Annotated in this window: 52 protein-coding genes and 1 pseudogene (1 of these 53 running past the window's edge); 16 read left to right on the forward strand and 37 right to left on the reverse strand. The window is 61.9% G+C overall.

Annotated features, from left to right (window positions below):
* The 4 genes and pseudogenes from rimO to AKL28_RS11590 form a co-directional block, all read right to left on the reverse strand.
* Positions 1-210: pseudogene (gene rimO / locus AKL28_RS11575) on the reverse strand (30S ribosomal protein S12 methylthiotransferase RimO); the annotation flags it as partial.
* A 239-nt stretch (positions 211-449) separates the two neighbouring features.
* On the reverse strand, positions 450-1007 hold the full coding sequence (gene phaR, locus AKL28_RS11580; protein ID WP_050468296.1) for a polyhydroxyalkanoate synthesis repressor PhaR: 558 nt from the start codon (positions 1005-1007) through the stop codon (positions 450-452).
* 301 nt (positions 1008-1308) lie between these two features.
* Positions 1309-2049: a 3-ketoacyl-ACP reductase gene (locus AKL28_RS11585; RefSeq protein ID WP_050468297.1), complete on the reverse strand. Its 741-nt coding sequence runs from the start codon at positions 2047-2049 to the stop codon at positions 1309-1311.
* A gap of 154 nt (positions 2050-2203) precedes the next feature.
* Positions 2204-4012: a PHA/PHB synthase family protein gene (locus tag AKL28_RS11590; protein ID WP_050468298.1), complete on the reverse strand. Its 1809-nt coding sequence runs from the start codon at positions 4010-4012 to the stop codon at positions 2204-2206.
* Positions 4013-4068: 56 nt separating this feature from the next.
* On the opposite strand from AKL28_RS11590, the gene AKL28_RS11595 reads away from it, so the two are divergent.
* Positions 4069-4338 (forward strand): hypothetical protein, encoded by a 270-nt coding sequence (locus AKL28_RS11595; protein ID WP_050468299.1) that lies wholly within the window; start codon positions 4069-4071, stop codon positions 4336-4338.
* A gap of 140 nt (positions 4339-4478) precedes the next feature.
* Here the strand turns inward: AKL28_RS11595 and AKL28_RS23910 are convergent, their stop codons facing one another.
* Complete coding sequence (locus AKL28_RS23910) at positions 4479-4688, reverse strand: hypothetical protein (RefSeq protein ID WP_231602405.1); 210 nt, start codon at positions 4686-4688, stop codon at positions 4479-4481.
* A gap of 42 nt (positions 4689-4730) precedes the next feature.
* Entirely contained in the window at positions 4731-5498 is a 768-nt protein-coding gene (locus AKL28_RS11600; protein WP_050468300.1) for a sulfite exporter TauE/SafE family protein, read from the reverse strand.
* 136 nt (positions 5499-5634) lie between these two features.
* Between AKL28_RS11600 and AKL28_RS11605 the strand changes: the two genes are divergently transcribed.
* The gene (locus AKL28_RS11605; RefSeq protein ID WP_231602406.1) at positions 5635-6591 is read left to right on the forward strand and encodes a LysR substrate-binding domain-containing protein; all 957 of its coding nucleotides are present in this window, start codon (positions 5635-5637) and stop codon (positions 6589-6591) included.
* Positions 6592-6638: 47 nt separating this feature from the next.
* Here AKL28_RS11605 and pgeF read toward each other — a convergent pair whose 3' ends face one another.
* Positions 6639-7391: a peptidoglycan editing factor PgeF gene (gene pgeF / locus AKL28_RS11610; protein WP_050468301.1), complete on the reverse strand. Its 753-nt coding sequence runs from the start codon at positions 7389-7391 to the stop codon at positions 6639-6641.
* Between the two features lie 11 nt (positions 7392-7402).
* Entirely contained in the window at positions 7403-8512 is a 1110-nt protein-coding gene (locus tag AKL28_RS11615) for an RluA family pseudouridine synthase (protein WP_050468302.1), read from the reverse strand.
* 119 nt (positions 8513-8631) lie between these two features.
* On the opposite strand from AKL28_RS11615, the gene AKL28_RS11620 reads away from it, so the two are divergent.
* Entirely contained in the window at positions 8632-9432 is an 801-nt protein-coding gene (locus tag AKL28_RS11620; RefSeq protein WP_050468303.1) for an outer membrane protein assembly factor BamD, read from the forward strand.
* A 96-nt stretch (positions 9433-9528) separates the two neighbouring features.
* Here AKL28_RS11620 and yaaA read toward each other — a convergent pair whose 3' ends face one another.
* Positions 9529-10305 (reverse strand): peroxide stress protein YaaA, encoded by a 777-nt coding sequence (yaaA, locus tag AKL28_RS11625; protein WP_050468304.1) that lies wholly within the window; start codon positions 10303-10305, stop codon positions 9529-9531.
* Between the two features lie 186 nt (positions 10306-10491).
* Between yaaA and AKL28_RS11630 the strand changes: the two genes are divergently transcribed.
* The 5 genes from AKL28_RS11630 to AKL28_RS11650 all read left to right on the forward strand — a co-directional run bounded on the left by AKL28_RS11630 (position 10492) and on the right by AKL28_RS11650 (position 15444).
* Positions 10492-12213 carry a methyl-accepting chemotaxis protein gene (locus AKL28_RS11630; RefSeq protein WP_050468305.1) on the forward strand — a complete coding sequence of 574 codons (1722 nt, stop codon included), beginning with the start codon at positions 10492-10494 and terminating at the stop codon, positions 12211-12213.
* A 262-nt stretch (positions 12214-12475) separates the two neighbouring features.
* Entirely contained in the window at positions 12476-12763 is a 288-nt protein-coding gene (locus tag AKL28_RS11635; RefSeq protein ID WP_050468306.1) for a hypothetical protein, read from the forward strand.
* A gap of 12 nt (positions 12764-12775) precedes the next feature.
* On the forward strand, positions 12776-13297 hold the full coding sequence (locus tag AKL28_RS11640; RefSeq protein WP_082221462.1) for a putative toxin-antitoxin system toxin component, PIN family: 522 nt from the start codon (positions 12776-12778) through the stop codon (positions 13295-13297).
* Positions 13298-13385: 88 nt separating this feature from the next.
* Positions 13386-14546: a pyridoxal phosphate-dependent aminotransferase gene (locus tag AKL28_RS11645; protein WP_050468307.1), complete on the forward strand. Its 1161-nt coding sequence runs from the start codon at positions 13386-13388 to the stop codon at positions 14544-14546.
* A 205-nt stretch (positions 14547-14751) separates the two neighbouring features.
* Complete coding sequence (locus AKL28_RS11650) at positions 14752-15444, forward strand: glutathione binding-like protein (protein WP_050468308.1); 693 nt, start codon at positions 14752-14754, stop codon at positions 15442-15444.
* 13 nt (positions 15445-15457) lie between these two features.
* Here AKL28_RS11650 and AKL28_RS11655 read toward each other — a convergent pair whose 3' ends face one another.
* The 12 genes from AKL28_RS11655 to mfd form a co-directional block, all read right to left on the reverse strand.
* Positions 15458-17293, reverse strand: a complete 1836-nt coding sequence (locus AKL28_RS11655) for a sensor domain-containing diguanylate cyclase (protein WP_050468309.1) — start codon at positions 17291-17293, stop codon at positions 15458-15460.
* Positions 17294-17597: 304 nt separating this feature from the next.
* On the reverse strand, positions 17598-18053 hold the full coding sequence (locus AKL28_RS11660) for a MaoC family dehydratase (protein WP_050468310.1): 456 nt from the start codon (positions 18051-18053) through the stop codon (positions 17598-17600).
* A 33-nt stretch (positions 18054-18086) separates the two neighbouring features.
* Positions 18087-19112, reverse strand: a complete 1026-nt coding sequence (locus AKL28_RS11665) for a diguanylate cyclase (protein WP_050468311.1) — start codon at positions 19110-19112, stop codon at positions 18087-18089.
* Positions 19109-20179, reverse strand: coding sequence for a chemotaxis response regulator protein-glutamate methylesterase (gene cheB, locus AKL28_RS11670; RefSeq protein ID WP_050468312.1), 1071 nt, complete (start codon positions 20177-20179; stop codon positions 19109-19111). Before cheB ends, AKL28_RS11665 begins: the two co-directional genes overlap by 4 nt.
* Positions 20176-22455, reverse strand: a complete 2280-nt coding sequence (locus AKL28_RS11675; RefSeq protein ID WP_050468313.1) for a hybrid sensor histidine kinase/response regulator — start codon at positions 22453-22455, stop codon at positions 20176-20178. The genes cheB and AKL28_RS11675 overlap by 4 nt, the downstream gene beginning before the upstream one ends.
* Complete coding sequence (locus AKL28_RS11680) at positions 22452-23159, reverse strand: chemotaxis protein CheW (RefSeq protein ID WP_050468314.1); 708 nt, start codon at positions 23157-23159, stop codon at positions 22452-22454. Before AKL28_RS11680 ends, AKL28_RS11675 begins: the two co-directional genes overlap by 4 nt.
* Complete coding sequence (locus AKL28_RS11685) at positions 23152-24429, reverse strand: CheR family methyltransferase (RefSeq protein WP_050468315.1); 1278 nt, start codon at positions 24427-24429, stop codon at positions 23152-23154. Before AKL28_RS11685 ends, AKL28_RS11680 begins: the two co-directional genes overlap by 8 nt.
* A complete protein-coding gene (locus AKL28_RS11690) occupies positions 24426-24917 on the reverse strand; it encodes a chemotaxis protein CheW (protein ID WP_050468316.1) in 492 nt (163 codons plus the stop codon). The genes AKL28_RS11685 and AKL28_RS11690 overlap by 4 nt, the downstream gene beginning before the upstream one ends.
* 46 nt (positions 24918-24963) lie before the next feature.
* Complete coding sequence (locus tag AKL28_RS11695) at positions 24964-26589, reverse strand: methyl-accepting chemotaxis protein (protein ID WP_050468317.1); 1626 nt, start codon at positions 26587-26589, stop codon at positions 24964-24966.
* 289 nt (positions 26590-26878) lie between these two features.
* Positions 26879-27241 carry a DUF4870 family protein gene (locus AKL28_RS11700; RefSeq protein WP_050468318.1) on the reverse strand — a complete coding sequence of 121 codons (363 nt, stop codon included), beginning with the start codon at positions 27239-27241 and terminating at the stop codon, positions 26879-26881.
* A 34-nt stretch (positions 27242-27275) separates the two neighbouring features.
* Positions 27276-28136, reverse strand: a complete 861-nt coding sequence (gene serB, locus AKL28_RS11705) for a phosphoserine phosphatase SerB (RefSeq protein WP_050468319.1) — start codon at positions 28134-28136, stop codon at positions 27276-27278.
* Positions 28137-28219: 83 nt separating this feature from the next.
* Complete coding sequence (gene mfd, locus AKL28_RS11710) at positions 28220-31666, reverse strand: transcription-repair coupling factor (RefSeq protein ID WP_050468320.1); 3447 nt, start codon at positions 31664-31666, stop codon at positions 28220-28222.
* A gap of 160 nt (positions 31667-31826) precedes the next feature.
* Between mfd and ispD the strand changes: the two genes are divergently transcribed.
* The 3 genes from ispD (at position 31827) to AKL28_RS11725 (ending at position 33580) form a co-directional block, all read left to right on the forward strand.
* Positions 31827-32561 (forward strand): 2-C-methyl-D-erythritol 4-phosphate cytidylyltransferase, encoded by a 735-nt coding sequence (gene ispD / locus AKL28_RS11715; protein ID WP_050468321.1) that lies wholly within the window; start codon positions 31827-31829, stop codon positions 32559-32561.
* Positions 32562-32566: 5 nt separating this feature from the next.
* A complete protein-coding gene (gene ispF / locus AKL28_RS11720) occupies positions 32567-33067 on the forward strand; it encodes a 2-C-methyl-D-erythritol 2,4-cyclodiphosphate synthase (RefSeq protein ID WP_050468322.1) in 501 nt (166 codons plus the stop codon).
* Between the two features lie 306 nt (positions 33068-33373).
* Positions 33374-33580 (forward strand): cold-shock protein, encoded by a 207-nt coding sequence (locus AKL28_RS11725; RefSeq protein WP_050468323.1) that lies wholly within the window; start codon positions 33374-33376, stop codon positions 33578-33580.
* A gap of 108 nt (positions 33581-33688) precedes the next feature.
* Here the strand turns inward: AKL28_RS11725 and AKL28_RS11730 are convergent, their stop codons facing one another.
* The 7 genes from AKL28_RS11730 to AKL28_RS11760 all read right to left on the reverse strand — a co-directional run bounded on the left by AKL28_RS11730 (position 33689) and on the right by AKL28_RS11760 (position 39345).
* Complete coding sequence (locus tag AKL28_RS11730; protein ID WP_231602407.1) at positions 33689-34282, reverse strand: TMEM175 family protein; 594 nt, start codon at positions 34280-34282, stop codon at positions 33689-33691.
* A 14-nt stretch (positions 34283-34296) separates the two neighbouring features.
* Positions 34297-35010, reverse strand: a complete 714-nt coding sequence (locus tag AKL28_RS11735; protein WP_050468325.1) for a YoaK family protein — start codon at positions 35008-35010, stop codon at positions 34297-34299.
* Positions 35007-35444 (reverse strand): DoxX family protein, encoded by a 438-nt coding sequence (locus AKL28_RS11740; RefSeq protein ID WP_050468388.1) that lies wholly within the window; start codon positions 35442-35444, stop codon positions 35007-35009. Before AKL28_RS11740 ends, AKL28_RS11735 begins: the two co-directional genes overlap by 4 nt.
* A gap of 27 nt (positions 35445-35471) precedes the next feature.
* Entirely contained in the window at positions 35472-37367 is a 1896-nt protein-coding gene (locus AKL28_RS11745; protein WP_050468326.1) for an amidohydrolase, read from the reverse strand.
* Positions 37368-37470: 103 nt separating this feature from the next.
* Entirely contained in the window at positions 37471-37743 is a 273-nt protein-coding gene (locus AKL28_RS11750; RefSeq protein WP_050468327.1) for a XapX domain-containing protein, read from the reverse strand.
* Between the two features lie 70 nt (positions 37744-37813).
* Complete coding sequence (locus AKL28_RS11755) at positions 37814-38506, reverse strand: hydrolase (protein ID WP_050468328.1); 693 nt, start codon at positions 38504-38506, stop codon at positions 37814-37816.
* A gap of 128 nt (positions 38507-38634) precedes the next feature.
* Positions 38635-39345 (reverse strand): pirin family protein, encoded by a 711-nt coding sequence (locus AKL28_RS11760; protein ID WP_050468389.1) that lies wholly within the window; start codon positions 39343-39345, stop codon positions 38635-38637.
* Positions 39346-39509: 164 nt separating this feature from the next.
* Here AKL28_RS11760 and AKL28_RS11765 point away from each other — a divergent pair, with 164 nt between their 5' ends.
* Positions 39510-40445 carry a LysR family transcriptional regulator gene (locus tag AKL28_RS11765; protein WP_050468329.1) on the forward strand — a complete coding sequence of 312 codons (936 nt, stop codon included), beginning with the start codon at positions 39510-39512 and terminating at the stop codon, positions 40443-40445.
* Positions 40446-40607: 162 nt separating this feature from the next.
* On the opposite strand, the gene aceB is transcribed toward AKL28_RS11765, so the two are convergent.
* On the reverse strand, positions 40608-42194 hold the full coding sequence (aceB, locus tag AKL28_RS11770) for a malate synthase A (RefSeq protein WP_050468330.1): 1587 nt from the start codon (positions 42192-42194) through the stop codon (positions 40608-40610).
* Positions 42195-42391: 197 nt separating this feature from the next.
* Here aceB and AKL28_RS11775 point away from each other — a divergent pair, with 197 nt between their 5' ends.
* Positions 42392-43300, forward strand: coding sequence for a LysR family transcriptional regulator (locus tag AKL28_RS11775; RefSeq protein WP_050468331.1), 909 nt, complete (start codon positions 42392-42394; stop codon positions 43298-43300).
* A gap of 20 nt (positions 43301-43320) precedes the next feature.
* Here AKL28_RS11775 and AKL28_RS11780 read toward each other — a convergent pair whose 3' ends face one another.
* From AKL28_RS11780 to AKL28_RS11790, 3 genes are all read right to left on the reverse strand, one after another.
* Positions 43321-44556 carry a serine hydrolase domain-containing protein gene (locus AKL28_RS11780; RefSeq protein ID WP_231602409.1) on the reverse strand — a complete coding sequence of 412 codons (1236 nt, stop codon included), beginning with the start codon at positions 44554-44556 and terminating at the stop codon, positions 43321-43323.
* Between the two features lie 203 nt (positions 44557-44759).
* Positions 44760-46370, reverse strand: coding sequence for a methyl-accepting chemotaxis protein (locus tag AKL28_RS11785; RefSeq protein ID WP_050468332.1), 1611 nt, complete (start codon positions 46368-46370; stop codon positions 44760-44762).
* Positions 46371-46622: 252 nt separating this feature from the next.
* Positions 46623-48035 carry an aminotransferase-like domain-containing protein gene (locus AKL28_RS11790; protein ID WP_050468333.1) on the reverse strand — a complete coding sequence of 471 codons (1413 nt, stop codon included), beginning with the start codon at positions 48033-48035 and terminating at the stop codon, positions 46623-46625.
* Here AKL28_RS11790 and AKL28_RS11795 point away from each other — a divergent pair.
* From AKL28_RS11795 to AKL28_RS11805, 3 genes are all read left to right on the forward strand, one after another.
* Positions 48021-49505, forward strand: a complete 1485-nt coding sequence (locus AKL28_RS11795) for a hydroxymethylglutaryl-CoA reductase, degradative (RefSeq protein ID WP_269432185.1) — start codon at positions 48021-48023, stop codon at positions 49503-49505. The two genes, AKL28_RS11790 and AKL28_RS11795, sit on opposite strands and share 15 nt — an antisense overlap.
* A gap of 70 nt (positions 49506-49575) precedes the next feature.
* The gene (locus tag AKL28_RS11800) at positions 49576-50799 is read left to right on the forward strand and encodes an ABC transporter substrate-binding protein (RefSeq protein WP_156226305.1); all 1224 of its coding nucleotides are present in this window, start codon (positions 49576-49578) and stop codon (positions 50797-50799) included.
* Positions 50800-51173: 374 nt separating this feature from the next.
* On the forward strand, positions 51174-52448 hold the full coding sequence (locus tag AKL28_RS11805) for an MFS transporter (RefSeq protein WP_050468335.1): 1275 nt from the start codon (positions 51174-51176) through the stop codon (positions 52446-52448).
* Between the two features lie 67 nt (positions 52449-52515).
* Here the strand turns inward: AKL28_RS11805 and AKL28_RS11810 are convergent, their stop codons facing one another.
* From AKL28_RS11810 to AKL28_RS11830, 5 genes are all read right to left on the reverse strand, one after another.
* On the reverse strand, positions 52516-53436 hold the full coding sequence (locus AKL28_RS11810) for an alpha/beta fold hydrolase (protein WP_231602410.1): 921 nt from the start codon (positions 53434-53436) through the stop codon (positions 52516-52518).
* Positions 53437-53600: 164 nt separating this feature from the next.
* Positions 53601-54329, reverse strand: a complete 729-nt coding sequence (locus AKL28_RS11815) for an ABC transporter ATP-binding protein (protein ID WP_050468337.1) — start codon at positions 54327-54329, stop codon at positions 53601-53603.
* A 2-nt stretch (positions 54330-54331) separates the two neighbouring features.
* A complete protein-coding gene (locus AKL28_RS11820) occupies positions 54332-56308 on the reverse strand; it encodes a branched-chain amino acid ABC transporter ATP-binding protein/permease (protein WP_050468338.1) in 1977 nt (658 codons plus the stop codon).
* Between the two features lie 4 nt (positions 56309-56312).
* Positions 56313-57203 (reverse strand): branched-chain amino acid ABC transporter permease, encoded by an 891-nt coding sequence (locus AKL28_RS11825; RefSeq protein WP_050468339.1) that lies wholly within the window; start codon positions 57201-57203, stop codon positions 56313-56315.
* Between the two features lie 205 nt (positions 57204-57408).
* Positions 57409-57671 carry the end of an ABC transporter substrate-binding protein gene (locus tag AKL28_RS11830; RefSeq protein WP_050468340.1) on the reverse strand. 889 nt of this gene lie beyond the right edge of the window, so only the last 263 of its 1152 coding nucleotides appear in the window; its start codon lies off the right edge, out of view; the stop codon is at positions 57409-57411.

Below are 57671 nucleotides of genomic sequence, written 5' to 3' on the forward strand. Positions count from 1 at the left end.
GTCCAGTGACTCCTGCACCGCGGCGTCGATGAAACCGCAAGTGTTGACGATCACCAGGTCGGCGCCGTCGTAGGACTTGGCGGTGTCGTAGCCTTCGGCGCGCAACTGGGTCAGGATCTGCTCGGAGTCGACCAGCGCCTTGGGGCAACCGAGAGAGACGAAACCGACCTTGGGCTGCGCCGGGGTATTGGAAGAGGATGCGTTGGACATGATGAACTGGCTGGAGAAACTGGCTGGGAGGAAAGACGGGAAAAAGCTTTAAAAATCAGGGCAGTATTGTACCTTGTCTACCGCGTACCGCCCTCTTCTACTCTTTTTTCGCACATATTTTCCACGAAACCGCGGCAATACTTGCCAAAATGCAAAACGGCCCTGAGGGCCGTTTGGAAAGTCGAGCGTTACATTTTTCAGGTCACCGCCAGCAAACCTGGCAAACGCGGCGCTTCGCCTTACTTCTTCTGGTCCGGCGGATTACCGAACGGGAAGGTGACGAACATGTTCTTGGTCTGGCTTTGCATCTGTTCCTGCATCTGGATGAACAGGTTCTTGCTCTGCTCGATATAGTTGCTCATCATGCCCTGCATCATCGGTCCCTGTACATTCATGAACTGGGTCCACATCTCGGGGCTGAACGGCTTGCCTTCGTAGAACCCCTTGGAATTCTCGGCCAGCTTGTTCTGGATGTCGATGAAGGTCTGGATGTTCTTTTCCAGGTAGGAGCCCATCATGCCCTGCATCGCATGGCCGTAGTAGCGGATGATCTGCGACAGTGCGCCGCTGGAGAACATCGGCGCGCCGTGCGATTCCTCTTCCAGGATGATCTGCAGCAGAATGCTGCGGGTCAGGTCGTCGCCGTTCTTGGCATCGACCACGGTGAATTCTTCATTGTCCAGCACCAGCTGCTTGACGTCGGTCAAGGTAATGTAGGAACTGGTTTGGGTATCGTAAAGACGGCGGTTGGGATACTTCTTGATCAAGCGATCGGCCGATTTTTTTGCAGTAGTCATCTGAAGTCCAGTCTCTCTTTTCAGCCGCTGTTGCGGCTATTGTTTGCAGCGATTGCGGGCCGCTTCAGTTGCCTCCCAGCCCGCAGACGTCTGGGACATTCTTATCTGTCCTCTCTCTTACCTCTTGCTTCTTTTGCCCTGCTCGTTCCAGCGCAATACAGCCCATGATTTTGCAGGGCAGCATACGAACATTATAGGGGGGAAAGAGTGCGAATGGGCAAACCAATATTGCAATGCGAAGAATTATCCCTCGCAAAAATGCTGCGGTCGACGCAAGCAGCGCCAACCGCAGAAAATTGCATCAGCCCATATACAGGCCGCCGTTCAGCGAGAAGTCGGAACCGGTAGCGTAACCACCTTCAGCCGAAGCGATCCAGGCGATGATGGAAGCGATTTCCTCCGGTTCGCCCAGGCGCTTGACCGGGATACCGGAGACAATCTTCTCCAGCACTTCCGGCCGGATCGAGCGCACCATATCGGTACCGATGTAGCCAGGCGAGACGGTATTGACGGTCACACCCTTGGTCGCCACCTCCTGCGCCAGTGCCATGGTGAAGCCATGGATACCGGCTTTCGCGGTCGAATAATTGGTCTGCCCGAACTGGCCTTTCTGGCCGTTGACGGAAGAGATGTTGATGATGCGTCCGAAGCCGCGCTCCACCATGCCATCGATGACTTGCTTGGTCACGTTGAAAAGCGAATTGAGGTTGGTGTCGATGACCGCATCCCAGTCCGCCTTGCTCATCTTGCGGAATTGACCGTCGCGAGTGATGCCGGCGTTGTTGACCAGCACATCGACATCGCCAATCTCGGCCCGAACCTTCTCGAAGGCCAGCTTGGTCGACTCCCAGTCGGAGACGTTACCCTCGGACGCGTGGATATCGAAGCCTTGCTCACGCATGGTTGCCAACCATTTGTCCTTGCGCGGGGAATTCGGCCCACAACCTGCCACGACGGTATATCCGTCCTTGCAAAGGCGTGTGCAGATAGCGGTTCCGATACCGCCCATGCCGCCGGTCACATATGCGATACGCTTGTTCATTGTGCTGCCTCCTAGTGTGGATTGATTACCGGGGATATCAATATCTCCCCTCTCTCGCGTCTGCTCTGCGCCCGCATTTTTCAGAGTGCCGATTGCCACGGCCACCCTGAATCCCTACTTCGTCCGACTCATCGCTGCCTGATGATGCAGGCCGCTAATCGGCCTTGACCTTCACGTAACGTCCGGGAGCCGGTTCGATCTTCTTGTACTTTGCCGAACCAGCGGCCTTGGGCGCCGCCACCTTGCGGCCCGCATGCTTACCCAGGAAGGCAGCCCATTCGGTCCACCAGCTGCCGGGATGCTCTTTGGCCTTGGCGAACCACGTATCAGGATCGGCTTCCAGCTTGTCGTTGATCCAGTAATTACGCTTGTTCTTGGACGCCGGGTTGATCACGCCGGCAATATGGCCGGATGCCCCCAGCACGAAACGGTTATTGGCATGCCTGGATGCATTGATCAACGCCACCGATGCATAAGCCGACTTCCACGGCACGATATGGTCCTCGCGCGAGGCGTAAATGAACGCCGGCGCAGTGATCTTGCGCAAGTCGATCTTCTCGCCGGCAACGGTGAGCCGCCCCGGATCTTTCAGGGCATTCTCCAGGTACATGTGGCGCAGGTAGTAGCAGAACATCGGCCCCGGCAGGTTGGTGCTGTCGGCGTTCCAGTACAGGAGGTCGAACGCGGTCGGCGTCTCCCCTTTCAGGTAATTGGATTCGACGTAGTTCCACAACAAGTCGTTCGGGCGCAGGCTGGAAAATGCACTGGAAAAATCGCGTCCGGCCATCAGGCCGCGCTTGCCGATCATCTGCTCGCGCATGGCCAGTTGCATCTCATCGATATAGACATCGATGGCGCCGGTATCGGAGAAATCGAGAAAGGTCGTCAGCAGCGTCAGGCTGGACACCGGATCCTCGCCGCGTGCAGCCAGCAGCGCCAGCGCGCACGACAAAATAGTGCCGCCGACACAGAAGCCCAGCGCATTGATCTGCGGCTGCTTGCTGACTTCCTGGACGATATGGATGGCATTGACCACAGCACCGTCGACATACTGCTCCCAGGTGGCGCCATCGACCGAAGCGTCGGCATTGCGCCACGAAATCAGGAACACCGTATGCCCCTGCTCGACCGTATAGCGCACCAGCGAATTCTGCGGTTGCAAGTCGAGGATGTAGAACTTGTTGATACAAGGCGGCACGATCAACAGCGGCACCGCATGCACGGTTTTGGTCAGCGGCGTGTACTGGATCAGCTGGAAGAGTTCATTCTCGTAGATCACCGAACCTTCACTGGCGCCGACATCCTTGCCGACTTCGAATGCGGTCTCATCCGTCTGTGAAATATGGCCCTTCTGCAAGTCCGCGAGCAATTGCGCAATGCCCTTGGTCAGGCTTTCGCCACGGGTCTCGATAATCTTTTGCTGGGCAACCGGATTGGTCGCCAAGAAATTTGCAGGCGACATCGCATCGATCATTTGCTGCACCGCAAAGCGCAATTTATGGCGCACCTTGTCGGTGCCCTTGACTGCATCGGCCAAGGTCAGCAGGAAGCGCGAATTAAGCTGGTAGGCCGCGGCCTGAAACGCGAAGTAAGGGCTCTCCTGCCAGGCCGGCGCGGAAAGGCGGCGGTCGGTGATGGCGGGCGTTTTGGCAGACATCACCGATTGCCAGAGTTCTGAAAACTGCTGCGCGTAATCCTGCTGCAGGCGGAGCATGTCGGCCGCATCCAGCGAGGCGCCCAACTCGCCCAACTGCTTCATCAGCGATGATGGGTCAAATTCGCCGGCACTCGCCGCGCCCCCGAAAGGAAAACCCATATTGGGAAAAGCCTGCAGCGGGGGCTGGAGATGCTGGAATTGCGATTGGAATTGAGACGGCAGAGAAGCCCAGAATTTTGGGTCGGACATCTGCGCCAGCCATGCGGATACATCAGGAGAGGGTTGCTGCGGATTCTGCTTGTTCATGCTCGGATCTGCAATTTTCGCGTATCTTTACGGTTTATCTCGAAGCTCCAGTCACCATGTATATCGTTGCTATCGCATGGCTCTACGTCGTCTTCATGATGTCGATCACCGAACAGAGTGCGGTCGCCGGAGTGACCACCTTCCTGCTGTACGGCGTATTTCCCTTGACCGTTGTTTTATACCTGATGGGTACACCGCAACGCAAGCGGAATCGACAAAAGAGAGAGAAAATGAAAGCTGCACGCAAGGAAGAGTCGGCAAATGACGAGCATGCCGAATGCGAGCCCAAAAAAACGGAAGACAGCGCCAACCATCCGGCCAGATGAATTCGGCGTCGCCCCCCTGCCGGCAGCCTGGAAACATCAGGAAAAATTCACGGGCACCAATTCAGTGCCGACACCATCCGCATGACGTGTTATTTGCGCGTCGCATCATTGCCTTATCTCACTACGGCGCCACGACAACGTCAGCGACGCTGGGGATGCAACACGACAATTTTCCGGTAGTGCCCCTTCAGGGTAGCCAGCATATCCCGCAGCACCGAACTTCCGCGCCAAGGTGGCGACACATAGGCCATACGCAACTGCACACCGCTTCCGCATAGCTGGCAGTCAAGCATACCGATCATCCGGCCACCAAGATACGCGTAGACATGCACCTCGTTTTGCGGGCGCATGCGCGGTCCTTCGATCTTCCAGCCGCAAGCCGCCATCACCGTTCACCCCAGCATGTGCGAGGCCAGGTGCAGGCCCAGCAGCAGCAGACCGGCGAAGAAACAGCGCCGGAACGTCTGCGCCTTGACCTTGCTGCGCACCCATGTGCCGATCCCCATGCCCAGCAGCGCCGGCAACAATACCACCGCCGATGCCCCGGCTACGCTGCTGCCGAAGGCTCCGCCCTGCCCCAGATTGATCGCCAGTGCGACGGTTGAGACAGTAAACGACAAACCCAGCGCCTGGATCAATTGGTCGCGCTCCAGGTTAAGCGCCTGCAAGTACGGCACGGCCGGGATCACGAACACACCGGTAGCCGCAGTAATCAAACCGGTCACCAGGCCGATCACCGGCGACCACCATTTCTCGGCTCCCGCCGACACCGAAAACTTGAACGATGCCAGGCCGGCTATCGCATACAGCACCAGCGCCACGCCCAACGCAATGATGGCACGCCGGCCGCCGTCGGCGCCCATGAATCCGCTGCCGGCCAAGGTACCGAGCATGATCCCTGCCAGCATGGTCCACAGCCGCCGGGCCAGCGCCATGAAGGCTCCGCCCGCCAGCAGTTGCCAGACATTCGTCACCATCGAAGGCACAATCAACAGCGCCGCTGCCTGCACCGGCGGCATCGCAAGGCTAAGCAACCCGACTGCGACGGTAGGCAGCCCCAGGCCGATCACGCCCTTGACGAAACCGGCCAGCAGGAACACGCCGAGGCAAACCGCCAGCACATTGGAGTTCATGCCCATGAAGGAAAGAAGAGATTGCATGGTGTAGGACCGGTAGAGGATGGCAAAAGAAGTCAGACAACTTGTAGTCTGCCAGCCCTCGCGCCATCTGGAAATGTGGAATACACTTAGCCAGCCTTCGTCATGGACGAAGGCTGGCCACCATCACCTCCTGCCGATGAGCAACCGATTCGACCTCTCTGACCTGCGCCTTTTCCTGCACATCGTGGAAAGCGGCAGCATCACCGCCGGCGCGGCCCGTGCGCACATGGCGCTGGCCTCGGCCAGCGCGCGTATCCGCAACATGGAAGATGCGCTCGGCACCGCCCTCCTGGAACGCGGCCGGCGCGGCATACAGACGACCGACGCCGGCCGTGCACTGGCGCACCATGCCCGCATGATGGGCCAGCAAATGGAACAGCTGCGCGACGAACTGGGCCAGTACGCGCAAGGGTTGAAAGGCCACATCCGGCTGCTGTGCAATACCTCCGCCATGACCGAATTCCTGCCGGAAGTCCTGGCCTCTTTCCTGGCGCGCCATCCGCACACCGATATCGAACTGGAAGAAAAACTGAGTTATGAAGTGGTGCAAGCCGTAGTGGACGGCGTGGCCGACGTGGGCATCATCGCCGACTCGACCGACAGCGGCCCTTTGCAGACCTTTCCCTTCCGCCAGGACCACCTGGTCGCCGTGCTGGCGAAAAAGCATCCGCTGGCCAAGCGCAAATCGGTGGCCTTCGGCGAATTGCTGGGGGAGGATTTCGTCGGCCTGTCCGGCGACAGCGCATTGCAGCAGCATCTCTCAGGCCATGCCACGCGCGCCGGGAAACGCCTGCAATACCGGGTGCGGCTACGCAGCTTCGACGGCATCTGCCGCATGGTCGAGCAACTGGTCGGTGTGGCGGTCATCCCTGAAACCGCGGCCTACGCCTGCGCCGCCCATCTGGATATCCGAGTCCTTCCATTGGCCGATGCCTGGGCCAAGCGGCAATTGCTGATCTGCGTACGCGGCCTCGACGGCCTGCCCGGCCATACACGCGAATTGATCCAGGCCCTGCAGGCACATTCGCATCGGCCGCCCAAGGCCGCCAACCCGCCGTATTTATCTTCAAGCGACAACGGCAAACGCAAATAAAAATGGCAGCCCTCTCAGGCTGCCATGCTTCAATCGGATATCCGCCGCTACTTAAGCCAGATCAGCGAAGCCATGCGGCCGGTAGCCTTGTCGCGCCGATAAGAATAAAAACGGGTATCGCTGACCGTACACAGCCCGCCTCCGAAAATATCGGCTACCCCAACTGCATTTAACCGCAGGCGCGCCAGATGATAGATGTCGGCCAGAAATTTCCCCGGCCGGCCTGCGACACTGCGGAAGGCCGCATCGGCCGTGGCGTCGTGCTGCATGAAGGCTTCGCGCACTTCGGCGCCGACTTCGAACTGCTCCGGCCCAATCGCCGGCCCCAGCCAGGCCATGATGTCTTTCCCGCCGCGCGCGCGCATTGCCGCCACGGTGTTTTCCAATACGCCTGCCGCCAATCCACGCCAGCCGGCGTGGGCCGCGCCCACCACCGTCCCGGCGCGGTCGCACAACAGAACCGGCAGGCAATCGGCCGTCATCATCACGCACACGGCGCCGGCCAAAGCACTGACGCAGCCATCGGCCTGGGCGGCGGGCTGCGCGGTTGCGGCATCCTCTACCGTCGTGCCATGCACCTGCGACAGCCAGGCCGGCTCCTGCGGCAACAGGCGGCGCAACAAGGCGCGGTTTTTCGCTACCAGCGCGGGATCGTCTTCGACGTGGGCGCCAAGGTTCAATCCCAGGCCGCCTTCGCCTTCGCCTTCGCCATAAGGATGCGCGCTGTAGCCGCCGGCGCGCAAAGTGGCCAGTGCACCGATATTAGCGGGGGCATCCCATTCCGGGATCAGCAACTCCATGCGTGCCTTCCTCAGTATTCGTCGTCGTCCAGATCGCCCGTCATCGGGTCCGGTTCGCTGGACATTTCCGGAATCATCGCCAGCGCCGGATCGATGCCTGCCCGCACCAGCAGATCCGCAATATCCTGCGGCAGCGGCGCCGCCCATTGCCTGAACTTGCCGGAAGTCGGGTGCGTCAGCCCCAAACGGGCCGCTTGCAGCGCCTGACGCGGAAACACCGAAGCCAGGTGTTGCTTGCCGTACAGCGCATCACCTACCAGCGGAAAACCAAGCGACTGCAGGTGCACACGGATCTGGTGCGTACGCCCGGTCTCCAGGCGGCAATGCACCAGGCTGACCGGTTTGCTGTCGATCAGGCCGGTAGCCAGGCGGCGGTAATGCGTCACCGCCGGCTTGGCCGTCATGCTTTGCGACACCGCCATCTTGATGCGGTCGCGCGGATGGCGCGCCATCGGCGCATCGACGGTGCCGGACAGTTGCGGCAATCCCCATACCAGCGCCAGATACTGGCGCTTCATGGTGCGCGCCTGCAACTGGCGCACCAGATCGGTCTGCGCCGACAGCGTCTTGGCCACGACCATCAGGCCGCTGGTTTCCTTGTCCAGGCGATGGACGATCCCCGCGCGCGGCACATTGGCCAGTCCCGGACAATGGTGCAGCAGGCCGTTGAGCAAGGTGCCGCTCCAGTTGCCGGCAGCGGGATGCACCACCAGCCCGGCCGGCTTGTCGAGCACGATGATGGACTTGTCCTCGTGCAGGATATCCAGCGCCATCGGCTCCGGGCCGTAGGCATGGTCCTGCGGCGCCGATTGCGGCGCCACTTCCACCTGCTCGTCGCCCAGCATGGTCATCTTGCCCTTGGCCGGGGCGCCATCGACGGTAACGTAGCCGTCTTCAATCCACTGCTGGATACGATTGCGGGAAAATTCCGGGATCAGGCCTGACAGCACCTTATCCAAACGCTGGCCGATGGCATCGTCGGTCAGACGCAGCGAAATGGGCGCCAATTCGGACGCCGATACTTCGGAGGCGTCGTCGCCCTCGTCGAATTCGTCGTCGGGAAGGTCGTTCTTTACAGGCTGTTCGCCATTTGTAATCTGAGGGGGTTTCTTACGTGACATCAGCTATAATCGCCGGATCGGGTGGATTGTATTTGGGTTAACCATGCAGCCGACTCGGTAAGGCGTTCGCGCCCGACATGCAAAAAAACGGTAAGCATTCAGACAAGCACACAAGAGTCATGCACAAAATCTTATTGAAGTTAATCACCGTCGGCTTTGCCCTGTCTCTCACGGCTTGCGGTCTGTTGCCGGAGCAAAAGGACGAGACTACCGGCTGGTCTGCCGCGAAATTATACTCGGAAGCCAAGGATGAACTGAACGCCGGTGGTTATGACAAGGCAATCAAGTATTTCGAGAAGCTGGAATCGCGCTATCCGTTCGGCACTTACGCCCAGCAGGCGCAGATGGATATCGCCTACGCCTACTACCGCCAGAATGAACAGGCGCAAGGCCTGGCTGCCGTGGACCGCTTCATCAAGCTGCACCCGAACCACCCCAACGTCGACTACATGTACTACCTGCGCGGCTTGATCAACTTCAACGACCGCACCAGCATCTTCGACACCTTCACCGACCAGGACAACACCGAGCGCGACCCCAAGGCGATGCGCGACGCGTTCGACTCGTTCAAGTTGCTGGCCGAGCGCTTCCCTGACAGCAAGTACACGCCGGACGCCATCGCCCGCATGAAGTACCTGGTCAACGCCATGTCGCAATACGACGTGCACGTGGCCAGCTACTACTACCGCCGCGGCGCCTATGTGTCGGCCGCCAACCGCGCCCAGGCCGCCATCAAGCAATACCCGGACGCGCCGGCCAACGAAGAGGCCCTGTTCATCCTGATGCGCTCCTACGACGCACTGGGACAAACCAAGCTGCGCGACGACACCGAGCGCGTCATCAAGGCCAACTATCCGAACAGCCCCTACTACACCGGCGGCCCCAAGAAGAAAGACAAAGCCTGGTGGAAGATCTGGTAACGGCAAGCCCGACCCAATCCGCCAAACGAAAAGCCTCGCATCGCGAGGCTTTTTTATTTCCCAAAGACAACAGCATCAAGCGCCGCAGACGATACCTCAGGCCTCCAGCTTGCGGCGGAACACCCAACTGCTGTCGGTCGAGGCCTCTTCGGCAAACGCATACCCATCCAGGTTGAAACCTTTGAGCTTTTCCGGTTGGCTGATGTTCTTCTGGGCCGCATAGCGCGCCATCAGGCCGCGTGCGCGCTTGGCATAGAACGAGATGATCTTGTACTTGCCGCCCTTCCAGTCTTCGAACACCGGTGAAATCACCTTGGCCTTGAGCAGCTTGGGCTTGACCGCCTTGAAATACTCTTCCGATGCCAGGTTCACCAGCACCGGCGCCTTCTGCGCCTCCAGTTCGCGATTGAGGGTCTCGGTGATCTCGCTGCCCCAGAAAGCATACAAGTCCTTGCCATGACGATTGGCCAGCTTGGTCCCCATCTCCAGGCGGTAAGGCTGCATCAGGTCCAGCGGACGCAGCATGCCGTACAAGCCGGACAAGATGCGCACGTGCTGTTGCACATAGTCGAGCTGCTTGGCATTAAGCGAATTCGCATCCAGGCCCTCATACACATCGCCATTGAAGGCCAGCACCGCTTGCTTGGAATTCTTGCCGGTGAACTTGCGCGACCACGATGCATACCGGTTCACGTTGAGTACCGCCAATTGATCGGAAATGCCCATAAGGCTGCCGATTTGGGCCGGCGAGAGCTTCTTGAGCACCTCGATCAGTTCGGCCGAACGTGCAATGAAAGCGGGAGTAGTGTGGACGTCGGTAACAGGTGGCGTATCGTAATCAAGCGACTTGGCGGGAGACAAAACAATCAGCATGGGATTTCATCCAATCAACAGGTTGGCGCAATGATACCCAAAGCTCGTCCATTGCGTGCGCCGCCCAACACTGGAAACCGCTGCGATCCCCGAATTTGCTACGCAAAGGCGGCGCTTTTGCGCCCTTTGCCCACCCATCGGCACTTCTACACTGGCAACAAATTCATCCGACGAAGGGGAACAGCCATGAACTGGTTCTATGATTTACGTATCGCGCGCAAACTGCTCATTACTTTCGCTGCGATCCTGGCATTGACCGCCATCCAGGGCGTGTTTTCCATCGTACAACTGTCCAAGGTCAACGACGCATCGACCAAGATCGCCACCGACTCGTTGCCCAGCGTGCGCTATCCGCTGGAAGCCAAGGTCGCATTGGCGCGCATACGGACGGTCCAGCTCCAGCACCTCCTGCCCGGCAATGAAAATAACGTGGAAAACAACGAGAAGCTGATCGCAGCCCAGTTCAGCGTGCTGAACAAGGCGCTGGAGAAGTACTCGGTACTGGTCGATACCGAGGCGGAGAAAGTCAACTTCACCGCCATCAAGGCCGATCTCGCGACCTTTACCGGCATACACCAGACCATCGCCGGGCGCGTCAGGGAACAGAAAATCGACGAGGCGCGCGATATCCTGCTCAACCAGCTCACGCCGGTCTACCTGCGGCTGTTCGACACGCTGGATAAGGTGGTCAACCTGAATGTCGATGCCGCCGACACCACCGACAACGACGCCCAGGTCCGTTACGAAAGCTCCCGCACGATGATCGCCATCCTGCTGGCTTGCTGCATCGGCCTGGGTCTGCTGCTGGCGACCTGGGTTGCGCGCATCGTGTCGCGCCCGCTGCAGGATGCGATGCATGTCGCCCAGCGCGTGGCCGACGGTGACCTGACCGTTGAGATCAAACCTGCCAGCCGCGACGAAACCGGCCGCCTGATGCAATCGCTCAAGGCCATGAACGACAGCCTGCTGCGCATCGTCGGCCAGGTGCGCCAGGGTACGGACACGATCAGCACCGCCTCGCGTGAAATCGCCAGCGGCAACCTCGACCTGTCATCGCGCACCGAAGAACAAGCCAGTTCGCTGGAACAGACCGCCTCGGCCATGGAAGAGCTGACCTCCACCGTCAAGCAAAACGCCGACAATGCGCGCCAGGCCAACCAATTGGCCAACTCGGCCTCCGACGTGGCGGTCCAGGGCGGCGGCGTGGTCGGCCAGGTGGTGGAAACCATGGGGTCGATCAATGAGTCGTCCAAGAAGATCGTCGACATCATCAGCGTCATCGATGGCATCGCCTTCCAAACTAACATCCTGGCGCTGAACGCTGCGGTGGAAGCGGCGCGGGCCGGCGAGCAAGGGCGCGGCTTCGCCGTGGTGGCCTCGGAAGTGCGTTCGCTGGCGCAGCGTTCGGCATCGGCGGCCAAGGAGATCAAGGCGCTCATCGACGACTCGGTGGCCAAGGTGGATACCGGCAGCAAGCTGGTCGAACAGGCCGGCACCACCATGACCGAAGTGGTGGCCAGCGTGCGCCGCGTGACCGACATCGTGGGCGAGATCAGCTCCGCCAGCCAGGAACAAAGCGATGGCATCGAACAGGTCAACCTCGCCATCACCCAGATGGACGAAGTCACGCAGCAAAATGCCGCGCTGGTCGAACAAGCGGCTGCAGCCGCCGGCTCCCTGCAGGATCAGGCAGGAAAACTCGCCGAACTGGTCAGCGTGTTCAAGCTGGATCGCTCGCACACCACCGCAAGCGTCACATCGACGGCAAAGTCCACCATCAAACCGACACCAAAACCGGCTGCCGCACCTGCCTTCAAATCCATACCGGGCAAGCCGGCCCTGCCCGCAAAAAAGGCCGAACCCAAATCCATGGCCGCCAGCGACGACGACGCATGGGAACAATTTTGAAAACGAATTCCTACAAATATTGCCGTTACGAAAAGTATTCGACAGCCTCGTTCGCGGGGCTGTTTTTTTATCGCCGGCATGGCACTCAAGTCCGCCATGCAAATTGCCGTTAACCAATAATGCAAACCGTCGCCAGGCCCGGCAGGCACTTGCGCCCGCTTTTGCGGTCAATACAAGAAACGACTACATTCATTAGTGGTGCATTGGCAAAAGCACAATCGCCCCAATTGCGGCAGCCACGCCGAGAGGCAAGGAGCAGACCATGAAACGCGACAAGGCCCTGATGGGCGACATCCTCAAGACCCTGGCCTCCTTTGGCACCATTTACGGCGATGTGGAAAAGATCCAGGGAGAATTGTCGGTCAAGCACCTGGCGCCGGAACTGATCCTGCACCATTTGCGACTGCTGCACGACCGTGGCCTGGTAGCGGTAGACATGCACAATTTCTGGCGCGTCACCGACCAGGGGTATGATGTGCTCGAAGCGGGCGGCAACCTGCTCCAACCGCATGGCATGCCGCCTGAAGCCAACCACGGCATCGACAACTAGATTGATGATTGAATGAGCATTCCGGCAATACCAGTCCCCAACGCATCCACCGTACCTACCATCGGACCCGCACCAGCTGCAAGTGAACGCCAGCGGCTGGTGCTGGACACCAACGTCTGCCTCGACCTGTTCGTCTTCCGCGATCCGCGCTGGAATGCCCTGCTGCAAGCATTGCGGGACGGCAGCGTGCAGGCCTACACCCGCGAAGACTGCCGCAACGAATGGCTGGCCGTGCTGGATTATCCGCATCTGCCGGTCACTGCCGCCGACAAGCCGGCCATCTGCGCCGAATTCGACCGCCTGCTGCACTGCTTGCCGCTGGCTGAAGTCAACACCTTCGGCCTGCCGCTCTGCACTGACAAGGATGACCAGAAATTCCTGGAATTGGCCCTGCAATGCCAGGCACATGTCCTGGTCAGCAAAGACAAGGCCGTGCTGAAGCTGGCCAAAAAGACTTTGCGCAAAGGCATGTTTTCGATCATCCAGCCGCAGCACTGGCGGCTGGACGCATTTCCTCTGCCATCCCCGGATTGATTCCTGATGCAGCGCAAAAATGCCGGACAGCGATTCCGGCTAAAATACTTGGCTTGTGAAAAACACTTCAGGATCAGGCCCAGCAGCAATGAGCGCTCCAGCTAATATCGTCACCAAACTGCCCAACGTCGGCACCACCATTTTCACCGTCATGTCCGCGCTCGCCAGCGAAAAGGGCGCGGTCAACCTGGGCCAGGGCTTCCCCGATTTCAATTGCGACCCGGCGCTGGTACAGGCTGTCGCCAGCGCCATGCAGGATGGCCTGAACCAATACCCCCCGATGGCCGGCGTACAGCTCCTGCGCGAAGCCATCGCCGACAAGGTCGAGAAGCTCCACGGCCGCCGCTATGATCCGGCCGGCGAAATCACCGTCACCGCCGGCGCCACCCAAGGCATCCTGACCTCGGTGCTGTGCGCAGTGCATGCCGGCGACGAAGTGATCGTCATCGAACCGGCATACGACTGCTACGTACCCGCCATCGAACTGGCCGGCGGTATCCCGGTCTTCGTGCAGATGAACGTGGACGAGCGCGGCTACAGCATCCCGTGGGACAAAGTGGCCGCTGCCGTCACGCCCAAGACCCGCATGATCATGGTCAACACGCCGCACAACCCGACCGGCAGCATCATGAAAGCGGCCGACGTGCAGTCGCTGGCCGACATCGTGCGCGGCACCGACATCCTGATCCTGTCCGACGAAGTGTACGAACACATGGTCTACGACGGCCGTCAGCACGAATCGCTGGCGCGCCATCCGGAACTGTCGCAGCGCACTTTCATCAACTCCAGCTTCGGCAAGACCTACCACGTCACCGGCTGGAAGGTCGGCTTCGTGGCCGCACCGGCCGCCATGACCGCGGAATTCCGCAAGGTGCACCAGTTCAACGTGTTCACCGTCAACACGCCGGTACAGTATGGCCTGGCTGCCTACATGAAGGACCCGGCGCCCTACCTCGACCTGCCGGCCTTCTACCAGAAGAAGCGCGACCTGTTCCGCGATGGCCTCAAGAACACCCGCTTCGAGCTGCTGCCTTCGGAAGGCACCTATTTCCAATGCGTGAAATACGGCGCCATCTCCGGCCTCTCCGAAGCCGAGTTCTGCAAATGGCTGACCACCGAGATCGGCGTGGCGGCGATTCCCGTCTCGGCCTTCTACAACACGCCCAAGGAATCGGGCATCGTGCGTTTCTGCTTCGCCAAGAAGGATGAAACGCTGCGCCTGGCGCTGGACCGGCTGGCCAAGCTGTAACACCCATCGCTGCAACACGGCCTCGCCCGGGCATCTCCGGGCGAGGTTCGCCCCTCCCCCATTCTCCTGCCCGCACCGCTCCCGCCTCCTGCAGCCACATCCGCCTTCCGCTACACTAGCCTGGCGAAAAAATGCACCGCCCCCCTGACGGCAGCCATCGCAGGTGCGCCACCATCGAATCAACCGGATAACGACAAGGACACACATGATCGACGTCTATAGCTGGGCCACGCCCAACGGCCACAAGGTTCACATCATGCTGGAAGAATGCGGCTTGCCTTACACCGCGCATGCCATCGATATCGGCGCCGGCGACCAGTTCTCGCCGGCGTTCCTGGAAATATCCCCGAACAACAAGATCCCCGCCATCACCGATCCGGATGGCCCGGAAGGCAAGCCCATCTCGTTATTCGAATCGGGCGCGATCCTGATTTACCTGGCGGGCAAGACCGGCCGTTTCCTCGGCAAGACCGACCGCGAGAAATATGAAGTGCTGCAATGGGTGATGTTCCAGATGGGCGGCCTGGGGCCGATGCTGGGCCAGGCGCACCATTTCCGCCTGTATGCCCCGGAGCAGATCGAATACGCCATCAACCGCTACAGCAACGAGGCCAAGCGCCTCTACCAAGTGATGGACAAGCAGCTCGGCAAGCACGCCTACCTGGCCGGCGATGAGTACACCATTGCCGACATCGCCAGCTTCCCCTGGACCCGTTCGCACAAGAACCAGGGCATCGACCTGGCCGACTACCCCAACGTCAAGCGCTGGTTCGACGCCATCGCTGCACGCCCGGCCGTGCAGCGCGGCGTGGCCGTGCTGGCCGACAAGCGCAAGCCCTTGACCGACGACAAGGCCAAGGATCTGCTGTTTGGAAAAGGCCAGTATCAGAAGCGCTGAGCGGCAATCGGCATCAGCTTTGCACGGGCGCGACCTCGACACGGTTGCGCCCGTTTTCCTTGGCGCAGTAGAGCGCATCATCGCTCTGCCGCAGCGCCGTCTCGGGACATTCGCAATCGGGATGGATGATGGCGATGCCGATGCTCAGCGTCACAAGGATGGCCTGCCCATCCAATACCAGCGGCTGCGCGGCGAAGCTGCGCTGCAAGCGTTCGGCGAAGACGGCAGCGACCTGCGCATCGGCATCGGCCAGGACCACCGCAAACTCCTCGCCGCCGAAACGCCCCACCGTATCGCTCTTGCGCAACTGCGCCTTGAGCACGTCGGCGAAGTTCTTCAGCACCTGGTCGCCGACGGCATGGCCGTAGGTATCGTTGATGGCCTTGAAATGGTCCAGGTCGCACATCAGCAAGGCGGCGCGGCCATCGCTGCTGCGCTGGATGCGGCCGTGCTCCTCCTCCAGCCGTTTCATGAAATAGCGGCGGTTGGGCACCTGGGTCAGGAAATCGGTCAACGCAAATTCCTGCAGTTCCAATTCGATCGCCTTGCTTTCGCTGGCGTCACTGATAAAACCGTGCCATAGCATGCTGCCGTCACCCAGCCGGCGTGGCTTGGCATGGCCGCGCAGCCAGCGCATTTCCTGGCCGCTACCAGGCGCGGCCACGCGGTACTCCAGGCGCCAGTGGGCAGCCCCGCCGGCGATGGCCTGAAGCGACGCAAGGTAAGCCGGAAGGTCGTCCGGATGCATGATGGTTTCGATCACGGTGGCATCGGCCAACAATTGCTCCGGCGCCAGGCCATAGGTCTCCCGCACGCCTTCGCTGACATAAGTGAAGTAACCCGCCTTTCCCGGCGGGATACGGTACTGGAAGACCATCCCGGGAATCTCGTTGGTCAGGTCGGCCAGCAACTGTCCGCTTTTGCGCAACTTCTCGGTCAGCAGCTTGAGTTCAGTGATGTCGGTGGTGGTGCCGATCATGCGCAACGCGTTGCCCTGGGCATCGCGCGCCACCACTTTGCCGCGGCTGCAGATCCACTTGTAGCTGTTATCGCGGCACAAAATACGGTGCTCCACGACATACGTATCGGATTTCTCGTCGAAGTGGCGCTGGATGGTCTCTTGCACATAGGGCAAATCGTCAGGGTGCACCCGCTTATAGGCGTCTTCGATATGATTGGAAAGCTCCCAGTCCTCATACCCGAGGATTGCCTTCCAGCCGCGCGAATAATAGATCTCGCCGGTCACCGCATTGCGATCCCATATGCCGGTGCCGCTGCCTTCGATGGCCAGCGCCATGCGTTCGTCGCCGGGCCCGGCCGCCTCGGCCGGCGGCCGGACATGCGCCGGCGCCATCGAGCGCTCGATGGACAGCATTGCCATCGAGACCGCCGCCCCCACCGTCTGCCGATAAGCGATGTCGCGATATTGCAGATCGTCCGGCGCGCCAGATCGACCGCACACCACCAGGATACCGGCGATATCCCCGGTGAAGGAACGCAGCGGCAGCATCTCCAGCAATTCGACACCGTGTTCGGCGCCGCTGCCCTGGAACCGTTGCCAGAATTGGGGCGTATCCGGTTGCGCCACATCGAACGCCTCTATCTGCTGCACATGGCGCGGCGACATGCCCGGCGCAGAGCCGATCCGCAAGCGGCACTGCGCTGCATCGAACAGGAAAATACCCAGCGAACGAGCCGGATAAGCCTGGGCGAAACCGCTGGCGATACGGTCAAGCAAATGATCGAGTGGCGCCCCGCGGGCGATATAGGAAAGGGTCACATTGTTGAATGCGAGCGCCTTCTGGTGAAAACCTGTTTCGGCTTGGTGTACTGAACGATCTGGCGTCATGGGCGATTCTTGCGCAAACAAACACGGCGAGGACAAGCTGCCGCGCGATCGTCCGGTGGTGTGAGGCCATCTCCATGGCCACTGCCACCAGACGTCCTTACATACGCATTGAAGTCAATGCATCCGGCGCCGCCAGGCGGCGCGGGATGCATTCACATTAGCATTATCCCAACAGGAGTTAAAAGAAAATCATCACGGCCTGCCTTATCCGATGTTGTAGACCAACACATCGACAGCAAGCGCCGTGAACATTGGCGGCATGATCTGCACCGCCATGCCGGTACAGATCATCGCCAATCTGACGTTAATAGCGGCGTACCAGAAATTGCGCCACACAGACCGGCTTTTCCGTCCCCTCGCACTCGACGGTGATCTCCCAGGTCAGCTGGGCGCCGCCCGGAATATCCTCGACCGACTCCAGCACGATGATGCCGCGCACCCTGCGCCCCACCGGCAACGGTGCCGGAAAACGCACGCGGTTCAAGCCGTAGTTGAGCAGCATCTTGACGTCCTGCCCCAGGCTGATCGCATTGCCGAGCATGCGCGACAGCAGCCCCAGGGTAAAGAAGCCATGCGCCACGGTGCCGCCGAACGGCAATTCGCGCGCCGCGCGTTCGACATCGACGTGTATCCATTGATGGTCGCCGGTGGCATCGGCGAACTGGTTTACCTGTTCCTGCGTCACTTCGATCCAGTCGCTGGTCGCCACTTCCTGGCCGGCCAGCGATTTCAATTCTTCCAATGTGGCGATGTCGCGCATCCGCCCTCCTTGCTTGGGTTGACGTTGTTATGTTCAGGCGTCCTGCCATACCACGCGGTTGCGGCCCTGCTGCTTGGCCTGGTACAGGCGGCGGTCGGCGATCTCGATCAGTTCCTTGATCTCCTGCCCTTCATCCGGCACCAGGCAGGCCGCGCCGATGCTTACCGTCAGCCACTGGCTGGCGGTAGAGCGCGAGTGCGGAACCTGCCGGGACTCCAGCAGCGAGCATATCTTGCTGCCAATCATGTGGGCGCCGTCGATGTCGGTGCGCGGCAGGATCATGACGAATTCCTCGCCGCCGAAACGCGCCGCCAGGTCAGCCGGACGCATGCTGCTGCCATCGAGCGCCTGCGCCAGCTGCTTCAGCACTTCGTCACCGGCCACATGGCCATAGGTGTCGTTGTACAGCTTGAAGAAATCGACATCGATCAACAGCAGCGACAGCTCCAGCTTCTCGCGCCGGGCGCGCTTCCATTCTGCTTCCAGGTAGTCGTCGAAATAGCGGCGGTTGGCGATGCCGGTCAGGCCATCGGTATTGGTCAGGCGCTGCAATTCAAAATTACTCTTTTGCAACTGCTGCTGGCTTTCGCGCAGGGCCTGGTAGGCCGCGTCGCGCTGCAGCAGGTTGATGTAGGCGCGCGAATGGTAGCGGATACGCGCCACCAGTTCTATCGTATCGGGCAGCTTGACCATGTAATCGTTGACGCCGCCGGCGAAGGCATCACGCTTGACGGTAGCGTCCTCCTTGCTGGAAAGTACGATGATAGGTATGCCGCCCAGCACCGGGCTGGCGCGATACTGGCGCACCAGCGTCATGCCGTCCACCCCCGGCATCAGCAAATCTTGCAGGATGACCGTCGGCCGGGTACGTTCGGCGACGGCCAGCGCTTCTTCGGCACGGCTGCAAAAATGGAAGTCGATATTTTTTTCATTGAGCAGCGCGCGGCGGATAGCCTCGCCTACCATGGCCTGGTCATCTACCAGCAGCACCATGATCTTGTACTCTTCCGTCTGTGGCGCAGCAGCGCCGGACTGGATGCTGGCATTCACCGAAATCATTCCTTGTTCCTCCTGGTAGTTCCAGCCAATAAGGATTGCAAGCGCGCCGCAATCCCTGTAACAGGCAGCACCTCGACAGCGGCGTTCAACGCCACCGCCGCTTTGGGCATGCCATAGACCGCACAACTGGCCTGGTTCTGTGCAATCGTGTGAAATCCGTTCTCGCGCATGGCCTTAAGGCCGACAGCGCCATCGCGTCCCATACCGGTAAGCAGCACCCCCACCGCCTTGTTCGGCCAGTACCTGACCACGCTGTTGAAAAACATGTCGATCGAGGGCCGGTAGACGTCGGACGGGGCACCCGCCGCATAGCCCAGCGTGGAAGCACCGCGAAACACCAGATGCTTGTTGCTGCCGGCCAGCAGAACCTGGCCGCGTTGCGGCTGGTCTCCCTCCTCGGCCAGACGCACCGGTATGTGTGCCTGTTGCCTCAGCCATTCGGCCATGCCGGGGGCGAACGCGGCATCGATATGCTGCACGATCACCATGGCCGCGCCGAAGTCACGCGGAATCGCGCGCAATATCTCTGCCAGCGCCGCCGGACCACCGGCCGACGCCCCCATTGCCACCAGCGGCACCGAGCCATCGTAAGCCGCCGGCACTGCAGCGGCGGCCGTCATCGGCGCGGGACCAGCGGCGGCCGTCCTGTGCGGCAGTGGCAGCGGCAAAGCTTCGTGCGGCAGCCGTCCCAGGTTATCGATCTTCTCGACCAGCGCCGCAGCATCGCGCTTGCCGGCCGCGCCTGTCAGTGCCGGAGTCTGCGTCGCGTCCAGCGCCCCATGGCCGAGCGCCTCGTAGATCTTGGCGGCGCTGCCGCCCATGTCGGAGGTCACGATCAGAATCTGGCACGGCGTCTCCTGCATGATGCGACGGGTTGCCTCGACGCCGTCCATCTTGGGCATGAGCAGATCCATCAGCACCACATCCGGCAATTGCCAGGCGCACATCTGCACCGCTTCCTCGCCATTGCGGGCGATCCAGATCAATTCATGGCGGCCGGTCTCGGCGATCACCCGCCGCAGCACTTCCACCATCATCGAGGTGTCGTTGACGATGCCGATTTTCACGGTGCGGCGTCTCCTATCAAGTCCGCGACGGCCTGCAACAAGCTCTCGTCGTGGAAACTGCTCTTGGTAAAGTAGCGGTCGGCGCCGGCATCCAAACCGCGTTGCCGGTCTTCTTCACGATCCTTGTATGAAACAATCATCACCGGCAGCGACTGCAGGCTGGGAGCGCCACGGATCAGCATGACCAACTCGATGCCATCCATGCGCGGCATGTCGATGTCGGTAATCACAAGATCGAAGTGCTCGGTGCGCACGGCATTCCAGCCATCCATGCCATCTACTGCCACCGTCACCTGGTAACCACGGTTCGACAGCAGCTTGCGTTCCAGCTCCCGCACCGTCAGCGAGTCGTCCACTACCAGCACCTTCTTGCGCGCCTCGCCAGTACCTTGCGCGGCGCCTGCGTGGTGGACCGCCTCCAGCCGCCCCGAAGACGTCAGCTTTTCCACCGAACGCACCATGTCGGCCACGTCCAGGATCAGCAAGGGATCGCCGTCTTCCATCAGCGCACCGGCCAGTACGTCGGGAATCTTGCCCAGGCGCGAATCAAGCGGCTGCACCACCAGCATACGCTCACCGAGGAAAGCGTCGACCGCAATGCCGTAGGCATGTTCATGGTCGCCGATCACCACCACGCAGACGCTGTCGTCGCGCGCGCGCCATTCGCCCTGGCGCAGCAGTTGGTGGGCACTGATCAGGCCGATCTGGCGGCCTTCGTGGCTGAAGTGCTGGTAGCCTTCCAGGATCTGCAATTGATCCGGATGCAAGCGCAAGGTGCGGTTCACATAGGCCAGCGGGAAGGCGTAAGGCTCGCCATTGATGTCTACCAGCAGGCTGCGGATCACCGACAAGGTCAGCGGAAGCTGCATCAAAAAGCGCGTACCCAGTCCCGGCCTGGTGGTGATGCGAATGGTGCCGCGCACTTGCTTGAGCATGTCGGCCACCACGTCCAGGCCAACGCCCCGGCCGGAAATCTCGGTGACGGTTTCACGCAAGCTGAAGCTTGGCAACAGCAGGAATTCCAGCAACTCGGCATCGGACAAGCGGGCCGCAGTCTCCTCATTGGACAACTTGCGCTGAACCACCATCGCGCGCAGGCGCTCGAGATCGATGCCGACGCCATCGTCATTGACTTCAATCAGCAGCATGCCGGCGCTGTGGCGCGCCTCCAGCCGGATCAGGCCCTGTTCGGGCTTGCCAGCGGCGATGCGCTCCTGCGGGCTTTCAATGCCGTGGTCGACGGCGTTGCGCAGCAAATGGCCCAGCGGCGCATCCAGCTTTTCCAGGATGTCGCGGTCGATCTGCGTGGCGCTACCGGAAATCTCCAGCCGCACGCTCTTGCCCAGCGTATTGGCAACATCGCGCACCATGCGCGCGAAGCCGCCGGTACCGTCGGCAAAGGGCCGCATGCGACACGCCAGGGCCTCGTCGTAGAGGCGTTGCGACAGGTTCACCGAACGGCGGTCGAAAGCCTCCAGTTCATTCAACTGGTCGCCCAGCAGATGCTGGCTCTGTTGCATCAGCGCGCGCACTTCACCCAGGGTGGCATGCGCCGTCTCATCGGCGTCGCTGGTGGCCAGCTTCTGCTGCAGCAATTCCAGCGCCTGCATGGCCTCCCTCTGCATGCGTTTCATGCGCAGCATGCCCGCTGAAAATGGTTTCAACCGGCGCGACTCGACCAGGGATTCGCCGGACAGGCTCAGCAGCCGGTCCAGGTTTTCCGCGCTGACCCGCACCGCGCGCACGGCACCCGGCGCCATCGAGCCGCCTGACGGCTCGCGCACGTCCGCGACCGGTGCTGCCACAGGCTGCGGCGCCGCCGGCTGTTCCGGCACAACGGTCTGGGCTGACGGAGAGGGAAGTTCGCCGCCACTCATCACGAGAGCCAGCGTATTCATGAACGCTGCCACCTCGACACTGCCGGCATGGTCGGCCCAGGCTTCGTCGCCGTCGGGCGGATTGGCGATGCGCGCCAGCAGATCGGCCCCGCGCAGCAGCACGTCGATATGCTGCCGTCCCAGCACCAGCTTGCCCTGCTGCGCCAGCACAAAGCAATCCTCCAGCACGTGGGCAATTCTTACTGCCGCATCCAGGCCGACGATGCGCGCCGCCCCCTTGAGCGAATGGCCGGCGCGCATGCATGCGTCCAGGTGATCGGCAGGGTCGGCTCCGTGCTCCAGTTGCAGCAGGCTGGCATTGAGTTGCTGGATCTGGCTTTCCGCCTCGAAGCGGAACAGGTCCAGCATCGACATCTGACTCAGGTCTGGCGTACTCATGCCATGCTCCGGTTGAGCGCATAAAACAGCAAGCCGTGGTCCAGCAGGCCGACCTTGTGTTCGCGCCAGTCCAGCAAGCCCCGGGTGTATTGGGTGGCGGCGTGCGCCAATGTGGTCGGCACCGGCGCCACGCCATCGCTCGCATAGCGGTGTACCCCGGCGACCTCGTCGACCGGGAACACCAGCGTCTGCCCCTCATGTTCCACCACGATCATGTGCTTGCGGCCACGCTTGTCGCTGTGGCCGTCGGCGATCTGGAACAGGCCCATCAGCGACACGCAAATGCGCAGCGCGCCCCGGATATTGAGCACGCCCTGCACGGCGCGGTTGCGCTGGTGCGGCAGGCTATGCACCACCCGCGCGTCGGCCACTTCAATGACCGCATCAGTCGACAACGCCAGCCACTCTTCGCCCACACGAAACACCAGCGCCGACTCGCGCCGGCGGCCGGCCTCTGCGGCGCTGGCCAGCTCCGCCTTGCGCGCCGCGTCTTCAGCCGACTGCGCCCAGCCCTGGGCCAGATCGGTGGTTTGTGCCGCACGATCCAGCAGCAGCAAGGCGGCGCGGGCATAGGTCGGGCAATTCAGGCAGCGCAGGTGCTCCTTCAGTTCGGGGCAAGAACTGTCGCCGCGCACGCCAATACTGTTCCAGCAATCGTCGATGGCCTCGGCGGACAATGCGCCGGACAACTTGTTCTCATCCATGCGCCAGGCCTCCCGTCTTCATGACGGACTGTTCAACGCGCTGGGCCCGCTCGCGCATGCGGCTGGCGCCAGCCGCATCTCCCTGGGCCTGCAGCAATGCGGCCAGATGCAGCAGGGCTTCATGGTGATCGGGGGCAAGGTAGATCGCCTTGCGGTAGCAGCGCTGGGCGCCGGCCACGTCGCCGCCGGCGTCGCTGATCAGTCCGTGCAGGTAAAACGCTTCAGCGCTGGGGCCATGCTCCTGTACGGCTTTTTCGCACAAAGCGTTGGCGCGCGCGAACTCGCCCTGGTCGGCCAGATGGCGCGCCTGCACCAGCAGATCCGCCTGGGCCAGGCCGGTTGCCGGAACGGCTTCTGGCTGCGGCACCGAAGGGCGTGCCTTGGCCGCGAATGGCCGCGGCTTGGCCTGCACGGGCAACAGTGCGGCCACACGTACCGGCATGGTTTTCGATACAGGCAGAAAAGCCGGTTCGTCAGCACAGCGCTTGCGAAAACCGAAGGCCAGCGGAATTCCTGCCGGCGCCACCCGCGAATTCAACATGATGCCGCCCTCGGCCGGGCCGACGAAGATATGGCCATCATCCTTGAGCAGACTGTCCAGTATGGCCACCACTTGCTGTTGCACCTCGCGGTCGAAGTAGATCAGCACATTGCGGCACAAGATGAAATCATAGGGCTGCTCGTTGCGCATGAAATCGGCTGCCAGCAGATTGCCAGGCACGAAAGCCACCTGCGCCTTGACCTCATCGGCAATGCGCCACTCGGTATCCTGTTGGGTGAAATAGCGGTCGCGAAAACCCAGTTCGCGTCCGCGAAAAGAGTTGCGGCCGTACAAGCCGGCGGCGGCGATTTCCAGCGATCGTGTACGGATGTCGATGGCGTCGATACGGAAGGCCGAGGCCGGTACGCCCTGGTCGAACAAGGCCATCGCGACCGAGTATGGTTCCTCGCCGGTGGAGCATGGCAGGCTCAGGATGCGCAACCGCGCCACCTGCGCCGAGACCAGCTTTTCGCGGCCCAGCCGCGCCACCGCCAGCATCGCTTCGCGGTCGCGGAAGAACCAGGTCTCCGGCACCACGGCCAGCTCGATCAGGTTCTGCAATTCCGCCGGATCGATATGCAACTGGGCCAGATAGGTTTCGTCCTTGTCCAGGTTCAGCGCCGCCATGCGCTCGTGCACCACGCGCTCGATCAGGCTGGAACCGACGGTAGCCATGTCCAGCCCCATCGCTGTCTTGAGTTTTTCGGCAATGCCTTTCAATGCATTCATGGCGCCTCTCCAGCGCCGGCGAGCGCATGCCCGGGCGGAAACAGCAAGGCGCGCGTATCTGCATCCAGCAGCGCATCGACCGTGATCCATTGCAGCAAACCGTCACGATGGCGCATCACCGGCCCCAGATAGCGCGCCTGTTCGTTGTGCAGCCCGGACGCCAGGAAATCTTGCGGATCGCAGCACAGGGTGTCGGTGGCCTTCTCCAGCACCAGTCCCAGCAGGCGCGGCTCGGCGCCAGCCGGTGCATAGCGCACCAGCACCAGGCGCGTGGACAGCCGCACGTCGGCCGGCTTGTCCAGGGACAGGCGGCTGATGTCGATCACCGGCACATGGCGGCCGCCATAGCTGAACAGTCCCGCCACCCAGGGCGGCGTCCCCGGCACCTGCTTGAACTGGGCCAGCGGCAGCACCACCTCGACATCCGACGCCGGCAAGGCGTAGCGGTCGCGATCGATATGAAACAACAGGAACAGTTTTTGGGTCATGGGGAAAACACGATCGTGCCTTGGCCGGTCCCGTGCATGCTCCGGCTCAGCCGGACACCTTGAAGCGCGACACGCCATTGCGCAGATCATTGGAAACCAGGTTCAGCTCCTCGATGGCCTGGCTCGACTGCTGCAACGACTCCACCGTCTGCTGCGCCGCTTCCGACAATTGCACCAGCGCCTGGTTGATTTGTTCGGCGCTGTTGGCCTGGGCCTGCATGCCCTCGTTGACCATTTGGAAACGCGGCGTCAGCGCCTGCACTTGCGAGATGATCTGCGACAGCTGGGTCCCGGCGTTCTGCACTTCCTGCATACCGCGACGCACCTGGTCGGAGAACTTGTCCATTCCCATCACACCGGCGGCTACCGCCGACTGGATTTCCTTGACCATCACTTCGATGTCATAGGTGGCCACCGCGGTCTGGTCGGCCAGGCGGCGGATTTCGGTCGCCACCACAGAGAAGCCGCGGCCATGCTCGCCGGCCTTCTCGGCTTCGATGGCGGCGTTAAGCGACAGCAGATTGGTCTGGTCGGCCACCTTGGTGATGGTCGTGACTACCTGATTGATATTGCCGGCCTTCTCGTTGAGGATGGCCAGCTTGGCGCTGACCGAACCGGCCGCGTCCATCACGTTTTGCATGGTGTCTTCCATGCGCGTCAGGCCTGCCTGGCCGCTGCCGGCCAGCACGGAAGTCTGCTCGGATACGACCGACACCTCGTTCATGGTGCGCACCAGGTCGCGTGACGTGGCGAAAATCTCACGCGAGGTGGCCCCGATCTCGGTGGTAGTGGCAGCGGTCTCGGAGGCGGTGGCTTGCTGCTGCTTGGAGGTGGCAGCGATCTCGGTAACCGAGGTAGCTACCTGGGACGAGGATTTCTGCGCCTGGCTCACCAGGGTAGTGAGGTCGTCGGTCATGCGGTTGAAGCCGTTGGCCAGATGGCCGAACTCATCCTCGCGCTCCAGTTGCAAGCGATGCGAAAAATCCCCGGAACGCATGATGTCGAGGATGACCAGCAACTGCTGCAACGGTTTGTTGATGGCGCGCATCAGGAAGAAACCGCATACCAATGCGACCAGCAGCGCAGCCATCAGTGAAATCAGGATGGTGAACTGCGCCGAGGTGACGGCATCGCTGATATTGGACGCGGAGTCGTCGGCAATCGACTTGTTCTTCTCCACCATGCGCTGGGTCAGTTGGTAAGCCAGGCGCCACTGGGGGCGAACCTGTTCATTGAATATCTTGTCGACCGCGGCGCGCTGGCTGAAATCCATTTGCAGGACTTCGGTCATCATGGCGCGATACTTCTGGCGCGCCTCCTTGAATTCTTCGAACAGCTTGCGGTCCTCTGCGTTGAAGACGGTCTTGTCATAGTCTTCCTGCAGGTGATCCAGTCGTTCGCCGTTACGCCGCAATTGCGCAATGTCGCTCTGGCGTTCGCCATCGGTGCTATCGATCTGCGCAATCTGCTGGCCTAGCAGCAAGTTCTCGTACCACGCGGTATTGATCATGGTGCTGTAGTAGAGACCGGGCGTGGAGTCCATGCGCAGGCTGTCGGCACTCTTTTCGACTCGCGACAGGTTGACGGCCGAAATACCGGCCATCAGTGCCATCAGGATCAGGATGAGCGCGAAGCTACCGAGGATACGTTGCTTAATCGACCAGTTTTTCATGCCGCAGCTTTCTTGGTATGGGATGTCGCGCACCGCTGGAACGCACGGAATCGTGGATCGCCGGTGCCAGACGGCATGCATAAAATTAAGAAAATTGTTGAGATTATGTACGAAAGACTTCGATATAGCCATCTCGACAACTCGGCCGCCACAGTATCTTTCCGGCGTCTCTGCACATTACAACCCGGAAATAAAAACGGCGCCGATATACCGGGCGCCGCTGTATTTCCCATGTGCCGTTTGCGATCCATCGATCAAGGCCACTTTCCTCGCCACCGGCGAGTCCGGCTTACACCGGCATAGGCTTGTTGTCGAGCAAATCGAGAAAGCCCTTGATCAGGCGATATGCCTTCCAGATCCAGGCCAGCGTCCAGATCAGGATGGCCAACGGAATGCCCACCACGGTCAGCCATACCAGGCCGCCGGCGAACATCCAGAACAGGTACCACCAGAACGAACGTATCTGCCAGCGATGGTGGCTATAGACGAAGGTCTCGCGGGCATCCTCGCGCTTGATGTAGTTGACGATCAGGGGCAACCAGGACAGCGTGCCTAGCGAAAACGCCAGGCAAATGCCGTGAAAGAGGTACAGCCACCATGCCAGATCCTTGGCCGATTGCGTGTTGCCGTCCAATACCAGTTCCTGCGTCATGTTGTCTCCTATTCGTAGTGGTCGGGCGCGGCCCTCAGGCCAGCAGGTTCAAGATGCCATCCAGTCCGACAAAATTCAAGCCCACATCCGCCTGAGCGCGTACCACCGGCTTGGCGCGGAACGCCACCGACAAGCCGGAGATGCCCATCATCTTCAAATCGTTGGCGCCATCGCCCATGACGATGGCCTGCGACGGGTCGGCGCCGATCTCGCGGCACACGCGTTCCACCGTCAGCCGCTTTTCGTCGGCATTGACGATACCGCCGACTACCTTGCCGGTCAGCTTGCCGTCTGCCACTTCCAGTGTGTTCGAGTGGGTGTAGTCCAGGCCCAGGCGGGTCTTCATGCGGTCGGTAAAGAAGGTAAAGCCGCCGGAGACCAGCAGCGTCTTCAACCCCGCCGCCTGAATCGCCTTCAGCATATTGTCCGCGCCCGGCGAGAGTTGCAGGCGCTCGTCGTAGACGCGCTGCAGGGCGGAAGCATCCAGCCCCTTCAGCAGCGCCACGCGGCGCGTCAGGCTTTCATTGAACTCGATCTCGCCGCGCATGGCGGCTTCGGTGATTTCCGCCACCTGCGGTTTCAGGCCCTGCATGTCGGCGATCTCATCGATGCATTCGATGGTGATCAGCGTCGAATCCATATCCATCGCCACCAGCCGGAAGTCGGCCAGCCTGAGCGCCGGATCGACGAAGGCATAGTCCACTTGCGCAGACAGGCAGGCGGCATCGACCGCGACCCTGGTCTCATCGGAATTGTCCACATCGACGCAACGCCAGGCCTGCACATCGGGAACGCGCCCGGCGTCGATATGCTCGACGCGCTGCGCCTTGGCCAGCGCCGCGATGACGTTGATGTCGGTGGCATTGCTCTTGAATGCTTGCAGGATCAGGTTCATGTCTTCTGTTGTTATCGGTTCAGTAGTTCAGTAGTTCAAATAAAGGATTCATTGGATTGCGGGGCACGTTCCGCCCTGCCCGCTCAACCGGCCAGCGCCTTCATGGTTGCCTTGACCTGCTGCACGCGTGCATTGAGGTCGGGCATGGAGGCGGCAATGCGCAGCTTGTCCTGGCCGTTGAGCTTGACCTGGCGGTTCTTCTGCACCAGTTCGATGATGCGCATGGCATCGATCGGCGGATTGGGCATGAACTGCAGCAGCGCGGCCTCGGAATGGGCGTCGATCTTGACGATGCCCAGCGGCTTGGCGGCGATGCGCAGGCGGTGCGTTTCCACCAGCGCGCGCGCCGGCTCGGGCAGCTTGCCGAAGCGGTCGATCAGTTCTTCCTGCAGGTCGTCGATGGCGTCCTGCTTCACGCAGTTGGCGAAACGCTTGTAGAGCGACAGGCGCTCGTGCACGTCGCCGCAATAATCGTTGGGCAGCAACGCCGGCACATGCAGGTTGATTTCAGTGGTGGATGACAGCGGCGCGGCCAGGTCGGGTTCCTTGCCGTTCTTCAGCGAACGCACCGCTTCATTCAGCATATCGGAGTACATCTGGAAACCGATCTCGTGGATCTCGCCCGACTGGTTGTCGCCCAGCACCTCGCCGGCGCCGCGGATCTCCAGGTCATGCATGGCGAGATAGAAGCCGCTGCCCAGTTCCTCCATCTGCTGGATCGCTTCCAGCCGGCGCTGTGCCTGCTTGGACAAGCCATGCACATCCTGCACCAGCAGGTAGGCATAGGCCTGGTGGTGCGAACGGCCGACGCGGCCGCGCAGCTGGTGCAGCTGCGCCAAACCGAACTTGTCGGCGCGGTGCATGATGATGGTGTTGGCGGTCGGCACGTCGATGCCGGTTTCGATGATGGTGGTACACAGCAGGATGTTGAAGCGCTGCGCCACGAAATCGCGCATCACCTTTTCCAGGTCGCGCTCGTGCATCTGGCCGTGGGCCACGCCGATGCGCGCTTCCGGCAACAGGGCTTCGAGCATGGCCTTGCGGTTGCCGATGGTTTCCACCTCGTTGTGCAGGAAGTACACCTGGCCGCCGCGCTTCAATTCGCGCAGGCAGGCCTCGCGGATGGTCGATTCGTTCTCCCCGCGCACGAAGGTCTTGATGGCCAGCCGCTTTTGCGGCGCGGTGGCGATCACCGAGAAGTCGCGCAGCCCTTCCAGCGCCATGCCCAGCGTACGCGGGATCGGCGTGGCAGTCAGCGTGAGCACGTCGACCTCGGCGCGCAGCGATTTCAGCGCCTCCTTCTGGCGCACGCCGAAGCGGTGTTCCTCGTCGATGATGACCAGGCCCAGGCGCGAGAACTTCACCTCGTCCGACAGCAGCTTGTGGGTGCCGATGACAATATCGATCGTGCCATCGCCCAGCCCCTTGATCGCTTGCGTGACTTCCTTGCCGGTACGGAAACGCGACAGCTCGGCGATACGCACCGGCCAGTTGGCGAAGCGGTCGGCGAAGGTCTGCGCATGCTGTTCGGCCAGCAGCGTGGTAGGCGCGAGAATGGCCACCTGCTTGCCGCCCATCACGGCGACGAATGCCGCGCGCAAGGCCACCTCGGTCTTGCCGAAACCGACGTCGCCGCAGATCAGGCGGTCCATCGGCTTGCCGCCGGTCATGTCCTTGATCACGGCGTCGATGGCGGCGGCCTGGTCGGCGGTCTCCTCAAACCCGAAGCTGTCGGCAAAGGCTTCGTAATCGTGTGCGGAATATTCGAAAGCATGGCCCTGGCGCAGCGCGCGGCGCGCATACAGGTTGAGCAGTTCGGCGGCAGTGTCGCGCACTTGCTGCGCCGCCTTGCGCTTGGCCTTTTCCCACTGGCCGGAACCCAGCGCGTGCAATGGTGCGTCTTCCGGCGAGGCACCGGAATAGCGCGAAATCACATGCAGTTGCGATACCGGCACGTAGAGCTTGGTTTCCTTGGCGTATTCGAGATGCAGGAACTCGGTCTCGCCCTCGCCCAGATCCATGCTGATCAGGCCCATGTAGCGGCCGATGCCGTGATTGGAGTGCACCACCGGGTCGCCGATCTTGAGCTCCGACAGGTCGCGCACCATGTGCTCGACTTCGGTAGCGGCCTGCTGCTTGCGGCGGCCGGCGCGACGACCGCTGCCGGCATACAGCTCAGCTTCGGTGACAAAGGCCAGCGCTTCAGCCTGCAGCTCGAACCCGGCGTACAGCGGCGCCACGCCCAGCATCAGCTTTTCGCCGCTGGCCAGGAATCCCTGCCAGTCGTCGCACAGCGCAGGATGCAAATCGTATTCGGCGAAATATTGCTGCAGCGTCTCGCGGCGGCCATTGGTGTCGGCGCAGATCAGCACGCGCTTGCCGGTCTGCAGCAGGAACGAACGCAGGTTGGTCAGCGGATCGTCGATGCGGCGGTTGACGGCGATGTTGGGCAGCGGCGCCGACAGCTCGGAAGGCACGTCATCGGTCTTGACGATCCAGCGCGCATGGGGCTTCAGCAGCGTGAAGAAATCCTCGTCATCGAGGTAGATCGCTTTCGGCTCCAGCACTGGGCGCTCGCGGTCGGCGTGCAGGAACTGCCAGCGCGAGCGGGTATCGCTCCAGAAGCGCTTGATGGCCTGTTCGATGTCGCCCACCGTGGCGAACATGGCGTCGGCCGGCAGGTATTGGAACAGTGTCGCGGTCTGCTCGAAGAACAGCGGCAGGTAGTACTCGATACCGGCCGAGGCGATGCCGTTGCCGATGTCCTTGTAGATGGCCGAACGCGACGGATCGCCCTCGAACACCTCGCGCCAGCGGTTGCGGAAGGCCAGGCGCGCCGCTTCATCCATCGGGAATTCGCGGCCGGGCAGCAGGCGCACTTCCGGCACCGGGTACAGCGAGCGCTGGGTATCGGCATCGAAGGTGCGGATGGTTTCCACCGTGTCGCCGAACAGGTCGAGGCGGTACGGCAGCACCGAGCCCATCGGGAAGATATCGATCAGGCCGCCGCGCACCGAATATTCGCCCGGCGACATCACCTGGCCAACGTGGCTGTAGCCGGCCAGCGTCAACTGCGATTTGAGCTTGGCCTCGTCCAGCTTCTCGCCCTGCTTGAAGAAGAAGGTATAGGCCGCCAGGAATTCGGGCGGCGCCATGCGCAGCAAGGCGGTGGTCGCCGGCACGATCAGCAGGTCGCACTGGCCCGACTGCACCTCGTACAGCGTCGCCAGGCGTTCGGACACCAGGTCCTGGTGCGGCGAAAAGGCATCGTAAGGCAGGGTTTCCCAGTCTGGCAGCAGGTGGCAGCGCAGCTTGGCGGCCTCGTCGCCGGCCGGCTGGAACCAGGGGATCTCGGCCAGGAGGCGCTGGGCATCGGTGGCGCCGGCCACCACCACGGCCAGCATGCGGCCTTCGGCCTTCAGCGCCAGCGCCGCTTGTGCCAACAGGTAGGCATCAGCTGAACCGTGGGCTGCTGGCGGGACAAAACGTACGCCTGGCTTGGGAAGGTTTTTTTTCAGGTCGAAAGGCATCGGCGGGTTCGGGGAGCAGCAGATTCGGCGGATTCAGCGGTTTCGGGCGATCAAAATGCCGGCCGCTTGCAAAGGATTGGCATTAAAATTCAGCCTCCGATTATAAACGATGGCCCTTGCCGCAGGCTGCCGCGCGGCCCGTACAGGCACTCCGCATCACATGAACCGACCGGCCTCCCCTACCTCTGCCCCGGCGCAACCGCAACATTTCGCGCTGATCCCCGCCGCCGGCGTCGGCGCCCGTATGGGCGTGCATATCCCGAAGCAATACATGGCCGTGGCCGGCAAGCCGATGCTGCGCCATGCGCTGGACACCTTCGCCGCGCATGCGCGCATCACCCGTACTTTCGTGGTGGTCAGCGCCGGCGACGCCTGGATCGACGAGTTGCTCACGCCCGAACTGGCGCAACGCACCACGATATTGCGCGTGGGCGGCGCCACACGGCAGGAAAGCGTCTTCAATGGCTTGAACGAAATGCGCAACGTGGCCGGCGACGCCGACTGGGTGCTGGTGCACGACGCCGCGCGCCCGGGCCTGAACGCCGAGCTGATCGACCGACTGCTCGATACGCTGGAGAACGACGACGTCGGCGGCTTGCTGGCGCTGCCGGTGGTCGACACGCTCAAGCGCGAGAGCGCCGGCGGCCGTTCGCAGGAAACCGTCCCGCGCGCCGGCCTGTGGGCTGCGCAAACGCCGCAGATGTTCCGCTACGCACTGCTGCAGCGGGCCTTGCGGCAAGCGGCCGAACAGGGCCGCATCGGCGCCATCACCGACGACGCCAGCGCCATCGAGATGCTGGGCCTGCGGCCCCGCCTGGTGGAAGGCAGTCCCCGCAACCTCAAGGTCACGCTGGCGCAGGACGCCGCGCTGGCCGAATTCTTTTTGAAAGGCTGACCGCCATGAGCGCCACTGCATTCCCCTTCCGCATCGGCCAGGGCTACGATTGCCATGCACTAGTCGAAGGCCGCCCGCTGATCCTGGGCGGCGTCGATATCCCCCACAAGAAGGGCCTGCTCGGCCACTCCGACGCCGACGCCCTGCTGCATGCCATCACCGATGCCCTGTTCGGCGCCGCGGCGCTGGGCGACATCGGCCGCCACTTCCCCGACACCGATCCGCAATTCAAGGGCGCCGACTCGCGCGCCTTGCTGCGCGAAGCCGCCAAACGCCTGGGCGCCGCCGGTTATAAGATCGGCAACGTGGATGCCACCATCATCGCCCAGGCGCCGAAGATGGCGCCGCATATTCCCACCATGGTGAAAAACGTGGCCGAGGACCTGGGAATTTCCGTCCAGCAAATCAATATCAAGGCCAAAACCAACGAAAAACTGGGTTATTTAGGCCGTGAAGAAGGAATTGCGGCGGAAGCTGTTGTTCTGATCCATCAGAAAAATGATTGAATTGTGCGAATCCAGAAATTCGCGTAGGACAATGACGGACACGCTGAAAGCCGCACCAGACAAGGGATTCCGGGCGTTTCTCTGCACCAGTTTTCGGCATGAATAGAAAACTAAAGTACAAGCAAAAATAATTAAATATTTAAATTGAACTTTGCAACCGAAAATAGCTTGCATTCCCTATTTAATGAGTATAATCAGCGCGTCGTTAGGATTCGAGCTGGTAGTGCGGTCTTCGCTGTCATTCCTCCCGAGTAACGATAAAGAGCCGGGCATAGCAGCCCCAATCAATTAATTTAGGAGTCCGTAATGGCAACTGGTACCGTCAAGTGGTTCAATGATGCAAAAGGTTTTGGTTTTATCACCCCCGATGAAGGCGGCGAAGATCTGTTCGCGCACTTCTCGGCTATTCAGTCGAACGGTTTCAAGTCGCTGAAGGAAAACCAACGCGTTTCCTTCGAAGTGACCACTGGCCCGAAGGGCAAGCAAGCTTCGAACATCCAGCCTGTTGCTTAAGCTTCAGCTGAGATAAAAAATCCCCGACTTGTCGGGGATTTTTTTCGTCCGTACTACTCGTCTGTACTACTTGCAACGCATCAAACCGCCCTCGGCAGTTCATTGCCTTCATTGCCTTTCATCAGCCTGCTCCCGTAAATATCGTTCGATCCGCGCATCGGGGAAGAACCACAGCGCCGCCATCGCCGTCAGGATGGCAAACGCCGCGATGCTGCTGTAGAAGCTGACGCCGACGGCCAGCGCGTAGACCGGGAGGGACAACTTCCCTTTCAAATCCCGGCCGAGGGTGCGGGCCAGCGCGGAACCGTTCCCCTCCTCCGCAATGATGGTGCGCCCCAACGCCCAATAAGAAGCCGCGCACATGAACAGCACCAGCGCATACAAGGCAGTCGGCAAGGCCAGCAGGTCCGACTTCCCGGCCCATGTGGTGGCGATCGGGATCATCGTCAGCCAGAACAGCAGGTTCAGGTTGGCCCACATGATCTTGCCGTTGATGCCGCTGACCACCTGGAACAGATGGTGGTGATTGTTCCAGTAGATGCCGACGTAGATGAAGCTGAGCACATAGCCCAAAAAATGCGGGGCCTCCACACGCAGCCCGTTCCAGGTAAATTCGGCGGGGAGCTGGATCTGGTAGAGCATCAGCGTCAGGCTCACCGAAATGACGCCATCGCTAAAGGATTCGAGCCTGCCCTTGTTCATGGCCATCGCCCCCGTCAGATGAACAGCTTGCGGAAAGAAAGGCTCGCCAGGTACAACACGGCCAGCAAGAAAGGCAGCACGCTCCAGAACCCCATGTGCACGTAAAGCACCGCCCCCAGCAATGCCCCCAGGATGAAACCGGCCACGATGCTGCCGCTTTTCAGCAAGGCCAGCCCATTCTCGCGGCTGGGGATACGGACATAGTTGGAGAGGTCGATGCCGAACTGGGTGGTATTGCCGGTCATCATAGTGCTGGGACTGATGTGCTTGATCAGCGTCTTGCTTGCCGTATTGCGGATGGCCAGGGCGATCAGGCCCAATCCGCCCGTCACCGCCAGCGCAACGTCATCGGGATCGGAGAACGGTTCAAAGTACAGGCCCGCCAGCATGAACCCCGCCAGGAAGACCGCTTCCCCCACCAGCAGCCAGCCCAAGGTCGTGCCGGATTGGCTGCAACGGTCGATCCATATCTTGGTGAACATCACCGCGACGATGAACAGCGGGATGGCCCCGAGCTTGATCCATACGCCCGCCCCACCCTTGGCGAATACCGCGCCGGCTACCACCAGGTTGCCGGTCACGTGGGCCGTGAAAAAACCCAGCAAGGCAACGAAGCCGATGGTATCGATGGCGCCGGCGACGATCGTCAGGATCATGGGCGTCCGGCATTGCTCCCAAAAACCTTGCGGGTGCGCCACGGCCGGTTGCGCGTTGTCGATGGCGCTCATGCGGCCTCCTTCGCCTGGAGATCGAGCCAGGCCACCAGCAGGAAACCGCCTGCCAAACCCAAGTGCTCGAAAAAGGAATTGGCCGCCATGAAACGCTCCTGGCCCGCCGGCAGCATCCAGAAACGCAGCGCAATGAACGTGGCCAGCAAGGTGAAGCCGCCCAGCGCCAGCGCCCCCAGCCAGCGCAGCCGCCCGACGAGGATCAGCGCGGAGGCGCCCAGCTCCAGCACGATCACCAGCACCGCGAACACAGGTGCAGGCGCAAGGCCGAAATGGTTCATCTCGCCGATGGCTCCGGGAAAGTCGGTCAGCTTGACAAGCCCGCCCTGCAGATAGGCCGCACACAGGCCCAGATAGGCCAGCCATTGCAGCGCACGGCTGCCGAAAACCGGCCGTGCCAGCGCCGCCAGGCGGCCTTCGATAGCGGAATGCATGTGGTTGTTCATCTCGGTTCTCCTGTCTCAAGCCATCCAGCACGAACAACCCAGCGCGCCGAAAAATCCCTGCAAGTCGGACGCGGGAACGCTCGACGCCCAGGCCTTGGCATGGCCGTGCCCATGCAGGCCGCAGCTGGTGCCGCAGCCGCAGGCGGCCATGTTGCGCTGATGCGCGGGTTGCAGCGAGTTCCGGCCCGCGCCATCGGGTTCGCCCCAAGCTGCGTATCCCTTGAATGTGCGGGTGGGCGACCAGTCCGGCATGGCCGGCGGCAGCGGGTTGTCGTCCAGCGGACCGAACTCGCCCGCACCGTACACCACGCGTCCGCCCACCACCGTGAGGTCCGAGGTAAGGAAAGCGATCTCATCCTCGGGGATGCTGAAGTAGTCCTGGCTGGGCACGATGAAATCCGCCAGCTGGCCGGCTTCGATGCGCCCGCGCTGGCCTTCCTCGTTGGAAAACCAGGCCACGTTTTCCGTCCACATGCGCAGCGCGGTTTCGCGGTCGAGCAGATTGCGCTGCGGGTACAGGTTCATGCCGCCCACGGTCTTGCCGGTGACCATCCACGACAGCGAGACCCACGGGTTGTACGAGGCGACGCGCGTGGCATCGGTGCCGGCCGAGACCTTGACGCCGCGCTCCAGCATGCGCTTGATGGGCGGCGTAGCTTCGGCCGCCCGCGCGCCGTAGCGTTCGACGAAGTATTCGCCCTGGTAGGCCATCCGATGCTGCACGGCGATGCCGCCGCCCAGCGCGGCGATGCGGTCGATGGATTGGTCGGAGATGGTCTCGGCGTGGTCGAAGAACCAGTTCAGGCCCGTCAGCGGCGTGTCGCGGTGGACCTTCTCGAACACGTCGAGCGCGCGCGAAATGGTTTCATCGTAGGTGGCATGCAAGCGCCACGGCCACCGGTTCTGCGCCAGGATGCGCACCACCTCTTCCAGCTCGCCCTCCATCTCGGGCGGCATCTCCGGACGCGGCTGGCGGAAGTCCTCGAAGTCCGCGGCCGAGAACACCAGCATCTCGCCGGCGCCGTTGTGGCGGAAGTAATCGTTGCCCTGCTTGTATTTCACGCTTGAAGTCCAGTCGAGGAAATCCTGCTTTTCTTCCTTCGGTTTTTGCGTGAACAGGTTGTAGGCCAGGCGCACGGTCATCTGGCCTGCATCGGCCAGTTGCTGGATCACCTGATAGTCTTGCGGATAATTCTGGAAGCCGCCGCCCGCGTCGATCACGCCGGTCACGCCCAAACGGTTGAGTTCGCGCATGAAGTGGCGCGTGGAATTGACCTGGTACTCCAGCGGCAGCTTGGGCCCCTTGGCCAGCGTCGCGTAGAGGATCGACGCATTGGGCTTGGCCAGCAGCAGGCCGGTGGGATTGCCTGATGCATCCCGCATGATCTCGCCGCCGGGTGGCGCAGTCGTGTCCTTGGTGTAGCCCACGGCGCGCAGCGCGGCGCCGTTGAGCAATGCGCGGTCGTACAGGTGCAGCAGGAATACCGGCGTATCGGGCGCGATGGCATTGATCTCTTCCAGCGTAGGCAGGCGCTTTTCGACGAACTGGTGCTCGGTGAAGCCGCCCACCACGCGCACCCATTGCGGCGCCGGGGTGACGGCCACTTGCCGGCGCAGCATTTCCATCGCGTCGGCCAGGGAGCGCACGCCGTCCCAGCGCAGCTCCATGTTGTAGTTCAGGCCGCCGCGCACCACGTGGGTATGGTTGTCGAACAGGCCGGGCAGCACCTGCCGCCGCTTCAGGTTGACGACCCGCGTGCCGGCGCCGGCCAGCGCCAGCACTTCCTCGTCGGTGCCCACGGCCGTGAAGCGGCCGGCCTGGATGGCCAGCGCCGTGGCGACGGGCCGGCTGCGGTCCAGCGTAGTGATCCGGGCATTGTGAAAAATGATATCGGGTTGGGATTGGGACATGGCGAATCCTCCTGCGCAATACCCGTCATGCCTGCATGGGCTGGGATATTACGGCGGTTGGTGATTGATCTGGGGCCTGCTCAGGTTCTGCAACTATTTCCGCTCACGCGGATTCTTTCCCGCCGCCGGGCGGCTGTTCCTTGCGTCCGGGCAGTTGGCCCAGCACATGCTCGGTGGCCTTGGTCTGTGCGCAGGCGGTGTCGAAGGCCGTGCCGCGCAACAGTTGCTTGCCGACCGGAATGACCTGCTCGCCCAGCAAGATTCCCAACAGGCCCACCAGCGCCACCAGCGGCGGCGCCGGAGAGCGCACGTTGAGCAAGCTGTAGACGATGCCGACCAACAGGCCGGCGCCGAGTGACATCACGTAGAGTTTCATGGCGGCTCCTTCCGTTCTGAAGTAATGGCGCCCGTGGCCGGCCATATGCACGGCAAGCCACGGGTCAATATTATTTGGCCGGATTGGGGCCGATGCGCTCGCCGTGCTGCACGCGCTCTTCCGCCTTGTGCACCATGGTGTAAGCATAGTCCACACCCATGCCATAGGCGCCAGAATGTTCCCGCACAATATTCATCACCGCGTCGTAGGTGCCGCGGCGCGCCCAGTCGCGCTGCCATTCCAGCAACACCTGCTGCCAGGTCACGGGCACGGCGCCGGCCTGCACCATGCGGTCCATCGCATAGTTGTGCGCATCCAGCGAAGTGCCGCCCGAGGCATCGGCCACCATGTAGATCTCATAGTCGGTGTCATGCATTGCCGACAAGGCAAACGTGGTGTTGCATACCTCGGTCCACAGGCCCGAGACGATGATCTTCTTGCGGCCCTGGGCGGCATTCGCGGCCAGCGAATCGCGCACGTTCTGGTCGTCCCAGGAGTTCATCGAGGTACGTTCGAGGATCTTGTGTTCCGGGAACACGGCCAGCAGTTCCGGATAGGTGTGGCCCGAGAAGCTCTCGGTCTCGACCGTGGTGATCGTGGTCGGGATATTGAATGCCTTGGCCGCCTTGGCCAGGCCCACGACATTGTTCTTCAGGACCTGGCGGTCGATGGACTGTACGCCAAAGGCCATCTGCGGCTGCTGGTCGATGAAGATGATCTGGCTGTTCTGCGGTGTCAGGACTTCGAGGTATTTGCTGGACATGGTCTCTTCCTTTACTGGATGAATGGGATAAAAGCGGCGGGTATGCGTTGGGCAAGGGGCTGCCGCATAAGGCCCCCGCCTTCGATCGGGTGAAGCGTTGAAAATCGGTTGAATCCGTTGCCTGCCCGTCAAGCCAGACCGGCGGCATCGACCAGCACCAGTTCTGCATCCTCGCTGGCGGTGACGGCAATCTCCGACTCGCCGTGGATGGCCACGCCATCCTGGGCTTCCAGCGGCACGCCGTTGATGTCGGCGCGGCCCTTGGCCAGCACCAGGTAACCGTAGCGGCCGGTATCGGCAAAGCGGTATGACACGGTTTCGCCGGCCTTGACCACGGTGCCCAGCACCCGGGCATCGGCACGGATCGGCAAGGCATCCTCGTCGTCATTGGCGCCGCTGGCCAGCGTCACGAAACGGCACGCGCGCTCATCCTTGGGAAACGGCTTGGTCCCCCAGGACGGCAATGCACCTTGCTGGCTGGGCAGAATCCAGATCTGGAAGATGCGTGCGACCCCAGGCTCCAGGTTGTATTCGGAATGGCGGATGCCCGTGCCCGCGCTCACCACCTGCACATCGCCGGCCGCCGTGCGGCCCAGGTTGCCCAGGCTGTCCTTGTGGGTGATGGCGCCTTCGCGCACATAGGTGATGATTTCCATGTCGGCCTGCGGCTGGGGGAGGAAACCGGAACCGGGCGCAATCGTGTCGTCGTTCCAGGCCCGCAGCACGCCCCAGTGCATGCGCCGGGGATCGTTGTATTGGGCGAAGGAAAAATGCCGCTTCGAATCAAGCCAGTCATGACGGGCTGTACCCAGGCTGCCGAAAGGACGACGTTCGATCATGGTTTGCTCCGCTGCTTGGTGAGTGACGATGGAGGCAGTGTAGGAGCCGGCGACCACGCTGAGAAGATAAGAAATGGAATTCCATTCTTTCCTTTTTTGACGTACATTCGCGGCTGGCTACCTCCCCCGAAGTACCTTGCAATGGTGTTTTCCCAAAGGCCGATATGAATAAACTGCCAGACCTGGAAGCATGGGCAATCTTTGCCAAGGTCGCTGAAACCGGCTCGTTTGCGCGCACTGCGGATGAGTTTTCGCTGTCCCAGGCCACCGTGTCCAAAGCCATTTCACGGCTGGAAGCGCGCATGAAGACCACACTGTTCCACCGCACTTCGCGCCGCATCTCGCTGACCGCGAACGGTTATGCGGCGCTGGAGCACGCTACGCGCATCCTCGAGGAAGGCTTGGCCGTGGAAGCCGAGGTGGCCGAGCAATCCACCAGCCTGCGTGGGGTAATACGGCTGTCCGCTCCGATGTCGTTCGGTATCGCCAGGCTGGCGCCGGCACTACCCGGCTTTTTGCAAGCGCACCCCGACGTGGAACTGGACGTGCAGTTCAACGACAAACAGGTAGACCTGGTGGGAGACCGTTTCGACCTGGCCTTGCGGATCGCCAACCTGGTGGACTCCAGCCTGTTGGCTCGCCAGCTGTGCAAGGTGCGGATTCTGCTCGTCGGCTCGCCCGCCTACTTCGAACGCCACGGCCGGCCACACCATCCCCGCGACCTGGCGCAGCACAAGGCACTGCAATACAGCTATGCGCGCAACGGCACGCATTGGCGCTTCAAGCATCCGCGGCATGGCGAATTCACCCAGTCGATGGCCGTGCAGATGCAGGCCAACAATGCCGAAGCCTTGACGCCTGCGCTGCTGGCCGGCCTGGGCGTGGCGCTGCAGCCGGCCTTCCTGGTCTGGCAGGAGCTGCAGTCGAATCAATTGGAAGTGGTCATGGAAGACTGGCAGGTGGAGCCGATCGCGTTGCATATCGTGACGCCGCCGGGGCGCAACCGCCCCGCGCGCGTGCAGGCTCTGATTGAACACCTGATGGAATCGTTTTCCAACGAACCGTGGGCCGGCGTGGCGGAACTGACGGATCGCTCCTGATTGGCTACGACGGGGATGGCTTTTAGCTTGCCATCCGCCAAACTAAAAGGGCCGGATCCTGTGCAATACAGGATCCAGCCCAACCGGCATCACACAGTAAATTCTCCGGGAATTTTCCTTCCAATGCAGTAACCGGCCGCAGCCGGCACCGCATTGCAACGCTTAGATTTCCTCGTACAGCGGCAGCGTCAGGAATTCGGCAAAGGTCTCCGAAGTCGACATCTCTTCGAAGATCTTGGCGGCGCGGTCGTAGGTCGGACCGTTGCCGGCGACTTCCTTCACCTTGACCAGCTCTTCCGGGATCATCGCGCGCACCATGTCGGCGGTGACCTTGCGGCCATCTTCCAGGTTGCCCTTGGCGCTGCGGATCCACTGCCACACCTGCGCACGGCTGATTTCGGCGGTCGCCGCGTCTTCCATCAGGTTGTGGATCGGCACGCAACCGTTGCCGGCCAGCCAGGCGCCCAGGTAGTGGATGCCGACGTTGATGTTATAGCGCAGGCCGGCTTCGGTGATCGGGGTCTCCGGCTGGAAGTTCAGCAGGTCGGCCGCCTTCACGTCGACATCAGGACGCTGCTTCTCGAACTGGTTGGGCTTGTCGCCCAGCACCGCGACGAATTCCTTCATCGACGGCTCGACCAGGCCCGGGTGAGCCACCCAGCCGCCGTCGTAACCGTCGGTGGCGTCGCGGCGCTTGTCGTTGATGATGCCTTGCATGGCGATGGCGTTCTTTTCCGGATCGTTCTTGATCGGGATCAGCGCGCTCATGCCGCCGATGGCCGGTGCGCCGCGCTTGTGGCAGGTCTTCAGCAGCAGCAGTGCGTAGGCGCGCATGAACGGCGCGGTCATGGTGACCTTGGCGCGGTCGGCCAGGCAGAAGTCCTTGTCGTTCTTGAACTTCTTGATGCAGGAGAAGATGTAGTCCCAGCGGCCGGCGTTCAGGCCCGAGCTGTGCTCGCGCAGTTCGTACAGGATTTCTTCCATCTCGAAGGCGGCGGTGATGGTCTCGATCAGCACGGTGGCCTTGATGGTGCCCTGCGGCAGGCCGATCTCGTTTTGCGCCATCACGAAGATGTCGTTCCACAGGCGCGCTTCCAGGTGCGATTCCATCTTCGGCAGGTAGAAGTACGGGCCGGCGCCGCGTGCCAGCTGTTCCTTGGCATTGTGGAACAGGAACAGCGCGAAGTCGAAGATACCGCCGGAGATGCGCTTGCCGTCGATGGTGACGTGCTTCTCATCCAGATGCCAGCCGCGCGGACGCACCACCAGGGTGGCGATCTTGTCGTTGAGCTTATAGCTCTTGCCGTTGGATTCCAGCGAGATGGTGCGGCGGATGGCGTCGAACAGGTTGATCTGGCCGCTGACCTGGTTGTCCCATACCGGCGAGTTGGAATCCTCGAAGTCGGTCATGTAGCTGTCGGCGCCCGAGTTGAAGGCGTTGATGACCATCTTGCGCTCGACCGGGCCGGTGATTTCCACGCGACGGCACTTCAGCGCTTCAGGGATCGGGGCGATCTTCCAGTCGCCGGTGCGGATGCTTTCGGTTTCCTTCAGGAAGTCCGGACGCTCGCCGGCGTCCAGGCGCTTGACGCGCTCCACGCGCGCGGCCAGCAGTTCCTTGCGGCGGCCTTCGAAGGCGCGCGACAGCTTGGCGACCAGCGACAGCGCTTCGAAGGTCAGGATGTTCTCGTAACCCGGCTTGATTTCACCGGAAATTTCCATGCCGGCGGGCAGCTTCAATTGCGTCATGCTGGACTCCTCAAAAAGAAAAGAAAAACGTTCGAATTGTGCCTGACGGGCAGCCCTTTAGCTGCATTGCATCAGGAATGTTATGTACGCAGTATATTTAAACTAAATCGATATGAGTGACACGTTTTATCAATTTATCTTTGCGTTTTAGTCACAAGTGAGCCGATAATCCCTGTCATCCGTTTTGAGGCCTTGCCATGGACCAGTTCAAGCAGATTTCCACCTTCGCCGAGGTCGCCGCGCGCGGCAGCCTGTCGGCCGCCGCCCGCGCCGAAGGCATCGCCCCCGCCATGATCGGCCGCCGGCTCGATGCCCTGGAAGAACGGCTGGGCGTCAAGTTGCTGCAGCGCACGACGCGCAAGATCGCGCTGACCAACGAGGGCGCCGCCTTTCTGGAAGATTGCCAGCGCATCCTGGCCGACCTGGAAGACGCGGAATCGGCGGTTTCCGAGCGCAGTGCGCGCGCCAGCGGCGACTTGCTGATCTCGGCCCCGGCCGGCTTCGGCCGCCAGCACGTGGCGCCGCTGGTGCCCTCTTTCCTGGCCGAACATCGCGATGTCACGCTCACGCTCAACCTCAACGACCGCATTGCCGACGTCATCGGCGAAGGTATCGATGTCGCCATCCGCATCGCCACCCTGACCGACTCCAACCTGGTCAGCGTCAAGCTGGCCGGCAACGACCGGGTGATCGTCGCAGCGCCTGCCTACCTGCGCCGCCACGGCACGCCGCAAACCCCGGACGAGCTGGCGCGCCACAACTGCCTGGCCATCAGCAGCGAAGGCAGCCAGCGCGGCTGGACGCTCAAGCAATCCGGCAAGGTCAGCGTGTTCAAGGTGGGCGGCAACATGGTCTGCAACGATGGCGAGGTGCTGCACAACTGGGCGCTCAACGGGAAAGGCCTGGCCTGGCGTTCGATGTGGGAAGTCGGCGCCGCCATCGAAGCCGGCGAACTGGTCACGGTGCTCGACAAGTTCGCGGCCCCCGCCCCATCCATCTACGCCGTGTTCGCCCAGCGCCGCCACCTGCCGCTGCGCATCCGCGCCTTCGTCGATTTTTTGCGGCATGCCTATGCGCAGCCGGATTACTGGAAAAGAAGCGCCTGATTCAATACGCTTTCGCGGCCTCACCAGTTTCCATATTCGGCCACGATCCCGCGCAACAACGCATCGCGCTCCAGGCCAAAGTGATTGCCGCTGGCATCGCCGGAAGCATCCTTGCCGACGCCGGTATGCACAACCACCAGCTTCAGGTCGGGATCGACGAAGATGGCCTGGCCGTAGATGCCCAGCAAGGCGAAACGGCGATGGCTGCCCGGCATGATCCAGGTTTGCAGGCCGTAGCCGAAGTAAGTGCTGCCATGGCTATCGACCATGGAGCCGGGCCGGAAAGCCTGCGGCTGGTGCGATGCATCGGTCATGTCCAGCAGATGCTCGCGGCTGATCACCGCCTGCCCGCGCACCACGCCATCCGCAGCCAGCATCATGCCCAGGCGGGCGTAGTCGTAGACCGTCGCATTAAAACCGCCGGCGGCGCGCGCGACCGAATCCACGGGATTGAGCAGCCACGACGAAGCGGCCTGCGCACCGATCGGTTTCCATATTTTTTCACCGATCCAGGCGCACAGGGTTTTCTTGGTCGCGGCCTCCAATACCAGGCCCAGCACGGCAGTCTGCGCCCCCTCGTAATTGAAATGCTCGCCCTCGGGATAGGCGCGCTCGGTGATGCCTTGTGCCGCCTGCAAGGTGCCCTGCTTGCGTATTGCGGCGACGAAGCGCGCCTGGTCGTCGTGGCCGGAATAGTCTTCCACAAAGCGCGCGCCGGACGCCATCCGCATCAGGTTGATGATGCGCGTGCCGCCATACAGCGTGCCGGACAGCGCCGGGACGTAGTCCTGCGCGCGGTCGTCGAGCGAGCGTATATGGCCCTCTTCCAACGCCTTCATGAGGCCCAGCGCGACGATGGTCTTGGCCATGGAATTGGAGAGCATGCGCATTTGCGCAGTGCGTCCATAGTTGTAGCGCTCGGCGACGATACGCCCATCCTTGATCACCACCACCGCGGTAGCACGCTGGTGCTGCATGTAATCATCCAGCGAGTAAAAGCCGCCGCGAAAACGGTAATGGAACTGGGTCTGGCTCGCCGGCTTTTCCAATGGAAGCGGATCGTCCGACGGCGCCTGCGCGCATGAAGGGTCGATGCTGTCCATTGCACTGAAGGAGCCGACCATATAGCGTTGCTGGTAGGCTTGCGCCATGTTGGCGCCAACCGGATAGCCGGCATCGCGGTTCAACACGTCTTCATCCGGCGCGGCTGCGGCCGTTGCCGCTGCCAGCAGCGCCGGCAAGGCATATCCCAGCAAGTGTATCCAGCCCCTCGTCTTCGTCTGTGTGGCATCTTCTTTCAACGCTGTCCTCCCGTGTTTTTCTGATTCAAATGTCGTTGCAGGCCAGTGATGATGGCAAGGCGTGCTGACAAACGACTGACGCGTAGCTGACATGAACTCCCGACGTAAAAATGGCATCCATACGGATGCCATTTTCGATCCTGCTTGCAGTCGCCAAACTACCTCACCAGTTTGGCCGATGCCGGCGTAATGTCGATCTCGCGCCGCCCGGGTTGCTCGCCCGGATGCAACGTGAACACGCTGACCAGGCGCGCCAGCGTGTCGGCCTGGTTCTGCATCGAAGCTGCCGCGGCAGCAGCCTGCTCCACCAGTGCCGCGTTCTGTTGCGTGACCTGATCCATCTGCGTGATGGCGTGGTTGACTTGTTCGATGCCGGTAGTCTGCTCGGCGCTGGCGGCGCTGATCTCGGACACGATGTCGGTCACGCGTCGCACGCTGTTGACGACCTCGTTCATGGTGGCGCCGGCCTGCTCGACCAGGCGGCTGCCGTTGCCGACTTTTTCCACCGAGTCGTTGATCAGCTCCTTGATCTCCTTGGCGGCCGATGCCGAGCGCTGCGCCAGCGAGCGCACCTCCGACGCCACCACCGCAAAGCCGCGGCCCTGCTCGCCGGCACGCGCGGCTTCCACCGCTGCATTCAACGCCAGGATGTTGGTCTGGAACGCGATGCCGTCGATCACGCTGATGATGTCCACGATCTTCCTGGACGACTCGTTGATCGCCCCCATGGTGTCGACCACCTGGCTCACCACACCGCCGCCCTGCTCCGCCACGGCCGAGGCGGACACCGCCAGTTGGCTGGCCTGGCGCGCATTGTCGGCGTTCTGGCGCACGGTGGAAATCAGTTCTTCCATCGCCGATGCGGTTTCTTCCAGCGAGCTGGCCTGCTCTTCGGTGCGCGAGGAAAGGTCGAGGTTGCCTGCAGCGATCTCGGCCGATGCGGTGGTGATCGTATCGGTGCCGCTGCGCACGTTGCTGACGATGCCGCGCAGGCTGTGGTTCATGTCCTTGAGCGATTGCAGCAGCTGGCCGGTCTCATCCCGAGATTTCACCGACACATCGCTGGAGAGGTCGCCTTCGGCCACGCGGCGCGAGATGTTGACAGCGGTGCCCAGCGGACGTGTGATGCCCAGCGTCAGGATGCGTGCGCAGACGATGCCCAGCAGCAGGATCAGGCCTTCCAGCGCGATGATCAAGGTGCGGCTCTTGTCGGCGATGGCATCGATCTCCTTGGCGGTATCGTCGATTTCCGTGCGCTGCAATTCCATCAACTGGCGCATGGTGTCCTGGTAAGCCACCGAGGCCGGCACGAAAATCTTGTCAAGGATGCGCGTCGCCTCGTCCACGTCGCCCGCCGCCTTGGCCTTGTTGATCTCGTCGCGCGAAGAAAGGTAGACCTTGCGGTATTCGCCGATCTTCTGGAACAGGGCTTTCTCTTGCGGCGAGCTGAGCAGCGCCTCAACCTTCTTCTGGTATTCGCCCGAACTCTTGGACGATGCCGCCGCCTCTTCAGCGAAATACGGGCCCAGCGCAGGATCGTTGCTCTTGGCGATGGCGATGGTGCGGCGGATCCCGCTGGCGAGGTTGGCATACCAGTCGGCGATCAGCCGCTCCGTCATCAGCGGCGTGCTCATCATTTCCCGCGTGGCGGCCGATACGTTCTGGAGGCGCCAGACGCCGATGCCAGCAATGACGATGGAGAAAGCCAGGATAAGGGCGAAGCCGGCCGTGAGGCGCTTGCCGATTTTCATGTTGCCGAGGATATTCATTTCTTTCAGTCCCAAATACCGGCACCCGTGCCGATGCATTTTTAGTTGTTCGAGTTTTGTTATTTTTTCTACTGTTGACTGCTGCCGGATATCCCGGCAGCAACGTTGCACTATGGCATGCCACCTGTACAGGAACAAGAAAGCTAAGCGAAGAACAAACGCAGATTGCGCCTCTACTTCGCAAATGGATCAAATCGGCTGCAACAATGTATCCATGCTGCGGGATTCATTGAAATTCTGCCAATCTCCCCCTTAGGACTGACTCAGCAATTCAGGCATCGCACGCAGGAAGCGCTCGTCCCCCAGCAACCCCACATTAAAACGCGACCAAGCCACCGTTTCTTCAGTATCGAGACGGAAGATGCTGCCTGGTGCCAGCACGATATTGCGTGCCATCAGCCCTTGCGCCAACTGCTTGGCGTCCGCGAATTGCGGAAAGCGCGCCCACAGATACATCGATTGCTGCGGCGTGCAGAACAGCTCGGCACCGAGCTGTTCCAGCAGGTGGAGCGCATGCTCGGTGGCATGCGTGAGGCGGTCGCGCAGACGCGCGGTATGGCGGCTGAAGTGGCCGTCGGAGAGGATCACATCCAGCGTGCGCTCGCAGTATTCGGAACTGCTCACATGCACCAGCATCTTGATGTCGGCCAGGTCGCTGGCGAGGTCGCGATGGCAGGCGATGAAGCCCACGCGCAACGCTGCCGACACCGACTTGGAGAAGCTGCCGATATAGATCGTGCGCCGCAGTTGGTCCAGCGTGGAGATGCGCGCGGCGGTGGCCGGCTTGAAGTCGGCGAAGGCATCGTTCTCGACGATGATCGCGTTGTAGCGGTCGGCCAGTTGCAGGATCTTGTGCGCCTTGTGCGGCGAGGTGTCGGAAGCGGTCGGGTTGTGCGCCAGCGACTGCGTGAAGAACAGCGGCGGCTTGCCCGGCTGCCTACCCGGTTGACTGAGCTCGCGCTCCAGCGCCTCCACATCCGGCCCATCGGCCAGGCGCGGAATGCCCACGATGCGCGCACCGGACAATTTCAGTTTGCCGTACAACATGTAGTAGCCCGGCTCATCCACCAGCACACGGTCGCCGGGGCGGATGAAATTGCGGATCACGATGTCCAGCGCCTGGTTGGCGCCGTGGGTCAGCACGATCTGCCCGGTGGCCGCCTCGATGCCATGCTGCGCCAGCTTGTGCGACAGGTGCTGCCGCAATGGCAGGTATCCGAAGCGGCTGCCATAGCCGAACAGCGCGCCGATGCCGGTGCGCACCACCTTCTGGTGGAACTTGTCCAGGCGCACATCATTGAGCCAATCCACCGGCGGGAACCCGTCGCCCAGGCGCAGGTGGCCGGGGTCGCTCTTCAACTGCTCGCGCATCAGCCACACCACATCCATCGCACGGCTCAGCGATCCCTCGTCATCGTCCTTGACCGGCGGCGGCGCCACGCAAACGAAGAAGCCGGAACCGCGGCGCGGTTCGGCCACGCCCAGCGCGGTGAGTTCGTCGAAGACATTGACGATGGTGTTCTTGGCGCAGTCGTGCCGTGCCGCCATTTCGCGGATCGACGGCAGGCGGCTGCCGGGCGGATAGATGCCTTCCTCGATCTGCTGGCGGATCAGTTGCACCAGCTTGCCGGTCAGCGTGCGGGGGCTGCGGTGTTCTGTGGACATGGTCTCTTCCGGTGTTTTTCTTGTTGCATCGCAAAGCAATTGTCTTGGGTACAGTTCCAGCACTGTTGGCATCAACTGTACCCATTTAAATTGGTACACACTGGTATTCTGCTCCAAATCCGGCCACCCCGCGACCTTCCCGGTCAAGCGAAAAAACATAAAGAGAGACAAGCACCCATGAGCACCGCCACCGATTCCCGCCTGCCCGGCTTCCGTTCCCTGACGCCCGAACAGCGCCTGGCCGAAGTGGCCCGCCTGGCCGGCCTCGACACCGCCGAACAGGCGCTGCTGTCCGATGCCGGGGCGCTGCCGCTGGCCACCGCCAACGGCATGATCGAGAACGTGGTCGGCACCTTCCAGCTACCGCTGGGCGTGGCCGGCTATTTCCAGTTGAACGGACGCGACGTGCTGGTGCCGATGGCAGTGGAAGAGCCTTCGGTAGTCGCCGCCGCTTCCTTCATGGCCAAGCTGATCCGCGAGTGCGGCGGCTTCCAGACCTCCAGCAGCGCGCCGCTGATGCGCGCCCAGATCCAGTTGATCGGCATCACCGACCCGCATGGCGCGCGCCTGGCCATCCTGAAGGAACGCCAGGCCATCATCGACATCGCCAACAGCCGCGACCAACTGCTCAACAAGCTCGGCGGCGGCTGCCGCGATATCGAGGTGCATGTCTTCCCGAATACCCGGCGCGGCGCCATGGTGGTCACCCATCTGATCGTCGACGTGCGCGACGCGATGGGCGCCAATACCGTCAACACCATGGCCGAGGCAGTAGCCCCGCATATCGAGAAGGTCACCGGCGGCAAGGTGCGCCTGCGCATCCTCTCCAACCTGGCCGACCTGCGCCTGGCGCGGGCGCGCGTGAAGGTTTCGGCCAAGGTATTGGGTACCGAACACTACAGCGGCGAGGAAGTGGTCAACGGCATCGTCGACGCCTACGAATTCGCCGCCGTCGATCCCTATCGTGCGGCCACGCACAACAAGGGCATCATGAACGGCATCGATCCGGTGATCGTCGCCACCGGCAACGACTGGCGCGCGGTGGAAGCCGGCGCGCACGCCTACGCCAGCCGCAACGGCCACTACACTTCGCTGACGCACTGGGAAATCGCTGCCGACGGCGACCTGGTCGGCACGCTGGAAATCCCGATGCCGGTCGGCCTGGTAGGCGGCGCCACCAAGACCCACCCGGTGGCGCGCGCGGCGCTGAAGATCCTCAAGGTGCAAAGCGCGCAGGAACTGGCCGAGGTCGCCGTGGCCGTGGGCCTGGCGCAGAACATGGCGGCGCTGCGCGCGCTGGCTACCGAAGGCATCCAGCGCGGCCACATGGCGCTGCATGCACGCAATATCGCGCTGGCGGCCGGCGCCAAGCCGGAAGAAATGGATTGGCTGGTACAGCAGATGGTGGCCAAGCACGATGTGCGCGTCGATTACGCCGCGCAACTGCTGGCGCAACAACGCGGGCAGTAAGCAAGTCAACTCAAAACATCACCCACGAGCCGCCCCAAGGCGGCCGATGAAAACCAAAGGAGACAGCACCATGAACCAGTCCATCCCACGCGGCCGATCGCTGCGCCTGCTGGCTTGCACGCTCGCCGTGACCGCGGCCTGTAGCGCCGCGCAAGCGCAGGTATCCAACGATGCCGTGCGCATCGGCTTCATCACCGACATGTCCGGCCCTTATGCCGATACCGACGGTACCGGCGGCCTGGAAGCGATCCGCATGGCGGTGGCCGACTATGGCGGCAAGGTGCTGGGCAAGCCCATCGAGATCATGTCGGCCGACCATCAGAACAAGGCCGACATCGCCGCCACCCGCGCGCGCGAATGGGCCGACGAGCGCGGCCTGGATATGCTGATCGGCGGCGTCAACTCGGCTACCGCGCTGTCGATGAACAAGGTGATGGCGGAGAAGAAACGCGTCTACATCAACATCGGCGCCGGCACTGCACGCCTGACCAACGAAGAATGCACGCCCTACACCGTGCACTATGAATACGACACCGTGGCGCTGGCCAAAGGCACCGGCCAGGCCGTGATCAAGCAAGGCGGCAAGACCTGGTTCTTCCTGGTGGCCGACTACGCCTTCGGCCATTCGCTGGCCAACGACACCAGCGCCGTGGTCAAGGCCAACGGCGGCACGGTGGTGGGTTCGGTCAAGCACCCGCCGCTCTCCTCCGACCTGTCGTCCTTCATGCTGCAGGCACAGGCCTCCAAGGCGCAGATCCTGGGGCTGGCCAACGCCGGCGAAGACACTGTCAACTCGATCAAGGCTGCCAAGGAATTCGGCGTCACCAAGAACATGAAACTGGTGGGCTTGCTGATGGTGATCAACGATATCCATGCGCTGGGCCTGGCCAATGCGGAAGGCCTGATGATGACCGACAGCTGGTACTGGGACAAGGATGAGCCTTCGCGCAAATTCGCCCAGCGCTTCTACCAGAAGATGAAGAAGATGCCGAGTACGCACCAGGCTGCGGCCTATTCCGCGACCACCACCTACCTGAAGGCCGTGGCGGCGGCCGGCACCGACGACTCGACCAAGGTCATGGCCGAGCTCAAGAAAATGAAGATCGACGACTTCTACAACAAGGGCTACATCCGCGCCGACGGCCGCAACATCCACGACATGTACCTGTACCAGGTGAAGTCGCCGTCCGAATCGAAGAAACCGTGGGACTACCTGAAGCTGCTGGAAACCATCCCCGGCGAACAGGCGTTCACCACCGTGGCGGAGTCGAAGTGCAGTTTGCTCAAGCAGTGATCTGAGCCTGAACCGCCGTTCTTCGACGCACGACAAACGTCACCGGGTCCCGGCCTGCGCCGGGACGACCGGGTCTGTTGCATGGCGACCGCCCCTCTTCCTCCCGTCGCGTGAACAGACAGCCACACCGTCAGGCTTGCGTCAGCATCTGAAGCTTGCGCAACGCGCCACTTAGGCATACTCTTGCTGTCCGCCGCACCGCTGCCGCTCGTCCGCCATCCCTCCAACGACCCCGGCACAATATTCCCGGCCCTGCTTCGTCTTCACTGCTGCCGCATCCGGCATGCAAACGCGCACGCAACATCCCCGCCTCCCGCGCTATCCGCGCGGGTGTGCACGCGCGGCCATAGCCAATAAAAAGCCAAGGAGCTCATTTGAATAACAAAGACAACAACACCGCCGTTGCCTCCACGCCCGGCAAATTCACGCCTTACCAGAAAATCGTGGTCGGCCTGCTGGCCTTCCTGCAGTTCGCCGTCATCCTCGACTTCATGCTGATGTCGCCGCTGGGCGCCATGATCATGCCCGACATGAAGATCACCGCACAGCAGTTCGGCCTGGTGGTCTCGGCCTACGCCTTTTCCGCCGGCGTCTCCGGCTTGCTGACGGCCGGCTTTGCCGACCGCTTCGACCGCAAGCGCCTGCTGCTGTTCTTCTATGCCGGCTTCGTGCTCGGCACGCTGTGGTGCGGACTGGCGCAGACCTTTGAAAGCCTGCTGCTGGCGCGTATCGTCACGGGCCTGTTCGGCGGCGTGATCGGCTCCATCGTGCTGGCCATCGCCACCGACCTGTTCCCGGTGCAACTGCGCGGCCGCGTGATGGGCCTGATCCAGACCGCCTTCGCCGCCAGCCAGGTGCTGGGCATCCCGATCGGCCTGTACCTGTCCAATAGCTGGAACTGGCACGTTCCCTTCATCGCCATGGCAGCGCTGGGCCTGCTCGGCGGCGTCGCCGTGATGTGGAAGATGCAACCGGTCGCCGAGCATCTGAAGCTGAAGCAGGAACACAGCGCGTCGATGCACCTGTTCCACACCGTGACGGAACCACGCTACCTGGTCGCCTTCGCCACCACTGCGCTGCTGATGACCGGCGGCTTCATGCTGATGCCGTTCTCCAGCGCCTACCTGGTCGGCAACCTCGGCATCGACCTGCACCACCTGCCGACGGTCTACATGGTCACCGGCATCTGCACCATCGGCTTCGGCCCGCTGATCGGCCGCGCTGCCGACAAGATCGGCAAGTTCCGCGTGTTCATGTTCGGCGCCTGCCTGTCCATCGTCATGGTGCTGATCTACACCCATCTCGGCCCGGTGACGGTGCCGGTGATCATCGTGATCAACGCGGTGCTGTTCCTGGGGATCTTCTCGCGCATGATCCCCTACCAGGCGCTGGTATCGACGGTACCCTCGCCCACCCAGCGCGGCTCCTTCAACGCCATCAGCGCGTCGATCCAGCAGCTGTCGGGCGGCATCGCCTCGGTAGTGGCCGGCCACATCGTCACACTGGGCGCCGACGGTCGCCTGGCCAACTTCGATGTGGTGGGTTATGTGATCGTCGGCACTACGCTGGCGGCATCGGTGCTGGTATGGCGGCTGAACCGGGATGTGCAGACCCGTGCCGCCGCCACGGCCGCGGCGAAGACGGCGTAAGCGTTTCCATCGCAATGAAAAAAGGCGGGCACAATGCCCGCCTTTTTTATCGCCGACATTCTGCGCTTCACTGTTCCTGGAAATGCCTGCGCAGGAAATCCGCCACGGTCTCCAGCACCAGTTCCGGCTTCTCCCGATGCGGCACATGCCCGCAGCCTTCGAACATCACATATTCGCCCGGCCCTTCGAACGCCGATGGCAAGCTTGCGATCATCTTCGGATGCTGCTCGGAGCCGAACTCGTCCCGGTCGCCGTGCATGGCCAGCACCGGGCACTGCAACTTGCGCAAGTCTTCTTCCAGCGACCAGTTCGCAAACTCCGGCGACAGCCAGGTTTCGGTCCAGGCATCCAGCACCCACTGCGCCTTCTTCAGGTCGTTGCCGTGATACCTGGCCAAGCGCGCCAGTTGCTCCGGATCGGCGAAGTTCTTCTTGGCTGCGCGTATGCCTTCCAGCGTCCGGTCTTCGACGAAGGCTTGGGCCGATTCGGTAATCACTGCTGCGATGCGGTTTGGGAATTGTGCAGCGGCGGAGATGGCCATGCCGCCGCCTACGCTGTGGCCGAAGAGGATGGCTTTCTCTATGCCGAAATGGTTCATCAAAGGGAGCAGAGATGAACATGCTTCATCGCGAACAAAGTCATGGCCGAGTTTGGAAGGATGCGGATCGGATCTGCCGAATCCCGCTCGGTCATAAGCGATAACGGGGTGCCCGGAATAGGCAACTGACTGTGCCGGGAAATCACGCCATAGGTCGATGGCGCCAAGAGAGTCATGGAGGAACACGATGGGTATGCGGCCATTTTGCGCCGGGTAGTTCCAGGCCGAAACGATGATCCGATGACCGCCAATATCGACATGCCGATCATTTCTCGATGAGACGGATGTTTCTATCCCGTTCGCTACGGCCATACCTTGAGTTACCACCTGATGCTCCTGCCCATGATGTAAATTTGGATTGTGATCTTTAATGTCATTCGCTTCTGTCATTGAAACGACAACGCCAAAAGAAAAGGCGCACCCGAAGGTGCGCCTTAATCAGCATTCAAGAGGTATGTCTCCCCCTTAATATACCCGACACGCTATCCGCATAAGCGACGTGCGAGCCGGTGTATCTTGAAGAGCGCATACGCTGATGCTTCATACTTTCGCCATCAGTGATGCGCACCGCCGCCCAGGTAGGCGGCTTTCACCGCCGGGTCGTTTTGCAGTTTGTCGGCGGGTCCGTGTACAGAGATCTTGCCATTCTCCAACACATAGCCGTAATCCGCAACATTCAGTGCTGCAGCGGCGAATTGCTCAACCAACAACATCGTCACGCCTTCATCCTTCAGGCGCGAGATGATGCGGAAAACTTCCTCCACCAGGATGGGGGCCAGGCCCATCGACGGTTCATCGAGCAAGATCACTTCGGGGTTCAACATTACGGCGCGGGCCATGGCGAGCATCTGCTGTTCGCCGCCGGAGAGCGTGCCGGCCAATTGCGTCTGGCGCTCCTTCAGGCGCGGGAAAAGTTCCAGCGCGCGTTCCAGGTCGTGGGCGATGTCGCCCTTGGGACGCGAACGGGTGAAGCGCGGGAAGGCGCCCAAGAGCAGGTTGTCGGTCACGCTCATGGTGGCGAACACGCGCCGGCCCTCGGGCGAATGCGCCAGGCCGAAGCGGGCGATCTTGTGCGAGTCCAGGCCGGTGATGTTCTTGCCGCCGAGCGTGACTTCTCCGCCCTTCGGTTTGATCATGCCGGAGATGGCGCGCATGGTGGTGGTCTTGCCGGCGCCGTTGGAGCCGATCAAGGTCACGACCTTGCCCTTGGGGACATCGAGCGAAATGCCGTGCAGCACTTCGACCTTGCCGTAGGCGGCGTGCAGGTTGGAAATGGTCAGCATGTTCAGGCTCCTGCAGGTGTCGGTTTGTGGTCGTGGCTGTCGGGTTCATCGCCCGCGCTGCCGCCGAGATAGGCTTCGATCACCTTCGGGTCTTCCTGCACTTGCGCCGGCTTGCCTTCGGCGATCTTCTGGCCGAAGTCGAGCACGGTGACGGTGTCGCAGATCGACATGACCACATCCATATGGTGTTCGATCAGGATGATGGTGATGCCGGCTTCGCGGATCTTGCGGATGATGGCGATCAGGTCCTTGATGTCGGGCGCGGTCAGGCCGGCGGCCGGCTCGTCCAGTAGCAGCAGGCTGGGGTTCAGGCCCAGTGCGCGGCCGATTTCGAGCAGCCGTTGCTTGCCGTAAGGCAGGTTGCGCGCTTCCTCGTTGGCGAGGTCGGCCAAGCCGACGAACTCCAGGATGGCGGCAGCGCGTTCGCGCGCCTGGCGTTCCTCGCGCACATAGCGCGGGGTGTTGACCATGACGTCGACCACATTGCTGTCGAAGGTGTGGTGCAGGCCGACCAGTACGTTTTCAGTGGCGGTCATTTCACCGAACAACTGCACGTTCTGGAAGGTGCGGGCCACGCCGCCCAGGGCGATGGCCGAGGGCGTGCTGCCGGAGATCTGGCGGCCGTCGTATTCGACACCGCCGTCGGTGGGACGGTAGATGCCGGTCAGCACGTTCATCATGGTGCTCTTGCCGGAACCGTTGGGGCCGATCAGGCCGTGCACGGTGCCCTTCTTCACGTCGAGGTCGACGCGGTTCAGGGCTTTCAGGCCGCCGAACTGCATCAGGACCTGGTTGACCTTGAGCAGCGTCGCGCCTTCATCCTTGACGGAGTCGGTGGTGATCACGGCCTCGTTCTTGTCGCCGCTGATCTGCTGGGCCAGCGGCACCGGCTTGGTCAGCATGCGGCCGAACAGGCTGCGGCAGAAGCCGACGATGCCATCCTGCAGGTAGTAGACGACGAACAGCGTCATCAGGCCGAAGATGGTCAGGCGCCAGTCGGTGATGTTCTCCAGCTTGTAGGAGAAGGCGGCCATGATGACGGTGGCAATCACCGGCACGGCCACCGCGCGCAGCGACTTGGCCTTCTTCACTACCGAGACGGCCGAACCTGCCACCACCACCACCGCCAGTACCGTGGCGATCTGGCGGAACAATTCGATATCCGACAGCAGGCTGGGCAGCATGACCACGATCAGCGCGCCGATCAGCGAACCGATGCGCGACTTGCGGCCGCCCATGATCACCGCCAGCAGGAACAGGATGGTCAGTTCGAAGTTGTAGGTATTGGGCGAGATGTACTCTTCCGAATACGCATACAGTGCTCCCGACAGGCCGGCCAGCGCGGCGCTGATGATGAAGGCGTAGACCTTGTAGCGGTACACCGACACGCCCATGCAGTCCGATGCGATCGGGCTGTCGCGCAGCGCCTGGAAGGCGCGCCCGAGGTTGGACTTGAGGATGCGGTGCACCACGCCCATGGCGATGACGGTGAGGATGGCGACCAGGTAGAAGAATTGCACTTCGCTCATCTTCTCGCCGCCGATGAAGGGCTTGGCGACCTTGATGCCGAGCGGCCCTTCGGTGAGGAAGGTCATCTCATTGATCAGGATCTGGATGATGGTGCCGAAGGCCAGCGTGACCATCGCCAGGTACGGCCCCGTCACGCGCAACGCGGGCAGCGCGAGGATGGCGCCGAACACGGCGGTGACCGCGATGGCGGCCGGGATCGTCAGCACGATCGGCAAGCCGAGCTTGAAGAACAGCACGCCGGCCGTGTACGAGCCGATGCCGAACAGGCCGGCGTGGCCCAGCGAGACCTGGCCGGTGTAGCCGACCACGATGTCCAGCCCGAACAGCAGGATGGCGTAGATGAGGATGGTTTCGATCAGGTGCAGGTAATACGGGTTGTGCACCACCTGGGGAATGCCGGCGAGGGCGACGATACCGAGTACCGAGAGCAGCAGGATTTTCTTGTTCATCGCGTCAGACCTTTTTGATCGCAGTTTTGCCGAACAGGCCTGCAGGTTTGATGGCCAGCACCAGGAGCAGCAACAGCAGCCCCGGCACTTCCTTGTAGCCGGTGGAGATGTAGAAGCCGGTGACGGTTTCGGCGATACCCAGGATCAGGCCGCCGACGATGGCGCCCATGCCCGAGGTCAGGCCGCCGATGATGGCGACCGCAAAGGCCTTCAAGCCCAGCGCCGCGCCCATGGTGGCGCCGGTGAGGGTAAGCGGCGCCACCAGCACGCCGGCAAACGCCGCGGTGGCCGACGACAGCGCGTACGAGAAGGTGATCACCATGCGGGTGTTGATGCCCATGAGGCCTGCGGCATCGCGGTCGTTGGAGGTGGCGACCACGGCCTTGCCGTAGATGGACTTGCGGTTGAACAGTTCGACCGCGGCCATGATCAGCAACGCGCCGATCACCACCAGCACTTGCATCGGCTGCACATTGGCGCCGAATACCTGGAACGGCGTGCCGGAGATCGGCGACGGGAACGGCAGGTCGTCCTTGCCCCAGATGTTTTCAGCGACGTTCTTGAAGATGATGGCCAGCGCGATGGTGGACATGATCCAGCCAAATTCGGACTTGATCTTGATGGCCGGACGCACCCCGATCCATTCGACGAACATGCCTTGCAGGCCGCCGAAGATGAGGACGATGGGGATCATCAGCCAGTAGTTGAGGTAAGGCCCGCCGTGGATGTTGCCGACCACGGAGAGGCCGACCAGCGCGCCCAGCATCAGGGCTTCGCCCTGGCCGAAGTTAAGCGTGCCGGAAGTGGCGAAGGTCAGTTGGTAACCGAATGCGATCACCGCGTAGATCATGCCTAGTGCAATGCCGGAAAAAACCAGCTGTAGCAGGATATCCATTGTGTTTCCCAAGAAGCGGCTGCCGCCAGGTGGCAGCGTTGATCTGTATGGATCGTGCGGGTAGCGCTGATGATGCGGCTGATACGGCGCAATGCGCAGCCACACTATTGCAAATCCACCAACAGACCGTACGAAAAAGGCCAGTCCCCGGATCGCAAGGACTGGCCCTTAAACTTAAAACGATGCCGACAAAAGTCAGTCAGTTTTATTTGCCGAGGACGACGCGGCCATTCTTGACCTCGCCCATGACCACGGCGCCGGGCTTGATGGCTTCGTGATCGTCGTGGGTGAATGGCTTGTCATAGGTGGTGACCACGCCTTCAACCTTGGTGTTCAGGTTTTCCAACGCGGCGCGGACTTTCTCGCCATCGGTGCTGTTGGCTTGCTTGATGGCGGCAGCCAGCAGCAGGATGGAGTCGTAACCTTGGGCAGCCGAAACAGCCGAAGGCATGCGGTCAACCTTGTAGG

The organism is Herbaspirillum chlorophenolicum (genome assembly GCF_001189955.1).
Classification (GTDB): Bacteria; Pseudomonadota; Gammaproteobacteria; order Burkholderiales; family Burkholderiaceae_D; genus Herbaspirillum; species Herbaspirillum chlorophenolicum.

Bases quoted from the DNA above. Each gene is read 5' to 3' on its own strand.
- AKL28_RS11790 (WP_050468333.1), bottom strand. From the start codon at position 48,035: ATGTCCACAGAACACCGCAGCCCCCGCACGCTGACCGGCAAGCTGGTG.
- AKL28_RS11815 (WP_050468337.1), bottom strand. From the start codon at position 54,329: ATGCTGACCATTTCCAACCTGCACGCCGCCTACGGCAAGGTCGAAGTG.
- AKL28_RS11800 (WP_156226305.1), top strand. From the start codon at position 49,576: ATGAACCAGTCCATCCCACGCGGCCGATCGCTGCGCCTGCTGGCTTGC.
- mfd (WP_050468320.1), bottom strand. From the start codon at position 31,666: ATGCCTTTCGACCTGAAAAAAAACCTTCCCAAGCCAGGCGTACGTTTT.
- AKL28_RS11650 (WP_050468308.1), top strand. From the start codon at position 14,752: ATGATCGACGTCTATAGCTGGGCCACGCCCAACGGCCACAAGGTTCAC.
- AKL28_RS11755 (WP_050468328.1), bottom strand. From the start codon at position 38,506: ATGTCCAGCAAATACCTCGAAGTCCTGACACCGCAGAACAGCCAGATC.
- AKL28_RS11775 (WP_050468331.1), top strand. From the start codon at position 42,392: ATGGACCAGTTCAAGCAGATTTCCACCTTCGCCGAGGTCGCCGCGCGC.
- AKL28_RS11695 (WP_050468317.1), bottom strand. From the start codon at position 26,589: ATGAAAAACTGGTCGATTAAGCAACGTATCCTCGGTAGCTTCGCGCTC.
- AKL28_RS11675 (WP_050468313.1), bottom strand. From the start codon at position 22,455: ATGAGTACGCCAGACCTGAGTCAGATGTCGATGCTGGACCTGTTCCGC.
- AKL28_RS11585 (WP_050468297.1), bottom strand. From the start codon at position 2,049: ATGAACAAGCGTATCGCATATGTGACCGGCGGCATGGGCGGTATCGGA.
- AKL28_RS11745 (WP_050468326.1), bottom strand. From the start codon at position 37,367: ATGTCCCAATCCCAACCCGATATCATTTTTCACAATGCCCGGATCACT.
- AKL28_RS11750 (WP_050468327.1), bottom strand. From the start codon at position 37,743: ATGAAACTCTACGTGATGTCACTCGGCGCCGGCCTGTTGGTCGGCATC.
- serB (WP_050468319.1), bottom strand. From the start codon at position 28,136: ATGAACCTGATCCTGCAAGCATTCAAGAGCAATGCCACCGACATCAAC.
- AKL28_RS11740 (WP_050468388.1), bottom strand. From the start codon at position 35,444: ATGCATTCCGCTATCGAAGGCCGCCTGGCGGCGCTGGCACGGCCGGTT.
- AKL28_RS11825 (WP_050468339.1), bottom strand. From the start codon at position 57,203: ATGGATATCCTGCTACAGCTGGTTTTTTCCGGCATTGCACTAGGCATG.
- AKL28_RS11725 (WP_050468323.1), top strand. From the start codon at position 33,374: ATGGCAACTGGTACCGTCAAGTGGTTCAATGATGCAAAAGGTTTTGGT.
- AKL28_RS11785 (WP_050468332.1), bottom strand. From the start codon at position 46,370: ATGAATATCCTCGGCAACATGAAAATCGGCAAGCGCCTCACGGCCGGC.
- AKL28_RS11690 (WP_050468316.1), bottom strand. From the start codon at position 24,917: ATGACCCAAAAACTGTTCCTGTTGTTTCATATCGATCGCGACCGCTAC.
- yaaA (WP_050468304.1), bottom strand. From the start codon at position 10,305: ATGCTGATTGTTTTGTCTCCCGCCAAGTCGCTTGATTACGATACGCCA.
- AKL28_RS23910 (WP_231602405.1), bottom strand. From the start codon at position 4,688: ATGCGCCCGCAAAACGAGGTGCATGTCTACGCGTATCTTGGTGGCCGG.
- AKL28_RS11605 (WP_231602406.1), top strand. From the start codon at position 5,635: ATGAGCAACCGATTCGACCTCTCTGACCTGCGCCTTTTCCTGCACATC.
- aceB (WP_050468330.1), bottom strand. From the start codon at position 42,194: ATGACGCAATTGAAGCTGCCCGCCGGCATGGAAATTTCCGGTGAAATC.
- AKL28_RS11630 (WP_050468305.1), top strand. From the start codon at position 10,492: ATGAACTGGTTCTATGATTTACGTATCGCGCGCAAACTGCTCATTACT.
- AKL28_RS11685 (WP_050468315.1), bottom strand. From the start codon at position 24,429: ATGAATGCATTGAAAGGCATTGCCGAAAAACTCAAGACAGCGATGGGG.
- AKL28_RS11600 (WP_050468300.1), bottom strand. From the start codon at position 5,498: ATGCAATCTCTTCTTTCCTTCATGGGCATGAACTCCAATGTGCTGGCG.
- AKL28_RS11595 (WP_050468299.1), top strand. From the start codon at position 4,069: ATGTATATCGTTGCTATCGCATGGCTCTACGTCGTCTTCATGATGTCG.
- AKL28_RS11735 (WP_050468325.1), bottom strand. From the start codon at position 35,010: ATGAGCGCCATCGACAACGCGCAACCGGCCGTGGCGCACCCGCAAGGT.
- AKL28_RS11655 (WP_050468309.1), bottom strand. From the start codon at position 17,293: ATGACGCCAGATCGTTCAGTACACCAAGCCGAAACAGGTTTTCACCAG.
- AKL28_RS11620 (WP_050468303.1), top strand. From the start codon at position 8,632: ATGCACAAAATCTTATTGAAGTTAATCACCGTCGGCTTTGCCCTGTCT.
- pgeF (WP_050468301.1), bottom strand. From the start codon at position 7,391: ATGGAGTTGCTGATCCCGGAATGGGATGCCCCCGCTAATATCGGTGCA.
- AKL28_RS11615 (WP_050468302.1), bottom strand. From the start codon at position 8,512: ATGTCACGTAAGAAACCCCCTCAGATTACAAATGGCGAACAGCCTGTA.
- AKL28_RS11640 (WP_082221462.1), top strand. From the start codon at position 12,776: ATGAGCATTCCGGCAATACCAGTCCCCAACGCATCCACCGTACCTACC.
- AKL28_RS11635 (WP_050468306.1), top strand. From the start codon at position 12,476: ATGAAACGCGACAAGGCCCTGATGGGCGACATCCTCAAGACCCTGGCC.
- phaR (WP_050468296.1), bottom strand. From the start codon at position 1,007: ATGACTACTGCAAAAAAATCGGCCGATCGCTTGATCAAGAAGTATCCC.
- AKL28_RS11680 (WP_050468314.1), bottom strand. From the start codon at position 23,159: ATGGATGAGAACAAGTTGTCCGGCGCATTGTCCGCCGAGGCCATCGAC.
- AKL28_RS11765 (WP_050468329.1), top strand. From the start codon at position 39,510: ATGAATAAACTGCCAGACCTGGAAGCATGGGCAATCTTTGCCAAGGTC.
- ispD (WP_050468321.1), top strand. From the start codon at position 31,827: ATGAACCGACCGGCCTCCCCTACCTCTGCCCCGGCGCAACCGCAACAT.
- AKL28_RS11730 (WP_231602407.1), bottom strand. From the start codon at position 34,282: ATGAACAAGGGCAGGCTCGAATCCTTTAGCGATGGCGTCATTTCGGTG.
- AKL28_RS11810 (WP_231602410.1), bottom strand. From the start codon at position 53,436: ATGACAGAAGCGAATGACATTAAAGATCACAATCCAAATTTACATCAT.
- AKL28_RS11760 (WP_050468389.1), bottom strand. From the start codon at position 39,345: ATGATCGAACGTCGTCCTTTCGGCAGCCTGGGTACAGCCCGTCATGAC.
- AKL28_RS11645 (WP_050468307.1), top strand. From the start codon at position 13,386: ATGAGCGCTCCAGCTAATATCGTCACCAAACTGCCCAACGTCGGCACC.
- AKL28_RS11660 (WP_050468310.1), bottom strand. From the start codon at position 18,053: ATGCGCGACATCGCCACATTGGAAGAATTGAAATCGCTGGCCGGCCAG.
- AKL28_RS11665 (WP_050468311.1), bottom strand. From the start codon at position 19,112: ATGATTTCGGTGAATGCCAGCATCCAGTCCGGCGCTGCTGCGCCACAG.
- AKL28_RS11820 (WP_050468338.1), bottom strand. From the start codon at position 56,308: ATGAACAAGAAAATCCTGCTGCTCTCGGTACTCGGTATCGTCGCCCTC.
- AKL28_RS11700 (WP_050468318.1), bottom strand. From the start codon at position 27,241: ATGACGCAGGAACTGGTATTGGACGGCAACACGCAATCGGCCAAGGAT.
- AKL28_RS11590 (WP_050468298.1), bottom strand. From the start codon at position 4,012: ATGAACAAGCAGAATCCGCAGCAACCCTCTCCTGATGTATCCGCATGG.
- ispF (WP_050468322.1), top strand. From the start codon at position 32,567: ATGAGCGCCACTGCATTCCCCTTCCGCATCGGCCAGGGCTACGATTGC.